45 protein-coding genes (2 of these 45 cut by a window edge) are annotated in these 57,671 nt (G+C 60.1%); 18 read left to right on the plus strand and 27 right to left on the minus strand.

Going from position 1 to position 57,671, the window contains the following annotated elements:
* Both ACQRAP_RS00235 and ACQRAP_RS00240 read right to left on the minus strand, forming a co-directional pair.
* A protein-coding gene (locus ACQRAP_RS00235) for a DEAD/DEAH box helicase (protein WP_427727989.1) crosses the window boundary here: on the minus strand, positions 1-1,377 show its 5' end (the start). 3,936 nt of this gene lie to the left of the window's left edge; 1,377 of the gene's 5,313 nt are visible here — the first part of the coding sequence; the start codon lies at positions 1,375-1,377; the stop codon falls past the left edge of the window.
* A gap of 12 nt (positions 1,378-1,389) precedes the next feature.
* Positions 1,390-4,461, minus strand: coding sequence for a hypothetical protein (locus ACQRAP_RS00240; protein WP_427727991.1), 3,072 nt, complete (start codon positions 4,459-4,461; stop codon positions 1,390-1,392).
* Positions 4,462-5,163: 702 nt separating this feature from the next.
* Here ACQRAP_RS00240 and serC point away from each other — a divergent pair.
* Together serC and ACQRAP_RS00250 are read left to right on the plus strand one after the other, a co-directional pair.
* Entirely contained in the window at positions 5,164-6,288 is a 1,125-nt protein-coding gene (serC, locus tag ACQRAP_RS00245) for a 3-phosphoserine/phosphohydroxythreonine transaminase (protein ID WP_427794599.1), read from the plus strand.
* 69 nt (positions 6,289-6,357) lie between these two features.
* Positions 6,358-7,521 carry a phosphoglycerate dehydrogenase gene (locus ACQRAP_RS00250; RefSeq protein WP_195544739.1) on the plus strand — a complete coding sequence of 388 codons (1,164 nt, stop codon included), beginning with the start codon at positions 6,358-6,360 and terminating at the stop codon, positions 7,519-7,521.
* A 348-nt stretch (positions 7,522-7,869) separates the two neighbouring features.
* Here ACQRAP_RS00250 and ACQRAP_RS00255 read toward each other — a convergent pair whose 3' ends face one another.
* Positions 7,870-8,676 (minus strand): hypothetical protein, encoded by an 807-nt coding sequence (locus tag ACQRAP_RS00255; protein ID WP_427794600.1) that lies wholly within the window; start codon positions 8,674-8,676, stop codon positions 7,870-7,872.
* A 397-nt stretch (positions 8,677-9,073) separates the two neighbouring features.
* Between ACQRAP_RS00255 and ACQRAP_RS00260 the strand changes: the two genes are divergently transcribed.
* Both ACQRAP_RS00260 and ACQRAP_RS00265 read left to right on the plus strand, forming a co-directional pair.
* Entirely contained in the window at positions 9,074-10,294 is a 1,221-nt protein-coding gene (locus ACQRAP_RS00260) for a M20 family metallopeptidase (RefSeq protein WP_427794601.1), read from the plus strand.
* 39 nt (positions 10,295-10,333) lie between these two features.
* Positions 10,334-11,014, plus strand: coding sequence for a DUF1015 family protein (locus tag ACQRAP_RS00265; protein ID WP_427794602.1), 681 nt, complete (start codon positions 10,334-10,336; stop codon positions 11,012-11,014).
* 127 nt (positions 11,015-11,141) lie between these two features.
* Here ACQRAP_RS00265 and ACQRAP_RS00270 read toward each other — a convergent pair whose 3' ends face one another.
* From ACQRAP_RS00270 to ACQRAP_RS00280, 3 genes are all read right to left on the minus strand, one after another.
* Positions 11,142-11,777, minus strand: coding sequence for a histidine phosphatase family protein (locus ACQRAP_RS00270; protein ID WP_427794603.1), 636 nt, complete (start codon positions 11,775-11,777; stop codon positions 11,142-11,144).
* A 17-nt stretch (positions 11,778-11,794) separates the two neighbouring features.
* On the minus strand, positions 11,795-12,337 hold the full coding sequence (locus ACQRAP_RS00275; RefSeq protein ID WP_427794604.1) for a histidine phosphatase family protein: 543 nt from the start codon (positions 12,335-12,337) through the stop codon (positions 11,795-11,797).
* A gap of 80 nt (positions 12,338-12,417) precedes the next feature.
* On the minus strand, positions 12,418-13,089 hold the full coding sequence (locus ACQRAP_RS00280) for a nitroreductase family protein (RefSeq protein WP_427794605.1): 672 nt from the start codon (positions 13,087-13,089) through the stop codon (positions 12,418-12,420).
* Positions 13,090-13,322: 233 nt separating this feature from the next.
* On the opposite strand from ACQRAP_RS00280, the gene ACQRAP_RS00285 reads away from it, so the two are divergent.
* Both ACQRAP_RS00285 and ACQRAP_RS00290 read left to right on the plus strand, forming a co-directional pair.
* On the plus strand, positions 13,323-13,925 hold the full coding sequence (locus tag ACQRAP_RS00285) for an HdeD family acid-resistance protein (protein WP_118099399.1): 603 nt from the start codon (positions 13,323-13,325) through the stop codon (positions 13,923-13,925).
* Entirely contained in the window at positions 13,926-14,408 is a 483-nt protein-coding gene (locus ACQRAP_RS00290; protein WP_427794606.1) for a YaiI/YqxD family protein, read from the plus strand.
* Positions 14,409-14,540: 132 nt separating this feature from the next.
* Here ACQRAP_RS00290 and ACQRAP_RS00295 read toward each other — a convergent pair whose 3' ends face one another.
* Positions 14,541-15,629, minus strand: coding sequence for a putative manganese transporter (locus ACQRAP_RS00295; RefSeq protein ID WP_427794607.1), 1,089 nt, complete (start codon positions 15,627-15,629; stop codon positions 14,541-14,543).
* Positions 15,630-15,800: 171 nt separating this feature from the next.
* Between ACQRAP_RS00295 and ACQRAP_RS00300 the strand changes: the two genes are divergently transcribed.
* The 5 genes from ACQRAP_RS00300 (at position 15,801) to ACQRAP_RS00320 (ending at position 21,512) form a co-directional block, all read left to right on the plus strand.
* Positions 15,801-16,769, plus strand: coding sequence for a 3'-5' exonuclease (locus ACQRAP_RS00300; protein ID WP_427794608.1), 969 nt, complete (start codon positions 15,801-15,803; stop codon positions 16,767-16,769).
* A 429-nt stretch (positions 16,770-17,198) separates the two neighbouring features.
* Entirely contained in the window at positions 17,199-18,398 is a 1,200-nt protein-coding gene (locus ACQRAP_RS00305; RefSeq protein WP_427794609.1) for a hypothetical protein, read from the plus strand.
* Between the two features lie 410 nt (positions 18,399-18,808).
* Positions 18,809-19,177, plus strand: a complete 369-nt coding sequence (locus ACQRAP_RS00310; protein WP_117794534.1) for an ArsR/SmtB family transcription factor — start codon at positions 18,809-18,811, stop codon at positions 19,175-19,177.
* Between the two features lie 63 nt (positions 19,178-19,240).
* Positions 19,241-19,459 carry a cation transporter gene (locus ACQRAP_RS00315; protein ID WP_117583778.1) on the plus strand — a complete coding sequence of 73 codons (219 nt, stop codon included), beginning with the start codon at positions 19,241-19,243 and terminating at the stop codon, positions 19,457-19,459.
* A gap of 100 nt (positions 19,460-19,559) precedes the next feature.
* Positions 19,560-21,512: a heavy metal translocating P-type ATPase gene (locus ACQRAP_RS00320; RefSeq protein WP_427794610.1), complete on the plus strand. Its 1,953-nt coding sequence runs from the start codon at positions 19,560-19,562 to the stop codon at positions 21,510-21,512.
* A 98-nt stretch (positions 21,513-21,610) separates the two neighbouring features.
* On the opposite strand, the gene ACQRAP_RS00325 is transcribed toward ACQRAP_RS00320, so the two are convergent.
* The 10 genes from ACQRAP_RS00325 to tgt form a co-directional block, all read right to left on the minus strand.
* Positions 21,611-22,381: a Cof-type HAD-IIB family hydrolase gene (locus tag ACQRAP_RS00325; RefSeq protein WP_427794611.1), complete on the minus strand. Its 771-nt coding sequence runs from the start codon at positions 22,379-22,381 to the stop codon at positions 21,611-21,613.
* Between the two features lie 6 nt (positions 22,382-22,387).
* Positions 22,388-24,247: an ABC-F family ATP-binding cassette domain-containing protein gene (locus tag ACQRAP_RS00330; protein ID WP_427794612.1), complete on the minus strand. Its 1,860-nt coding sequence runs from the start codon at positions 24,245-24,247 to the stop codon at positions 22,388-22,390.
* Positions 24,248-24,452: 205 nt separating this feature from the next.
* Entirely contained in the window at positions 24,453-25,325 is an 873-nt protein-coding gene (pstB, locus tag ACQRAP_RS00335) for a phosphate ABC transporter ATP-binding protein PstB (RefSeq protein ID WP_427747426.1), read from the minus strand.
* On the minus strand, positions 25,322-26,248 hold the full coding sequence (gene pstA / locus ACQRAP_RS00340) for a phosphate ABC transporter permease PstA (RefSeq protein ID WP_427794613.1): 927 nt from the start codon (positions 26,246-26,248) through the stop codon (positions 25,322-25,324). The genes pstB and pstA overlap by 4 nt, the downstream gene beginning before the upstream one ends.
* On the minus strand, positions 26,241-27,149 hold the full coding sequence (pstC, locus tag ACQRAP_RS00345) for a phosphate ABC transporter permease subunit PstC (RefSeq protein ID WP_427747424.1): 909 nt from the start codon (positions 27,147-27,149) through the stop codon (positions 26,241-26,243). The genes pstA and pstC overlap by 8 nt, the downstream gene beginning before the upstream one ends.
* A 24-nt stretch (positions 27,150-27,173) precedes the next feature.
* Positions 27,174-28,127 carry a phosphate ABC transporter substrate-binding protein gene (locus tag ACQRAP_RS00350; RefSeq protein WP_427794614.1) on the minus strand — a complete coding sequence of 318 codons (954 nt, stop codon included), beginning with the start codon at positions 28,125-28,127 and terminating at the stop codon, positions 27,174-27,176.
* 275 nt (positions 28,128-28,402) lie between these two features.
* Positions 28,403-29,839: a M20 family metallopeptidase gene (locus tag ACQRAP_RS00355; protein WP_427794615.1), complete on the minus strand. Its 1,437-nt coding sequence runs from the start codon at positions 29,837-29,839 to the stop codon at positions 28,403-28,405.
* A gap of 54 nt (positions 29,840-29,893) precedes the next feature.
* The gene (locus tag ACQRAP_RS00360; protein WP_427747422.1) at positions 29,894-30,556 is read right to left on the minus strand and encodes an HAD hydrolase-like protein; all 663 of its coding nucleotides are present in this window, start codon (positions 30,554-30,556) and stop codon (positions 29,894-29,896) included.
* 105 nt (positions 30,557-30,661) lie between these two features.
* Positions 30,662-31,420 (minus strand): TIGR00730 family Rossman fold protein, encoded by a 759-nt coding sequence (locus ACQRAP_RS00365; RefSeq protein WP_427719574.1) that lies wholly within the window; start codon positions 31,418-31,420, stop codon positions 30,662-30,664.
* A 233-nt stretch (positions 31,421-31,653) separates the two neighbouring features.
* Positions 31,654-32,793, minus strand: coding sequence for a tRNA guanosine(34) transglycosylase Tgt (gene tgt, locus ACQRAP_RS00370; RefSeq protein WP_195622157.1), 1,140 nt, complete (start codon positions 32,791-32,793; stop codon positions 31,654-31,656).
* A 233-nt stretch (positions 32,794-33,026) separates the two neighbouring features.
* Between tgt and ACQRAP_RS00375 the strand changes: the two genes are divergently transcribed.
* A complete protein-coding gene (locus ACQRAP_RS00375) occupies positions 33,027-34,799 on the plus strand; it encodes a hypothetical protein (RefSeq protein WP_427794616.1) in 1,773 nt (590 codons plus the stop codon).
* 462 nt (positions 34,800-35,261) lie between these two features.
* Here ACQRAP_RS00375 and queA read toward each other — a convergent pair whose 3' ends face one another.
* The 3 genes from queA to ACQRAP_RS00390 all read right to left on the minus strand — a co-directional run bounded on the left by queA (position 35,262) and on the right by ACQRAP_RS00390 (position 37,821).
* Positions 35,262-36,473 carry a tRNA preQ1(34) S-adenosylmethionine ribosyltransferase-isomerase QueA gene (gene queA, locus ACQRAP_RS00380; protein ID WP_427794659.1) on the minus strand — a complete coding sequence of 404 codons (1,212 nt, stop codon included), beginning with the start codon at positions 36,471-36,473 and terminating at the stop codon, positions 35,262-35,264.
* A 70-nt stretch (positions 36,474-36,543) separates the two neighbouring features.
* Positions 36,544-37,119, minus strand: a complete 576-nt coding sequence (locus ACQRAP_RS00385) for an epoxyqueuosine reductase QueH (protein WP_427794617.1) — start codon at positions 37,117-37,119, stop codon at positions 36,544-36,546.
* Positions 37,120-37,251: 132 nt separating this feature from the next.
* Entirely contained in the window at positions 37,252-37,821 is a 570-nt protein-coding gene (locus ACQRAP_RS00390; protein WP_427719827.1) for a DUF3267 domain-containing protein, read from the minus strand.
* Between the two features lie 132 nt (positions 37,822-37,953).
* Between ACQRAP_RS00390 and ACQRAP_RS00395 the strand changes: the two genes are divergently transcribed.
* Both ACQRAP_RS00395 and ACQRAP_RS00400 read left to right on the plus strand, forming a co-directional pair.
* Positions 37,954-40,104 carry a class I tRNA ligase family protein gene (locus tag ACQRAP_RS00395; protein ID WP_427794618.1) on the plus strand — a complete coding sequence of 717 codons (2,151 nt, stop codon included), beginning with the start codon at positions 37,954-37,956 and terminating at the stop codon, positions 40,102-40,104.
* 151 nt (positions 40,105-40,255) lie between these two features.
* Positions 40,256-41,359 carry an RsmB/NOP family class I SAM-dependent RNA methyltransferase gene (locus ACQRAP_RS00400; protein ID WP_427794619.1) on the plus strand — a complete coding sequence of 368 codons (1,104 nt, stop codon included), beginning with the start codon at positions 40,256-40,258 and terminating at the stop codon, positions 41,357-41,359.
* A gap of 21 nt (positions 41,360-41,380) precedes the next feature.
* Here the strand turns inward: ACQRAP_RS00400 and ACQRAP_RS00405 are convergent, their stop codons facing one another.
* Positions 41,381-41,551, minus strand: a complete 171-nt coding sequence (locus ACQRAP_RS00405) for a hypothetical protein (protein WP_427794620.1) — start codon at positions 41,549-41,551, stop codon at positions 41,381-41,383.
* A gap of 191 nt (positions 41,552-41,742) precedes the next feature.
* On the opposite strand from ACQRAP_RS00405, the gene ACQRAP_RS00410 reads away from it, so the two are divergent.
* Positions 41,743-42,834: a hypothetical protein gene (locus ACQRAP_RS00410; protein ID WP_427728970.1), complete on the plus strand. Its 1,092-nt coding sequence runs from the start codon at positions 41,743-41,745 to the stop codon at positions 42,832-42,834.
* Positions 42,835-42,940: 106 nt separating this feature from the next.
* Here ACQRAP_RS00410 and ACQRAP_RS00415 read toward each other — a convergent pair whose 3' ends face one another.
* A complete protein-coding gene (locus ACQRAP_RS00415; protein ID WP_427794621.1) occupies positions 42,941-43,831 on the minus strand; it encodes a DegV family protein in 891 nt (296 codons plus the stop codon).
* A 318-nt stretch (positions 43,832-44,149) separates the two neighbouring features.
* Here ACQRAP_RS00415 and ACQRAP_RS00420 point away from each other — a divergent pair, with 318 nt between their 5' ends.
* From ACQRAP_RS00420 to ACQRAP_RS00430, 3 genes are all read left to right on the plus strand, one after another.
* Complete coding sequence (locus tag ACQRAP_RS00420; protein ID WP_427728967.1) at positions 44,150-46,066, plus strand: fructose-1,6-bisphosphatase; 1,917 nt, start codon at positions 44,150-44,152, stop codon at positions 46,064-46,066.
* 78 nt (positions 46,067-46,144) lie between these two features.
* Entirely contained in the window at positions 46,145-46,540 is a 396-nt protein-coding gene (locus ACQRAP_RS00425; RefSeq protein WP_427728966.1) for a GtrA family protein, read from the plus strand.
* A gap of 219 nt (positions 46,541-46,759) precedes the next feature.
* Positions 46,760-47,167, plus strand: coding sequence for a GtrA family protein (locus ACQRAP_RS00430; RefSeq protein ID WP_370450581.1), 408 nt, complete (start codon positions 46,760-46,762; stop codon positions 47,165-47,167).
* 584 nt (positions 47,168-47,751) lie between these two features.
* On the opposite strand, the gene ACQRAP_RS00435 is transcribed toward ACQRAP_RS00430, so the two are convergent.
* From ACQRAP_RS00435 to ACQRAP_RS00455, 5 genes are all read right to left on the minus strand, one after another.
* The gene (locus ACQRAP_RS00435; RefSeq protein ID WP_427794622.1) at positions 47,752-48,642 is read right to left on the minus strand and encodes a DUF4430 domain-containing protein; all 891 of its coding nucleotides are present in this window, start codon (positions 48,640-48,642) and stop codon (positions 47,752-47,754) included.
* 9 nt (positions 48,643-48,651) lie between these two features.
* Complete coding sequence (locus tag ACQRAP_RS00440) at positions 48,652-53,574, minus strand: InlB B-repeat-containing protein (RefSeq protein ID WP_427794623.1); 4,923 nt, start codon at positions 53,572-53,574, stop codon at positions 48,652-48,654.
* 667 nt (positions 53,575-54,241) lie between these two features.
* On the minus strand, positions 54,242-56,005 hold the full coding sequence (locus ACQRAP_RS00445; RefSeq protein WP_427727514.1) for an ABC1 kinase family protein: 1,764 nt from the start codon (positions 56,003-56,005) through the stop codon (positions 54,242-54,244).
* A gap of 8 nt (positions 56,006-56,013) precedes the next feature.
* Positions 56,014-56,424 carry a hypothetical protein gene (locus tag ACQRAP_RS00450; RefSeq protein WP_229770640.1) on the minus strand — a complete coding sequence of 137 codons (411 nt, stop codon included), beginning with the start codon at positions 56,422-56,424 and terminating at the stop codon, positions 56,014-56,016.
* A 149-nt stretch (positions 56,425-56,573) separates the two neighbouring features.
* A protein-coding gene (locus tag ACQRAP_RS00455; RefSeq protein ID WP_427747736.1) for a C69 family dipeptidase crosses the window boundary here: on the minus strand, positions 56,574-57,671 show its 3' portion. 426 nt of this gene lie beyond the right edge of the window; 1,098 of the gene's 1,524 nt are visible here — the last part of the coding sequence; its start codon lies beyond the right edge, outside the window; its stop codon occupies positions 56,574-56,576.

Raw genomic sequence — 57,671 nt, forward strand, 5'->3', positions numbered from 1 at the left:
CTGCGCAGAGGAAAGCACCTCAACCATGGCAGTGAGGATTTCCACACCTCTCTTATCTCCCGTGAGCCCTTCGATCTCAAGCTCCTCAATGGTGTCAAGATCAGTGAGGTCGAAAAGACGCTCGCAGCGTCTCACCAGTTTTGCCGCAGACGATTCACCCAGAAGGATCTTTCCTAGTCCCATTAGGGGGGACTCGCCGTCTAGTCTCGCTACAACCTCTTCAGGAGCTCCACCAGATGCGAGTGTGCTGCGAATGTCTTCTACGTTTACGTTTTCAGGATCGGAAAGTTCCCTGCGAAGTTCCGCCCAAGTGTCTAGAGAAAGCGTGCCCCAAGGCTTTTCATCAAGAGCATCTTGGGGCTGATCTTTCTCGCTCGTGATGACATCGAGATCTGCGGGATCACCCGAGAAAGGCTCGCCAAAAAGATCCCGAGCAAATTTAGCCACCTTCGGCATATCTTCTTCCGAGCCGATTGTTGCGGAAGTTGCGTAACAATGAAGCTTGGGCAGCTCCCCCGTTTCCGATTCGATACGAGCCTTTACTCGACGCAGCAAATATGCGATTTCGGTGCCAAGCGCGCCCGAATAAACGTGCGCCTCATCGATGGCGATATGCCGCCAGTTTGCACCAAATGCCCCTTCGAACAGCGGCGCATCCTCCGGACGTAGAAGGAGATACTCAAGCATAGAGTAGTTTGTAAGCAAAATGTTGGGTGGATTCTCACGTATTTTCTCGCGAGAGATGATTTCATTTGGCAGTCTGGTTTGATCCGGGTTTTCGTCTTTCCACTTACGGAGAGCCACGGACTCTTTCTCCTCTGTGTCGCCGGTATAACGCCCGAAGGTAATATCGGTCCCCTTCAGCAACTGGCGCAATCGTTTAAGCTGATCGTTTGCAAGGGCGTTCATCGGGTAAAGAATCATGGCACGGACGCCAGCGGAGCGCCCACTCTTTTCAAATTCTGAGAGGATGTCATTCAGAATCGGAAGCAAGAAGCACTCAGTCTTACCCGAACCCGTGCCCGTAACGACGGCGTAATTACACCCGGCAACGCTCTTTTCAATAGCCTTAACTTGATGCACATATAAGGGGCGATAGGGGTCAAAATTACGTGCCTCTCCGCCGCCTAAACTCATCATGCCCTTGCAGAGAAACCCCTCGTCCACCAGGTCGGCCACAGTTTTATCCTTGCGGTACGGAGGCGCCGCCTCAAGAAACGGTCCCTTTGCAAGATATCCCGGCTCGCAGAGAATCGTCTCAAGCTGCTTCTGCAAATCCGCGTCATCAAAGTGAATAGTAGTGGCAATGTATTCACGATAAGAGTCCTCCACTTTGCGCGCAGTCTCAATGGGGTTGAATTCTTTTACATCCGTCATTATTTGCTCCCGCTATTTAAGAATGATACTGGTCGCGTATTCTCGCCGAGGGTCTCCAAAGAAGTCGCTCGGTGACATTTCAACTGCGACCTCTCTCTTGTTGCCCAGCTGCCTCACCACGCTTGATGGAAGGGCGACCTCCGCAGAGCCCTTTTCCGCAAAGGCCGTAGCAATCGGCTTTTCGCCTCTTTCCTTATACTTGGAAAGTCCAAAAAACCTGAAATGAATGTCGCATAAGGGCTTGCCTTCGAACCGAAGGACATACCCAAGAGAATCGGCCGGCAATAACTTCCAGCCGTTAATGCCGAGCCCTTCAGCGCAGTCAAGCATTTGAACATCAGTCCAGGCCGGCTTCAGTTCTCCCGTTGACACGTCATCGCCATACCACAGGGACAGCTTCAAGGGAAGGCGGATGGGCGCCTTATTATCAGCTTGTTGTAAGAGACTTGCATGCCTAAAAAGATTGAATCCGTATTCGCCAGGCTGCTTGAGTGCCTTGAAGAAAAGGGGTCTTGAACCGAGTAACGCCAGCACGGCCCTGTTATACCTCCAACCATAGGAGACAATCTTAAAGTTTGCCGCGCTAGGACCGAGCTCTAGCGCATCCGCCAAACAGATTGGACGCTCTTCGGATAGATTCGCTAGTCTATCTGGTATGTCAACATCTATTGCAGCAAGGGCCAGCTTGGCATCAGTTTCTTTGCCACTCCCTTTCGATCGGATGCGAACGCGCAAGAACTCATCCTTCAGGAGAGCCTTCGCTTCATACCGCTCCCACGCATTGAGAGAATCGGGACTGTCGCATTCGCCTGCCATATCAGCCTCTTCACGAATACGCACAACATCAATGGGAAGGCACGCCTGGAAACCATATTCAGCTACAGCACGCCCGTGATCAATGCTGATGGACAGAGGCCTAAATTCTTGTATGGGTACCACTGCGAATCGGTAGCGGAAAACAACCTTACCACCGGCAGATTTCTGCCTCGCCTCTAGGACGCATTCTTCAATATGCCAACTGAATAGACTCGTTTTTGAGAGATTGAGTTCTATTCTTGCAATACCTGAATTTTCAGTATCGTCCTCATATATGGCGCAACGAGGCATCGACACCAGCTCGCCATCGCAGCAGCACATGATGTCCAAGTCTTTTAGGGCGCTCGCGCCATCAAGCGCTTCAATGCTCACAGAGGGCAGGCCGTCGCTGGTATTGAGTTCGTTCGGAACGCACCCATACAAGTCAACGCCGTCGCTCGTTTCTCCGATAATGCGATGCTTATCAACCTTTGCGACATAACGTTCTTGCCAAACGGCAACTTCCTCGCCCGTAAGCTCGTCAACAACCGAACCTGCCGAACCGGGCTCAACGTCGTAGATATAAATCTGGTTATCGTTCCAATCGCCAGAAGCCTCATACTCCGAAACGGCTTTCATGCCTTGCCCGGGAACGATCTTGTATCCGTCTTTAACAATGTATGCGATACGACGCTTTTTCGTTAACCGCTCGTTCTTGCCACGCAAGCGATAGAAGCCCTTAGCGTCCTTTATAAATTCAAAACAACCGGGCTTGTTCCTGCTGAACGACTGGCTCAAAGAGCTAAGCTCGATGTAGTCACCCGCTCGCTCATCTTTCTGCATGAGCTTCAATTCCACGTCGTAACGAGCCCGAGGGTTAACGGCAATACTGACGGCATTCAAAATGCATTTTCCGACACTCATATCGAATTCAGAGCTTGCCTTTAGCTCGCCGTCAACATAATAGTCAATCTTGTCACCAGCAAAATGCAGCGGGAACTGTTGGCGCGGCCAGCGCATGGTCACAACACCCTCAGATAAATCCAGCTGCAAACTGGCAATCGGAAGATAGATCAATCGGTGGGTGCCACTTCTCCGCTCTTGCGTCTCAGCAGCAGCCCTTCCTCCGGTCGCCAAGGGCTGCACACGCTCTTGATTGTCACGAAGGGCCTGCATTGCAGCTTCAGGCAGACCGAAACTAGATAGCATCGTGTAGCGGCTTCCAACCCTATTCGTGTCAACAATTTGCGCCGCCACGCGCATGGACGCCTCAAATAATGGAGCAATGGTTGAATCGGGCGCTTTCTCAAGAATGTTAAGGACTGCCTTTTCGGGAGCATACCGACTCTCAGGGTTCTTTAGCTCCCTAAGAACGGAGCGCCCGTCCATCTCTCCGCCAAAACCTAAACTGCCTTTAGAAACTTCTTTCGCAAGCGGAAGTAATTTCTCCCACAGGTTTGACCAAGAATCTTCCGATAAGCCTCCGTGGAGGAGTGTGGTGTAGAAGTAGTAATTAACTTCCTCATCACGGCCGTACAAAGGCATTCCACGCTCTTCAACATGTTTCATAAAAATATGCTTTACAAGCCCCTGTACGTTACTGTCGAAAATGCCAAGACTCGCGAAGAAATTGCCCCATAAGTTATGATCGTTGAAAACCCTGCGCGCCTTGTCAGCAACATAAACCATAAATGCGTTCGGCAAACACCTATCAATCAGCATCAGAACAATGCGAGGTTTTGTCGGGTAACGTTTTATGAGTTCTTCAAAAGCAGCGCTGAGCTCATCAAGGTCTGCCGAGAATTCCTCAAACGTCTGATAAACCATGACGTTTTCAGACCTTGAGTCAAGGTCGTCAAAGGCACCCCGAGCTCTTTCTTCAAATTCCTCCAACTTTGCCGAAAACAACCCATGCGAGCGTGTGAGCGGAAAATGGCTCAAGTCGTATTCATATTGCTCTATCGAGGACGCTGTCTCGGTATTTGACTCGCGAGGAGATTGGCTTTTCGGCAGGACTTTCACGTTCGTCGTATTCTCGACCATCTTGGGCTGAAGCATGGAGGCCGCGAAGTCGTCGGGGGCCGCACGGTATTTCTTTCGCATCCTTATGATTGAATCGGCATATCTGCTATCAAAACGAGCGTCTATTTCTTTATCGGCAAGAGACAAAAGATCGGGCAAGTAGCAGAAGCCAGCTTTCTGAATTGAACGCTTCAGCCGTACATCATCAAAACTAAGCTCCGAGATGGACGTTTTCTCCAACCTCTCCAAGTAGTTCGATTCGCTCATCAGCATCCCCTATGCCGCGATTGCATTTGATGCCGTCATTTCTGGCCTTTTATTAACACCGGTCTGGCATGACGTGCTTTTAATCATACCGTGAGACACATACGCAACCCAACGAACAAAGCTGTCCAATGGGCCGTTTCTGCAGACGGTCGTTATCATCCGGTGAACAGCGCTTGGAAGTACCTGCTATGGCTCAAGTGTCTTTTATTGCACAACAAAACCGCCGCCAAAATGATTCGATTGTGAACATAGATGCACGGATCTGCCGACCGAGAGTCTAGGTTTTCCCTACGGTCTGTCGCCTTGCCCCAATCCCGCAAGGTGCCCACACGCTATTATCGATATAAATTGAATGGGCAAGCATTACAGGAGGGGCTCTGCGTGCCAATTGAAAAGCAAGTTCCATACTTGCAAAACACTTCTGGCTCGGTAATTGACAACCACCACGAAGCTCATAGGGCTGTCCAGCACTCCATCGCCCGCGGCTACGCTGACCTCGTAAACGGCCGCGTGCGTCCTTTGAAGCAGGCAAAAGCAGAGGCAGATCGGATGCGAGCCATCAGGTAAGGTCACCTCTCCCCCATGCAACCATCCTGTAAATCATAGCGGCGCGGTCGAGTTTTACCGTGATGCGGTCGCGCCTGGCGCTCCACTGTGCTAAAGTATCCCGAACGTTCAAACGACTACGAGGGGAACTAGAAGATGGCACGTGTGCACAACTTCTCAGCTGGCCCGGCCGCACTGCCCACAAGCGTGCTCGCCGAGATCGCCGACGAGATGATGGACTACCGCGGTTGCGGCATGTCCGTGCTCGAGATGAGCCATCGATCTAGCATGTACCAGCAGATCATCGACGACGCCGAGGCAACCCTGCGCCGCCTGCTGAGCATCCCCGACAACTACCGCGTCCTGTTTTTGCAGGGCGGCGCCACGCTGCAGTTTGCGGGCATCCCCATGAACCTCATGCGCCGCGGCCGCGCCGGCTACGTCGTGACCGGCAACTTCGCCAACAAGGCGTACAAGGAGGCCGCCAAGTACGGCGAGGCCGTGCTGCTCGCGAGCTCCGAGGACACCAATTTCGACCGCATTCCCACCATGGCCAATATCAACGCGCGCATTGCCGCCGAGGCCGCGGGCGACGGGATCGACTACGTCTACATCTGCCAGAACAACACCATCTTTGGCACCATGTACCACGAGCTGCCCGCTTGCGGCGATGTGCCGCTGGTCGCCGATGTCTCGAGCTGCTTCCTGTCGCAGCCGCTCGACGTTGAGCGCTACGGACTCATCTATGCCGGCGCGCAGAAAAACGCCGGTGCCGCGGGCGTGACCGTGGTCATCGTGCGCGACGACCTCATCGCAGATGGCCCCGCCTTTGCGCAGACGCCGCAGTACCTGGACCTTAAGACCCAGGCCGCCAAGGGCTCCATGCTCAACACGCCCAACACCTTTGGCATCTACGTATGCGGCAAGGTATTCCGCTGGGTTGAGCAGACCGGCGGACTCGCCGCCATGGCCGAGCGCAACTGGGCCAAGGCCAACCTGCTCTATGACCTGCTCGAGCACAGCGAGCTGTTCCATGGCACCACGCAGGCCGACAGCCGCTCCATCGCCAACGTAACCTTCCGCACCGGCGACGCCGATCTCGACGCGGCCTTTGTCGCCGGCGCGGCCGAGCACCAGATTCAAAACGTCAAGGGCCATCGCCTGGTGGGCGGCATGCGCGCCAGCGTCTACAACGCCGTAACCATGGAAGATGTGCAGGCACTGGCCTCGTACATGAAGGACTTCGAAGTGCAGCATAGTTTGAGTCCGCGATCTAACTAGCCCGCAACCCGCGGGCCGACCAGCCACTTCAAACCACTTGTTATAAACAAACCCGCTAAGGAGTTTTTCATGCGCAAGATCAAAACCATCGACGACATAACCAAAGACGGCAAGGTCGAGTTTGGCGAGGGCTACGAGTTTGTGGGCACCGCCGAGGAGGCCGACGCCATCCTGATGCGCTCCACCGACCTGCACGGCTACGAGCTGCCCGAGGGCATCCGCGCCATCGCCCGCTGCGGCGCCGGCGTCAACAACATCCCCGTCGAGGAGTACGCCAAGAAGGGCGTCGTCGTCTTTAACTCCCCCGGCGCCAACAGCAACGCCGTCAAGGAGCTCGTCCTGGGCATGCTGGTGCTCTCGAGCCGCGGCGTGGTGCAGTCGATGAACTGGGTGCGCGACAACGCCGACGACCCCGAGATTCAGGTCGATGCCGAGAAGGCCAAGAAGGCCTTTGTGGGCCGTGAGCTCAAGGGCAAGCGCATCGGCGTCATCGGTCTGGGCAACGTGGGTTCCAAGGTCGCCAACGCCTGCGTCGATCTGGGCATGGACGTCTACGGCTACGATCCGTTCATTTCCGTCGAGCACGCGTGGGTGCTGAGCCGCGAGGTGCAGCGCGTGGGCACGCTCGAGGACCTCTGCCGCGGCTGCGACTACCTCACCGTGCACGTGCCCAGCAAGGCCGACACCATCGGCATGATCAGCACCGAGCAGATCGACCTGCTGGCCCCGGGCGCCGTGCTCATCAACTACGCGCGCGAGACCATCATTGACGAGGACGCCGTCGACGCAGCCCTGCGCGCGGGCAAGCTGAGCTGGTTTAGCTGCGACTTTGCCACGCCCAAGACCGTCAAGATGCCCAATACGTTTATCACCACGCACTCGGGCGCCGGCACCGGCGAGGCCGAGGCCAACTGCGCCGATATGGCCATCAGCGAGCTCAAGGATTACCTGGAGAACGGCAACATCGCGCACAGCGTCAACTACCCCGCCTGCAGCATGGGCAAGGCGCGCGCCGCAAGCCGCATCGCCTGCCTGCATGCCAACGTGCCCAACATGATCGGCCAGATCACGGCGATCCTGGCCAAGGACAACGCCAACGTGCAGCGTATGACCAACGAGTCCGCCGGCGAGAACGCCTACACCATGTTCGACACCGACGAGCACCTGGACAGCAGCACCATCGAGGCGCTCAAGCAGATTCCTTCGATGTATCGCGTACGTGTGATCAAATAGCGTCGGCGCCAAGCCTGCCAGACAGGCAATGAAGCTCATTCGGCCCCCGTTTTCGCGAAACGGGGGCCGATTTCGTTGCTCCGGCTGGTTTTGAAAATGCTACCCAGAATAAGTTTTTTCGGATAATCGACAGTCATGCCTAAATCACTGAGCGCACCTGCTCTGATAAACAGCTTTATCAGGGACTTTAGTAGGTAAAAATCGATCTCTATATGCCAAATTTAAGTTGACTGTCCATTTTCCGAAACAACTTATTCTAGATAGCATTTTTAAAGCCTATTTCAAAGAGCAACTGAAGTCTTTTCGTAACCAAACCCTAGCTCACGCGACCGTTTTCCACCCGCACGGCTACATTCCCGCCCAATCGATAAAAATCTCCTCACGAAGCCGCCGTTCGAGCTCCTGCTGCCGCGGCGTCTTGTCTTTCAACGGCACATCGAGATAGGACATGATGAGTTCCATCACCACGCGGAAGGCATCGGAGTCGACCAGCTGACCATAGGTCATCAGAACGACAGGATATCCCATCGCTTGAAGGGCCGTCGTTCGATCGGAGTCCGAGATCTTGGATTCTATGGATCCGTGAATGGCTTTACCTTGACATTCAACCAGGCACTCTCTGCTGCCGTCCTTATTTGACAGCAAGATATCGGCGTAGCGCCTATCAAGCCCCGAAATCAGGCGGGCGCTGCGCGTCATGCGAATCTCGACGTTATTGGTAAGGCGCAGCCCTTCGCCGCCGCGCAACCTCGTAAGGCCAAACAGCATCGAAGCCTGGACCTCGAGCGGCGATGCCACAACCCCCGTAATGCATTTCGCGGCACGCGTGAACGATTTAGCACCGCGGAGCCCCTGGATCTTATCGACGTACTCGGTTAGTTCAGAGAGCTCAATCAAGGGCGGTCGTTTCCACAGGTCCGTTGGATTCCCCGAGGTATCCTTTACGTTTTCCCAGCCCGACCACGCGTCACCCCACCGGCTCCCATACGCCTGCTCAAGTGCCGACTTTACCTGAGGCGCAATCTTGCACACGGCAAAGGTGCCGCACATCTCATACATGCACATGATCAGGCGCTCATTTGAGACCGAGGAAGCCAGGGTCAGCAGGGTAAAGAGCGGGGACGCGACATCAAGGCCAAACTCTGTCTGCCGCACGGAATCAAACGGCCTCTCCCCGTTCCAAACATGCCTGACTATGCGGCCGCCCTTACGCCCGCAGAGGCCCTGCGCCAACACGTGTAACGGAGTGCCCAGGAAATACTTGACAAGCGGGTGCTCACAAAGATGCTCCCTGCGCGGATCGTCCGCAGAATCGGGCAGGTCCGGCATTATTGCCAAGACCTGCGGAGGTATCCGGTGATACCGAAAGGCAGATATGTCGCACAGCATGTCATCCATAAAGGCTACGTACCCATTGCGTCGTTTGTGAGCCTGCCCAGACGCCAAACGCGATGGCTCGGCCTGTGAACGGTTAATACTGCTACGCACACGTCGCGAATCCTCCAGGTGGCTTACAATCGGTTTTGGAAGCAAACTGATTGTGAGGTCACATATGGTTGATGAGAACTTTGCCTGGCGGCTTACGCAGGAGCTCGTGAAGATTGATAGCTCGGACCCGGGCGCCTACGAAGGAGAGATCGAACACTTCATTAAGAGGCTCATTGAACAGCAGCTGGCGCAGCTTGATAGTCCTGCACTCGATGCCGTGCAGGTTGCAGAGCTCGAAGTACTCCCCGGGCGCCGCAACCTTATGGTCACCGTGCCGGGTGTGAGCGACGAGGCGCGACTCGTCTACATCTGCCATATGGATACCGTCACCCTAGGAGATGGCTGGAACGCGGACACGCCGCCACTCGGGGCGACCGTGCGCAACGACAAACTCTATGGCCGCGGTGCCTGCGACATGAAGGGCGGCCTGGCTTGCGCCATTACCGCGCTTGTCCACGCACTCGAGCGCGTGGCGGCAGAGGGCGAGCTGCCCCACCGCGGCTTCTCGCTTATTTGCTCGGTCGACGAAGAGGACTTTATGCGCGGCTCCGAGGCCGCCATCGACGCCGGCTGGGTCGGCTCGCGCGAATGGGTGCTGGACACCGAGCCCACCGACGGACAGATTCAGGTGGCGCACAAGGGTCGCACATGGTTCGAGATCGAGATGACCGGCGTCACGGCGCATGCGAGCCAGCCCTGGAAGGGAGCGGATGCCATCGCCGCCATGGCCGAGGCCGTCTGTGCGCTGCGCCATGCGTTTGCAGCGCTGCCCGCACATGATGAGCTGGGGGCTTCGACCATCACGTTTGGACAGATCGAGGGCGGCTATCGCCCCTATGTCGTGCCCGACCGCGCCAAGGTCTGGGTCGATATGCGCCTGACGCCGCCGACCGATACGGCCGCCGCGACGCGCATGGTAGAGCAGGCCATCGCCAGCGCCGAAGCCACAGTCCCCGGTTGCCATGGAAGCTATACCGTGACAGGCGACCGCCCCGCCATCGAGCGCGATCCGGTCTCTCCCCTTCTAGCCGCGCTCAAGCGTGCCGCCGATGACGTGACAGGCGCGGACACGACCGTCGGCTTCTTTACCGGCTACACCGACACTGCCGTCATTGCCGGCAAGACGGGTAACCGCAACTGCATGAGCTATGGCCCAGGCTCGCTCGCGCTCGCCCATAAGCCCAACGAATATGTGCCCCATGCCGATATCGTTCGCTGCCAGCGGGTGCTGATCGCGCTCGCCAACAACACGCTCTGGGGCGCGAATAGCCAAGTTGGGGCATAATAAGCCGCAAACAAACCGACTCGCACGTTAGGACTGTCCATGAAAGCTCTTCCGTTTCCCTGCATCCGCCCGGCTCAGGACCGTGTGCTCGAGGCGCTGCCGCAGATGGGCGACATCCTGAGCGGCAACGACGCCCTGCGCGGTGCGATTGCCGATGGGCTCATGCTCAAGGATCCGGGTGCGGCGTATTACGTGTACGAATGCTCCGGAGAGCCGGGACGCGTGACGGGCGTTGTGGCAATTTGCCCGGTCGGCGTACTGACGGGCGACGACGCAGCTTCCGCAGATGCGGCCGCAGCCGCCCGTACAATCACCGAGCTCAAGGTGCAGCCGCGCCCCGTGTCGCTCGCCTACGAAGCCTCGCCCGTCATGGATATCATCCTTGGCGCCGCCAAAGAGGGCGCGGCGCTCTATGCCGTCACCGACCCCACCGGCATTACGCATCGCGTGTGGGAGGTCAAGCGCGAGGACGCTGTTGCCGCCATCCGAGCCATGCTCGATCAGGCACCGGAGCCGGCGCTGGCCGATGACCCCGCCTACGCCGCCGCTCTGACCGGGGCGTCGCAGTTGCTGGCCGATGAGGCCCGCGCAGCCGGCACCTACACGGGCAAAGAGCCGTTCAACTTTACCGTGGCCGTGCTGTTCCCCGCCGCGCAGGTCGCCGGCGGCGCGCCGCAGGTTCCGACGGGTCTGCTCACTCACCAGATCTCACGGTTCTAACGGGGCCTAAACGCCCGGCACAAAGACTCGGCATCTCAACAAGCAAGGGGCGGGGATACATGCGCATGCATCCCCGCCCCTTTCGCATCAAACAATTACGCCGGCGACCCGCATCGCCGCGCCCGCGCTACCCGCGCTGCGGGCCCGCTGCCGCCACGAGCGGCTCTAGCCCCAGCTCACGCGCGTAATCTTCCTGCGTAAAGACTTCGACCAGTTCAAACGTATCGGTTGCATCGTCAAACGCAAAATGCAGAACCGAGCAGTTGCCCGGCACGCGCTCGCGCTCGTCGGCCGCCGCTCCCCTAGAGTGATCCAAAAACTCCTTGATGGCCGAGGCATGGCTCACCGCGAGCACGCACGAATGGTCCGGGCGTCGCATAAGATCGGTCAACGTCGTCACCATGCGCTCGCGTACCTGCATCTGGCCCTCACCGCCAAACTGACGATAAAAGTCACGCCACGGACGCTCGGGCATCAGCATCACGCGCTCGGCCTCAAAGTCGCCAAAGAACCACTCGCGCAGGCCATCCAGACGCTCGTAGGCAAGGCCCGGCCACAGGCTGGCGATAGTCTGCTCGGTGCGGTGCAGCGTCGAGGTGTAGGCGTGATCGGGCTCAACGCCACGCGCACGCAAGAACATGCCGGCACGCGCCGCCTGCTCGCAGCCCAACTGCGTGAGCGGCGAATCGCTCCATCCCTGAATAATGCGTTTAAGGTTGAATATTGTCTGTCCATGACGGACCAGATACAGATCTTTGTTCATAGGGGTCCTTTCGTTCGTTACCAATCAAGGAGCGAAAACGCCCCGTCGCAATAGCCAAAATGAAGCACGGCACCGTTGTCGGGCTGCTCCCCCCCGCCGGTCACGCATCTAAGAAACTCCTGGCAGGCAGAGCCATGAGAGACCGCAAGCACACGATCGTGCTGCGGTCGGGCCATAATACGGGACAGCGCCGCGACCATGCGCGCCCGAAGCTCGCCTTCCGACTCGCCACCAAAGGCCACCGGATAATCGCCCCAGGGCTTCGGCGGCATATCGCGATTTGATGTGCCCTCCAGCGTGCCCAGGCGCCACTCGCGCAAATCATCGACCGGCTCTATGGGAAGATCCTCGCCAACGATCAGCTCGGCCGTGTGGCGCGCCCGACCCAACGGAGACGAATACGCGTGGTCAAAGGAGATGCCGCGCGCCTCAAACGCCGCGCGCGTCGCCAGTGCCTGCTCGCGCCCGCGCTCCGTGAGCGGCGAGTCTTGCCAGCCCTGCAAAATGTTCTGCACGTTAAGCTCGGTCTGCCCATGCCGAACCAAATACAGATTGGACACACGCCCTCCCCTCGCACCACCACAAAGGGGACAGGCACCTTTATGGTGGTTTGCCGCCGGATCGCGCCGCAACGACGCAACTACACCAGCACGTCGGCAAGCGGACGCTTGGGCACGTGATGCACCTGCGCCTCGTCGCGCCAGTAATTAATTGAACCGTCGGGGTTGGAATCGATCGCGTCGATAACCTGGGTCTCGGCCGGCACACCAAAAGCCATGATCAGCTTGAGCTCGTACTTGTCGTTATCGAGCCCCATCGCATCGATCGAGCGGGGCGTAAAGGCCTTGAACATGCAAGCCGCCACCTCGGGCGTTGCGCTGCGCGCGGCGAGCATCATCGTCTGAGCCGCGATGCCCGTGTCGACCTCGGTGATAGGCGCGGCGGGTTTGCCGGGAACGGTGCGCTCGGCAAGAATTGCAATGTAGCCGGTCGGACGCTCGCCCTCGACAGGACCCGGCCAGTCCTTGAGCGCCCCGGCCCATGCAAGCTCGTCAAACACGCGAGCGCAGTCCTCGGCACCGCTCACCACATGAAAACGCAAGCGCTGAGCATTGGCGCCACAGGGGACCAGGTGCGCCAGCTCTGCCAGCTCGAGCAAAAACTCGCGCGGCACGCGCATGGACTCGTCAAAACGGCGGCATGTGCGGGCGCGACGGACCAGCGCATCAAACGCATCCAAGCCAAGCTTTTCGCAACCCTGCTTTGCCATCGACTCGGCGCTCAACGGCACCACGGGAACTGCTTCGTTCATAGGGACCCCCAAAAAGCCAATTGTTCTTAGGAAAATCTAACCTAAAACGCAGGCAATAACGAACAGAGCTGCAATGTTCTACACCTGTTGAATAGAAAATCGCAACGTGGGGAACAACGAAAACAAATCGGGGCCTTTGAGTTGCGTTTCGCCCTCCCCGGCCCATACGCCAGCGCCTTTAGGCGATACTGGTTGTAACGATCGCGGCTTACGCCGCACAGAAAGGAGGCCTCATGGGCATCTTTAAGAATGACGACCAGCAATCGAGTCTGTTTGGATTTGACGAGAAAAGCATGGCAGGCAAGGCGATTAAAGCCGTGCGCTGGATCTACGCCGCCACGGGTGTCATCGCACTCATCGCCGGCATCGCGCTGCTGTTTGCACCCGCTAAGACCCTCGTCTTTTTGACGACCGTACTGGGCTTCTACTTTGTGATCACGGCTGGCGTCAGGCTGTTCACCGCCATTTTTGAGCCGCTGCTGCCCGCCGGCTGGCGCGTCACGAGCATCCTCGCCAACCTGCTCATCATCTTGGGCGGCGTGGTGATCCTGCGCAACCAGGCGCTTTCGACCGCGACGCTCAGCACGCTTGTGGTGGTCGTGGCCGGCTTTGGCTGGATTGTCGAGGGCATCATGTCGATTCTGGAGTCCGAGCTTTCTTCCAACCGCGCCCTCGCCATCCTGAGCGGCGCGCTCTCCATCATCGCCGGCGTGTTCGTGTTCATCTACCCGCTGTGGTCGGCAAAGATGCTCGTCATCTTTACCGGCGCTGCACTCCTGGTGTTTGGCGTGACGCTGGTTATTCGTGCTATCCGCTTTGGCAAGCTGGTGCACTAGATGCCGCGAACGCTGTTTATTGATGCCGACGCCTGCCCGGTCACGCGTGAGTCGATCGACTGCGCGCGACGGGCGGGTGTTGCCGTGGTTGTCGCCGGCAACAGCACGCAAAACCTGGAGCGGCACATTCGCCGTGACGACCCGCGCGATGCCGAGCACGCGCGACGTGGCTTTTGGGTCACAACGCTCGACGTGAGCGTAGGCGCCGATAGCGCCGACTTTGCCATTGTCGAACGCCTGCAGGCGGGCGACGTGGTCGTGACACAGGACATTGGCCTGGCGAGCATGGTGCTCGGTCGCGATGCCGCCGCCATCGGCGTGCGCGGGCGCGTGTACGACAAAGCCACCATCGATATGCAGCTGTTTATTCGTCACGAAGAAAAGAAAGTACGCCGCGCCGGCGGTCGCACCCGTGGACCGGCAGCCTTCACCAGCGAAGACCGCGCCCGCTTTAAGCGCAACCTCACCGACCTGCTGCGCTAACCAAGGTAGATTTTTGGGACATGCCTAAAAATCTACCTTTTTGTTTTGGCGATTGGCGCGCATCCAACGCCGGTCATGGCGGTAGATGTTTGAGGCCTGCCCCAGTTTTTACGGGATACCTCAAACATCTACTTAGAGGCCAAAGGCGGAAAGGATAAGGCCCCAGCCGGCGCCGATGACGTACATCATGACCAGGAACACAGCGTTTTCGCGAGCGCTGCGGTTGGTGCGGAACAGCACCAGGTAACCCACGCCGGCAGAAATGAGCGTACCGGCGAGCATCGGTGCCAGCTGCAGCGCGCCTTCCAGATACAGCTGCGTAATGGCCACGCTCGCCGAGCAGTTGGGAATGAGGCCGACAAGCGCCGAACCCAGGACGGCGAGCGTCTCGTTGCCGCGCAGGAACTGCTCGATCGCGGACTCGCCGAAGGTCTCGAGCACGGCGACCAGAATCAGCGTCACCAGGAAAATGAATACCGAAACCTGTACGGTGTGCGAAATCGCGCTGCGGATAATCGACAGGACGGGCGCGCCGTTGTGTGAGTGGGAGTGACCGTGGCTGTGGTGGTGTTCGTGCTCGCCCTCGTGTCCGTGGTCGTGGCCATGTCCGTGGTCACGCTCGTCCTCGTCTTCATCACAACCGCAATGGTCACGCTCGCACAGCTCATGGATGTGGTCGGCGCTCACGCCCGCCTCGGCCACCTCGTCGATGATGTCACCGCCGCTGTGATCGTCATGCGCGCAGTTAACGTGCGCCGGATTGGCAGCGGTTCCCAACACGGTACGGCGGATCGCCGCATGAGCACGGGCGTTGCGACGCAGGCCGCGAATGGCGGCATCCACGATAAAGCCCGTGACCAGCGCGATCAGCGCCTTCGAAGCCAAAAGCATCGCCATAGTCTGCACGGGAACCTGCTCGGCAAGCAGCAGTGGCAGCATCTCGTCGGAGGTCGAGAGAAACACCGCCACCAGGGTGCCCAACGTCACGACGCGACCGGCGTACAGCGTTGCCGCCATCGCCGAAAAGCCACACTGCGGCACCATGCCCAGTAACGAGCCAACCACGGGGCCAGCGGCGCCGGCACGCTTGATGGCGCCGTTGACGCGATCGCCCGCCACATGCTCCAGCGTCTCGAGGGCCAGATATGTCACCAACAAGAACGGCACCAGCGAGAGCGTGTCCTTGCCGGCGTCGAGCAAAATATCAATCAGCAAATCCATGACGGATGGAACCTTTCGTGTCTTTCGGCAGCATTGTAAAAGTCCTAGCGGTCAACTAGGGTATTGTAGTTGTCCTAGGCGTGATGCCAATAGTTGCATGTGGTAAACTATCATCTCGCCACATCTCAATGACCCCGAGCCGCACGACGCGGCCCGTCCAAGGAGCAGTATATGAACGTTTCGCAAGCACTCGAATACGAGCGCCAGCCGTTTATCCCCATGTTCATCTATGGCGATCACGCCGCCATGGAGTCCGAGCGTCAAAAAGGCGAAGAGGCCCTCAAGGTGCTCGAGACCGAGTACTTTACCGCCGAGGGCGACCCTGGCTTCGACTTTGCCACCGTGCGCGACCTGGCCGACCGCAACCGCGACCTATGCGACCAGATTGGCGAGGCGCGCCTGCGCAACGTGACGCCCGCGACGCTTTCGCGCGGCCTGTCCGACGCCGATACCTGCGCCGGCATCGGCAAGATGCAAAAGCGCACCGCCGCGTCCGTCATGCGCGAGATCCGCGGCGACCGCGATGCGCTCGGTGTGGCGTACGCCCGCAAGCCCATCCAGGGCACGGTGCTCGGCATCGACATCGAGACCACCGGCCGTGCACCCGAGCGCGGCTACATCATCAACGTGGGCTGGGAGATCATGGAGCTCACCAGCGACGCCGTCCCGCACGACGCCGAGGCACACTACTGCGGCCTGCCCGATATCTACCGCGGCGAAGATGTGCCGCTGTCGAATATCCATCACATCACCTGGGACGACATCGACGGCAAAATGCCCTTCCGCGAGAACAAGGAGCTGCAAAAGCAGCTGCTCAAGCTCATGAAGAAATACCCGTACATGGCGCACAACGCCGCCTTTGAGGACAGCTGGTTCAAAATCCATCTGGACGGCTATGCCGAGGCGCGCCGAGCCGGCAAGATTATCGTCATCGACTCGCGCCAGATCTGCCGCAGCCTGGACGCCGACGTGCGCTCGCTCCCCCGCGAGTCCGCACCCGCCGCACTCGAGAACTGGGCACGCCGTCGCGGCACCCTCGCGCCCGACGCCAACGAGCAGCACCTGGGCCTCGACGACACCGACCTCATGCTCCGGACGGTGCAGGCCGAGTTCAACCTCAAGAACCTGTTTGCCAAGTAGATTGCCAAGCAGAGGCGCCATTCGCGAGCAACACTTGCCGGACCATAGCGCCCCGCGCAAAAGCGACACGCCGAGGCGCTCCTCTCAAGCGACGCAATACGGGCCGATGTCCAAGCGGATATCGGCCCGTTTTTCGCGCCGTACAACGCGGCCCTCCAGCCCCCGATGTCTAGCCGCCGCACAACCAAGAACTTCATCTGCGCATGTTCAAGCCAAATTGCACATTTTTGTTGACGCCGCCTTTGCATCAAAACAATGCTGATCAGCATCAGTTGTGGAGGTCTGCGTAGCCAGCGAGCTGCGACAATGCTCCAAATAGCATCTTTCTCCATCATTGGCGTCAAGCGCTTGGACAGCTTTTGTTATGCCGCGACATTTTGCCTTGGCATTCATTGCGAACCCCGCCGCCTGGTCTGCCATGCTATCTGTATGAGTATCGTGCTTTCACATAACACGGCAAAAGCGGTCTACCAAGCCGCATACTCGGTATCCGCAATTGGCACCGAGCCCTGCAGCCCTGCCAAGATCTACGGGGCGCGCCCCAGCAAGGATCTGCTCGACTCTGCCGCCGACTGGCTCGCCAGGCACAACGTCGCTCTGGATAACGATGCCCCGCTCGATACAACGGTGTTCGAGCGCGCAAACGTGCGCAGCATGACGGGCTGCAAGTGCCACGTATCATCCAAGCGATTCGCGGGCTCGCGCTTTATCAAGCTTGCCGACGACATCTATATTGTCGGCGTCGAACTCTGTGCGCTTCAGGCCGCAACCTATCTTCCCTTTCGAGAACTTGTGGAGTACTACTTCGAACTGTGTGGAGCCTATTCCCTTGGGCACGATGCCTCGACATCCTATACCGAGCGCTTCGCGCTCACCTCGACTTCGAGCCTTAAACATTTCTTTAACTCCCTCATCGACTGCAAGGGCCTCGAACTTGCCCGAAAAGCCATCCAATGCGTGCGGGACGGATGCCGATCGCCGATGGAAACGGCATTTGTCATGATGCTCACGCTACCCAGGCGCGAGGGCGGTCTTGGCATTAGCGAGATCGAGACCGACTACGAAGTAAAGGTCACAGCTGCCGCAAAGAATCTCACGCGGCGCGAAAAGTTCTATATGGATGCATATCTCAAGCGGTCCCGAACCGACATCGAATACAACGGATTTCAGCACGATGCCGAAGAAGACCGCGCCATTGACGAAGAGCGCAAGAACGCGCTGGCGTCCATGGGCTACGGAATCATTACCGTCAGTCGCTATTCCTTTATGCACGCCAGCGCCTTCGCCAGGGTTATGGAGGCAATCCAGCGAAAGGAGGGCATTCGCCCATCGCGCCTGCCCAAAGATTTCGCAATCAAGCAAGAAGAGCTGCGACAATTTGTGCTCAGGAGATTTATCGAGGAAAAGAAGCGTATTGAGGAGCTCCTCCGTCAAGACGCAGCGCAGGGTAATGCACTTGAGCTCGAGCGCGCAGTGCTCGAGGGCATCTCGCTGGACGACCCGACGATCAACAATGTCCCGGCCATCGACGACATGCAAGTCATCGAGCTGGATTGCCCGGAATTCGCCCAAACAAGCACCTCCACACCCGAAGGCAGGGTGTACGGGGCCAGAACAGAGGCGGACTGACAGGGTGGGTACCCCGGCGACGTGCAAAAACGGGAGTTTTCAGCAGAGCCGAGTATCCGAGGCCGGCCGAATTGCCCCATTTTGCACCGAAGCCGCTGTTTTCGATGTAATTTAGGCAACAGCTGGGGAATATCTATTGCCATTTGCACTCCAGTAAAGCCCTGTGGCGGCAAACGACGCTGTATCATGCAATAAATAACCCCTCGTCGATGCTGAAAACTCCCATTTTTGCACGTCGCCGGGATACCCACGTTGGCATCGGCGGCCTTAACCGCGTCCACAATGCCCTTAGCCGCCTCTGGGGCCAATCGACAGCAAAAAATTTCGCAAATTATATTGACATATGAACATGCGCTCATATACTCGGAAGTAAGTTATATGAGCACATGTTCATATGAAAGGATATTGCAATGAGCGAACACGCCGATGAAATAAGGACCGATATCGACACCACCATCGTGCCCGACATCCCCACCACTTGCTCGCCCGAGGACCTTCCCGACGAGGAGCTGCTGTACGACCTTGCCGACTTGTTCAAGGTTTTCAGCGACACCACGCGTATCAAGATCCTCTACGCTCTCATGGGCCGCGAACTCTGCGTGGCAGACATCGCCGAGGCGACTGCGACCTCGCAGTCCGCGGTGTCGCACCAGCTGCGCACGCTCAAACAGTCGCACCTGGTTAAATTCCGGCGCGACGGGCGCAACATCCTCTACTCGCTCGCCGACGATCATGTCTACACCATGCTCAACCAAGGCATGAGCCACATCTGCGAATAGCGACCAACCACGGTACCAGCGCGGTCTGCACCCAAGCCGCAAATACAGGGAAAGGAACCCATCATGAAAAAGCAGTTCAAGCTCGACGAGATCGACTGCGCCAACTGCGCGCGTGAGCTTCAGGACGAGTTGGCTAAGCTCGAGGGCGTCAAGTCCGTTTCGGTCAACTTTATGACTCAGAAGCTGACGCTCGAAGCCGACGACGCTGAGTTCGACGAGGTCCTTGATCGCGTCGTGGAGTTCACCGCCGACGCTGAGCCGGACTGCGAGATCATTCTCTAGCCTGCGCATACGCTGATACGCAAGGCCGCGCTTGCCGCGGCCTTTGCTCGCGAAATTACATGAGCGAGTGTTCATACATTCAAATGGGAGGATACGAGTCATGGCCACCGCCGACCCCAAGAAGAAAAAGAAGAAGCGCAAGAAAAAAGAGTCACTCGAGCATAAACGCAACCGCATCCTGGTAGCACTGGGTATTTTTGTCGTGGTGTACGCCCTCGATGAGCTCGGTGCCCTCACTATCGCATTTGGAGAGCCCGGCAACATCTACGCCAGCTTTGTGCTGTTCCTCGTGCCGTTTTTGATTGCCGGCTACGACGTGCTCCAAAAGGCATTCAGCAACATCCGCCGCGGCAAGGCGTTCGACGAGAGCTTCCTCATGGCTGTCGCGACCATCGGCGCGTTTGCCATGGTGCTCTTCCCCGATACCGATCCGCACATGGCCGAAGGCGCCGCCGTTATGTTGTTCTACCAGGTCGGCGAGCTGTTCCAGGCCTATGCCGTGGGCAAGAGTCGCAAATCGATCAGCGCCATGATGGACATCGCGCCCGATTACGCCAACGTTGAGCAGGCTGACGGCACGCTCGAGCAGGTCGTTCCCGATGACATCGCCGTCGGCACCGTCATTGTCATCAAGCCCGGCGAGCGCGTGCCCATCGACGGCGTTATCGTCGATGGCGAGACCCAGCTCGACACCGCCGCCCTCACCGGCGAGTCGGTCCCCCGTACCGCCAAGACCGGCGACGATATCATCAGCGGCTGCATCAACATGACGGGTCTTATCCGCGTACGCACCACCAAACCCTTTGGCGAGTCCACCGTCGCGCGCGTCCTGGAGCTCGTGGAGAATGCCAGCGAAAAGAAGGCACGCACCGAAAACTTCATCACACGGTTCGCCCGCGTCTACACGCCCGCCGTCACCGGCGCGGCAGCGGTGCTCGCGCTCGGCGGCGGCCTAGTGACCGGTGCTTGGTCCGATTGGATCCTGCGCGGCCTGACCTTCCTCGTCGTCAGCTGCCCGTGCGCACTCGTGATTAGCGTGCCGCTGAGCTTCTTTGGCGGCATCGGTGGCGCGTCCAAGCTGGGAGTTCTCATCAAAGGCTCCAACTACCTCGAGGCGCTCGCCGATGTGGATACCGTCGTCTTCGACAAAACCGGCACGCTCACCAACGGCACGTTCTCGGTCGTCGCGGTGCACCCCGAGGGCGGCTATACCGAGCAATCGCTGCTTGAAGTCGCAGCCCTCGCCGAGTCGTTCTCCGACCACCCCATCGCGCAGTCGGTGCGCGCCGCCTTCCAGGGCCAACTCGACCCCAAGCGTGTATGCGACTCCACCAACGACGCGGGCCATGGCGTGACGGCGAACATCGACGGCAAGCACGTCGTCGTCGGCAACGCCAAGATGCTCGCCGCTGCCGGCATCGAAGCGCCCGATTGCGAAGTCGTCGGCACTATCCTCCATGTGCTGGTCGATGACGTCTATGCCGGTCACATCGTAATTGCCGACACCGTCAAAGCCGATGCCGAGCAAACGATTCGCGAGCTGCACGCTGCCGGCGTCAAGCGCACCGTCATGCTCACGGGAGACCGCGAGGAAGTGGCCGCCGCCGTGGCCAATCAGCTGGGAGTCGATGAGTTTCACGCGCAGCTTCTGCCAGGTGACAAGGTCGAGCGCGTCGAGGCATTGCTGGCGACCGAATCGGGCAAGGGCAAGCTCGCCTTTGTGGGCGACGGTATCAACGATGCGCCCGTGCTCACCCGTGCCGATGTGGGCATTGCCATGGGCGCCATGGGCTCCGACGCCGCAATCGAGGCAGCGGACGTTGTGCTGATGGACGACAAGCCGTCCAACATTTCCCGCGCGATCCGCGTGGCTCGCAAGACCATGACGATTGTTTGGCAGAACATCATCTTTGCACTGGGCATTAAGTTGCTGATTCTGGTGCTCGCGGCGCTCGGCATCGCCAACATGTGGCTCGCCGTGTTCGGCGACGTGGGCGTGGCGATCATCGCCATCCTGAACGCCATGCGCGCGATGGGTGTCAAGAACCTGTAGCATGCGTGGCTGTCCGGCCGGGCGATGCGGCACACAACGCGCAAGGGGCGTCCCCAACTGCCGGCAGAAAAGGAACGTCCCCAAGTGCCGAGCCGCAGCTATAGCAGCCCAAAGTGCTTTGCGGCGTTGTAAATTCCGTCGTCGTCCACGGCGGTCGTCACGTAGCTCGCCGCAGCCTTTACCGTGTCTTGCGCGTTGCCCATGGCCACGCTCGTACCCACGGCGGCAAACATCGACAGGTCGTTCTCGCCATCGCCAAAGGCGATCGCCTCGCTCGCGTCGATGCCCAGGCGCTCCAGCGTCGCCGCCACACCCAGGTCCTTGCCGCCATTGGCCGGAATAATGTCGCAGAACAGGTCGCACCAGCGCGTGGTGAGCGAATGCGACACGGCGTCGGTCACGATATGCTCGTCGGCCGGATCCACAAAGGCGCAAAACTGGTAAACCGGCGCATCGAAGGCGTGCTCAAACGGCTCCTCGTGGTAGACGATTCCCGCGTTGTTACCGGCCGTCACCACGCGCTCGGACAGGCGGTTCACAAACGAGTTCTCGCCCTGCATGCACAGTGAGTCATAGCGCCCCTGCGCCACCTGGTCCACAATCACCGCAACGTCCTCCGGATCAATCGGGCAGCTGCGGTAGACGCCCTCGGCATCAAAGCAGTGCTGGCCCGAAAGCGTAATGTACGCATCCCAACCAAGATCGAACAGCCAATCGGGCATCTGGTAGGTCGGACGGCCCGTGGCGATTACGCACGCAATCCCCTGCTCGTGAAAGCTGTCGAGCACTTGCTGCGCCGACGCCGGAATCCGGTGCGTCTTAAAGCTCAGTAGCGTACCGTCGATATCGAAAAACGCGGCTTTGATCATCCTCGTCTACTCCTCGCCCTCGAGCTTCTCGCTCGCCTCGAGCCACGCCATCTCCAGCTCGTCCATAGCGGCGTGAGCCTCGTCGATCTTTGCCTGCTGCTCGCCCAGCGCCGTGTAGTTGGTGGGGTCGACCTGAGCCATCGCGGCCTCGGCCTCCTCCACGCGAGCGCGCTGCGTCTCCATCTTGCGCTCGAGCGAGCTCACCTCGCGGCGGAGCTTCTGGCGCTCGGCGTTGGAAAGGCCATTGGGCTGACCGCTCGCCTTGGGTTTTTCGGCCGCAGCTGCCGCGGCACCGGTGTCAAACGTGCCGGTCTTGGCGCTCGGCGCACCCACGGGCTCGCCCTCGGCGGTGGCGTTGCACAGGCGCAGGTACTGGTCGACGCCGCCGGGCATGTGCGTCAGGTGGCCGTCGAGCAGCGCCCACTGCTGGTCGGTCACGCGCTCCATCAAAAAGCGGTCATGCGTTACCAGAATCAGCGTGCCGGGCCAGCCGTCGAGCAGGTCCTCGACAATCGCCAGCATGTCGGTATCCAGGTCGTTGCCGGGCTCGTCCAGGATGAGCACATTGGGCTCGTCCAGGATCGTCAGCAGCAGCGACAGGCGACGGCGCTGTCCGCCCGAAAGATCGCCGATACGACTCCAGAGCTGCTGCGTCGTAAAGCCCAGACGCTCGCAGAGCTTCTCGGGCGAGGTCTCCTTGCCATCGATAACGTAGTACTTCTTGTAGTTGCTGAGCACCTCGCGGATCGTGTCGCCCATGTAGGGCTCGAGCTCCTCGAGCTGCTGCGACAGCACGCCAAAGCGCACCGTCTGGCCAATCTTCACGCGGCCGCGCAGGGGCGCGATCTTGCCCTGAATCACATCGAGCAGTGTGGACTTGCCGGCGCCGTTCTCGCCCAAAAGACCATAGCGGTCGCCCGCGCCAATGAGCCAGGTCACGTCGGAGAGCACTTGCTTGGGCGCGCCGTCGGTATCGGCATAGCCGGCGTCCACGTCGACCACGTCGATAACCTGCTTGCCCAGGCGACTCACCGCCAGGCGCTTGAGCTCCAGCTCGTCGCGCACGGGCGGTACGTCGGCGATGAGCTCGCGAGCGGCCTCCACACGAAACTTGGGCTTGGTGGAGCGCGCCTGTGCGCCGCGGCTCAGCCACGCGAGCTCCTTGCGTGCCATGTTGCGACGGCGCTCCTCGGTAACGGCGGCCATGCGGTCGCGCTCTACGCGCTGTAGGATATATGCGGAGTAGCCGCCCTCAAAGGGGTCGACCTGGCCGTCGTGGACCTCCCACATGCTGGTGCAGACCTCGTCCAAGAACCAACGGTCGTGCGTGACCACGAGCATGGCGCCCTGGCCGCGCTGCCAGCGGGCCTTTAAGTGGCGCGCGAGCCAGTTGATGGTGCGCATGTCCAGGTGGTTGGTGGGCTCGTCGAGCATGAGCACATCGTAGTCGCCGATCAGCAGGCGCGCGAGGTCCACGCGGCGGCGCTGACCGCCCGAAAGCTCGCCCACCGTGCCCTCCCAGGGCACATCGCTAATAAGGCCGGCCAGGATCTGGCGCGTACGCGGGCTCGACGCCCATTCGTACTCGGGCGTGTCGCCGACGACGGCATGATGCACGGTGTCGGTATCGACCAGGTTGTCCTTTTGGCCGAGCAATCCGATCGTGGTGTCGCGGCGATGCGTCACGCGGCCGTCGTCGGGCTCCAGCGTACCGGCGAGCACACTCAGCAGTGTCGACTTGCCGTCGCCGTTTTTACCGACGATGCCAATGCGGTCGCCCTCGTCCACGCCGAGCGTCACGCTATCGAAAATATGCTTGGTGGGAAACTCTAGGCTGACGGAATCGCATCCCAAAAGAATCGCCATATGCCCTGCTCCTTCGTAGAAATTCAACGTTGTCCATGATAGCAGCGAGCCCCACCCCAAACCACCACGAAGGTGCCTGCCCCCTTTGTGGTGGTCGTTTCGGTCGCAGAGCAAAAAGGCGGGCCATCTCCCGTAAGAGATGACCCGCCTCTCCAATCAGTCCCGCGGCAAGCATGGCCGCCGCGGGCCTCAAGCATGTCCCGGACTAGGAGAACATGCCGGTGAGGTAATCATTCAGCCGCTTATCCTTGGGCCGTTGGAAAATCTCGTCGGTCTCGTCGTACTCGACCATATCGCCCATGTAGAAAAACGCCGTGCGGTTGGACACGCGCGACGCCTGCTCCATGTTGTGCGTCACGATGACGATGGCGCGGTCGGCAACAATCGATGACATCAGGTCCTCGATTGCCAGTGTCGAGATGGGGTCGAGCGCCGAGCAGGGCTCGTCAAACAGAATCACATCGGGATTGAGCGCCAGCGTGCGCGCAATGCACAGGCGTTGCTGCTGGCCGCCCGAAAGCGCGTAGGCGCTCTTGTCGAGCTTGTCCTTGACCTCGTCCCACAGCGCCGCGCCGCGCAGGCTTTCCTCGACCATGCGATCGAGCTCGTCGCGGTCAGTAATGCCGTGGCGTTTGGGCGCAAACGTGATGTTGTCGCGAATAGACTTGCGAAAGGGGTTGGGCTGCTGGAACACCATGCCAATGGATCGACGCAGCTCGTAGGTGTTCTCGGTCTTGGTGTTCACGTTGCGCCCGCGATAGTTGATCTCGCCCTCCACGCGGCAGCCGCGAATCTCGCGATTCATAAGGTTGAGGCTGCGCAAAAAGGTCGACTTACCGCAGCCCGAAGGCCCGATGAGCGCCGTGATCTCGCCCTTGTGAAAGTCGAGCGACGTATCGTGCAGCGCATGGTGGTCGCCATAGTAAACGTTGACGTCCTTGGTGGAAAGCACGACCTCGTCGCTCACGGCTTTGCCGCTTACGCGCACGCGCTTCTCGCTCTCCCCCACGCTCAACAAAAAGTCCTGGGTCTCGGACGCGGCCGCCTCGGTTGCGGGCGTTGCATTTATCTCGCTCATTCGGCCGTCATCCTCCTTGCCAGTTGCTTGCCCACGATACGGGCGACTACGTTAAACAGCAGCACGCAGATCATCAGCAGTGCCGCGGTGCCCCAAACAATCTGCTGTGCCTCGGGGCTGCCCTCGCCATAGATCTTATAGATGTGCACGGCGAGCGACTCGCCGGGGCGGAACACGTTCCAGGCGCACGTGGGACTCGACAGGTTAAAGCTCAAGAAGTTCAGGCGAACCGGCGAGCTCATGCCCGAGGTAAAGAGCAGTGCTGCGGCCTCGCCAAACACACGGCCGGCCGAAAGCACGATACCGGTCACGATAGCGGGCATGGCCTCGGGGATCAGGATGTGCAGCGTGGCCTCCCAGCGGGTGAGGCCCATAGCCAGGCACGCATCGCGCTGGGCCTGCGGCACGTCCTCGAGCGCCTGCTGGATCACGCGCACCAGGATGGGGATGTTGAACATGGTGAGCGCGACGGCGCCGGAGATGATGGAGTACTTCCAGCCCAGCTGCACCGAGAACACCAGAAAGCCGAACATGCCGACGACGATGGAAGGCAGCGAGGACAGCGTCTCGATGGCGGTGGAGGCGATGTCGCGGATGGGGCCGTCCGGCGCGTACTCAACCAGGAAAACCGCGCCGCCCAAGCTGATGGGCACCGAGATACTTAAGGTGATCAGCAGCAGATAGAACGAGTCGAACAGCTGGTAGAGCACGCCGCCCTGGGTTCCGTTGGCGCGCGCGGGCTGCGTGAGAAATCCCGGCTGGAACAGCGTCGAGATGCCCTCGAACAGAATATAGGCCACCATGGAGACGACGATGAGCATGACGATGGCGACGATTGCCGTCAGCACGCCCGTGGCGATGCGGTCCTGCTTTTGGACGCGCCCGAGTCTCGCCTCGTCGATATGAATGCGCGTGCTAGCCACGAGCCTTCGCCCCCTTGCGGCCGATAAGGTGGATGATCAGGATAAAGATGAGGCTCATGCCCATCAGCAGCAGACCGAGCGCCCACAGGACGTCGTCTTGGGCCGAGCCCTCGGTATAGACCGCCATGGACGTGGTGAGCGTGGTGGTGATGGTGGAGGCCGGCGACAGCAGCGACGTCGGCATGGCCTCGATGCCGCCGATAACCATGCGCACGGCGAGCGTCTCGCCAAAGGCGCGGGTCATGCCAAGGATGACCGCGGTCATGAGCGACGGCATGGCGGATTTGAGCACCACGTGCCAGATGGTCTGCCAGCGGGTGTAGCCCAGCGCGAGCGAACCCTGACGGTAGCTATCGGGCACGGCACGCAGGCCATCGACCGAAAGGGTAGTCATCGTCGGCAAGATCATGACGGCCAGCACAATGGCGCCGGGCAAGATGCCCAGGCCCGTGCTCACGTGGAAAACGCTCTTCATAAGACCGACGACCACGTGAAAGCCGACCAGGCCAAAGACGACCGAGGGAATGCCGGTCAAAAGCTCAATAAGCGGCTGAAACACCTTGGAGCCAAACTTAGGGCTAATCTCGACCGCAAAGATAGCAGAGCCGATGGCGATGGGCAGCGCGATAAGCGTGGAGAGCACCATGACCGCAAACGAGGTGACGATCAGGGGCAGGGCGCCGGTATAGGGCAGGCCGTTTTTGGCCGTGTTGGCCAGGTCCCACTTGGTGCCGGTAAAGAACTCGACGACCGAAACGCCGTCCTTGAGAAAAGCCGAGAGGCCCTTTTGGGCGACCATAAAGATGAGCGCGGCAACGACAAGCGTCACGAGCGCTACGCACGCGCCCGTGACGCCCAGGCCCACGTTCTCAAGGTCGCGCTTTGGCAGCTGTTTTGCCATTGCAAACCTTTCCGGGGCGATTACTTATTTAGCGGAGACCTTGCCGCTGGCGTCCTTGACGACCTTCATGGCAGAGACGGGGATAAAGCCCTGCTCCTCGACAAGCTTGCCCTGGACGTCGTCGGAAAGCATGAACTCCAGGAAGGCCTTGGTGGCATCGTCGGCGTCCTTTGCGCAGTACATGTGCTCGGTCGCCCAGATCTTAAAGGAGTCGTCGGTGACGTTTGCGCTCTTGGGCTCCACGCCCTCAACCTTGATGGCGTTGAACTTGGAGTCGTCGAAGTGCGAGAAGTCGAGGTAGGAGATGGCGTTGTCGGTGCTGGCCATCTGAGTCTGGACGTCGCCGGACTTGTCGAGCTCGGCGTCGCCCTTAAAGTCGACGGCCTCGTCACCAAAGACGGCGGCCTCGAAGGTGGCGCGGGTGCCGGAGCCGGCCTTGCGGTTGAGAACGACGATCTTGGCGTCGTCGCCGCCGACCTCCTTCCAGTTGGTGATCTGGCCGGAGAAGATACCCTTGAGCTGCTCGAGGGACAAGTCGTCGACCTTCACGTTCTTGGAGACGACGGGACCCATGCCCACGACGGCGACCTCGTGGTCGACGAGGTTCTTGACCTGGTCGGCCTCGAGCTTGGTCTCGGCGAAGACGTCGGAGTTACCGATGGTGACGGTACCGGCGGCAACGGCGGTCAGGCCCTTGCCCGAACCGTTGCCCGAGCCAGAGACGGAGACGTCCGGGTTGGCGTCCATGAACTTCTCGGCAGCGGCCTCGACGAGAGCCTGGAACGAGGAGGCGCCGTCGTAGGTCACCTCGCCGGAGACGGACTCGGCAGCGGCGCTGCCCTTGTCGGCGGCGTTGGAAGCGCCTGCGCCGCCGCAACCAACGAGGCCGAGGCCCACGAAGCTGGCAAGACCACCAGCGAGGCCGAGGAACTGACGACGAGAATAAGCCTGATCGAGCATGATCTTCCTTTCATACATGCGACTCGCGGGCACCCTGCCCGCTTTGCTGTTTGGAAAGATACAGCCTCGATCGGGCGGTGCCCGCGCCAACTGCGGTTTCTTACGGGCATTTGATAGACCCTTACCGCAAGCGCGACTCGGCTTTACAGACGAATAACAAACCCGCCCCCAAGCATGGCCCGCCTTTTACACCAATAAAAACAAAGTTGCGGTGCAATAGTTCCTGCTTGGCCATCAAATGGCCCATTCTAGGAACTATTCCATCGCAACTTAGATTAGGAAACCGCGTAACCTTAAAGCTCCAGCTCATTCAAGCGCAAAATCGCCACGATGTAGATCTTGAGCGCCTGCTTGAGCTGTTCCTCGTTGGCGCACTCGTTGGGGCCGTGCATCTGGCCGCCCCATGCGGGCAGCTCCAGGCCGGTTTCCTCGGGGCCAAACGACACGGCGCGGGCAAAGTTGCGTGCGTACGTGCCGCCGCCCATGGCAAAGGGCTCGGCATGCTTGCCCGTAAACTCGTTATAGGTATCAATAAGCGCCTTCACGGCCGGATCGTCGGCGGACACCGAGAACGGCACCTTTGCACGACCCACGCGGCACGTCACGCCAAAGCGGCCCACGAGCGGCTCGAGCTGCTCGCAGATGGTATCGGCGCTCGTGCTGTCGGGGAAACGTACGTCGATGACCTGCTCAATATGGCCATCCATCACACGGATAACACCGGGGTTGCACGTGAGCGGGCCAAACGCCGGGCTCGTCGCGTCGATACCCAGGCCGTGGCCATAGGCATCCGCATGTACAAAGGTCAGAAACTTGACAAACTCGTGCTCGGCGGGCGTCAGCAGTCGCTCGTCGCGTGCACCAAACGCGTCCTCGGCCTCGCGCAGATACGCCACGATGAGGCCGACGGCATTGATCGTTCCCTCGGGCATCGAAGCGTGACCGCCAATACCGTGGGCGAAAATCCGCGCATGCCCGTTATCGAGCGCCGTGATCTCCAGGCGGTCGGCGTTCTCAACGGGCGCCGGCAGCTCATCGGCGGCAATCGCGAGCTCGCAGATAGACTGCGACGGAATGGCGTTGCTCGCCTCGGCACCGCTCCATGATACGATGCGCCCGCCGTCAATCTTGGAGCTCACAAACGTCGCCCCAAACTGGCCCTTCTCGGCATTGCAGACCGGGAACTCGGCATCGGGCGTAAACAAAAAGTCGGGGTCTGCGTGGTTCTCCAGATAATGGTGAACGTCGGACATGCCCACTTCCTCATCGCAGCCCAGCAGCGCGCGGAAGGTATAGCGCGGCACAATGCCGTGCTTGATCAGGTAGGCACCGGCGTAGAGCGACAACACGGCCGGGCCCTTGTCGTCGATCACGCCACGACCGAGCAGCCAGCCCTCGCGGCGCTCCATCGCAAACGGGTCGGTGTTCCAACCGGGACCGGCGGGCACCACATCCACATGGCAGATGGTCGCAAGCTGCTTATCGCCGCGGCCGGGAATGTCGGCGATGCCCACATAGCCCTCGTCGTCGCTCGTCTGGTAGCCGAGCTTTTGCGCAATGCCGAGCGCACAATCGAGCGCATCACGGACCGGGCGGCCAAACGGCGCACCGGGCTCCGCATGGGCAGCAACGGCCACGGACGGATAGCTCACCAGCTGCTCGATATCGGCAACGACATCTTCCCAGATCTCGTCGACATACTCGGTAACGCTCTGTTCCACCTGATTCATGGACGACCTCCTTACCAATGAGCGACGGCCACACCCGCCCCTCGCATAACGTCATTAGATGGCGAAAAGTTTAGCAAGCTCGGCCACCGAGTGCACCACTGCATCGGCACCCGCCGCCTCGTGCTCGCCCGGCACCGCCGCGCCCGAATAGATGCCAATGCACGGCACGCCCCTTGCGTGCGCGCCCTCCACATCGTTAAAGCGGTCGCCGATCATCACGGCATCGTCCGCCGTCGCGCCGAGCGCCGCCAGGGCATCGCGAACCGAATCGGCCTTGGTCTCGCGCCCCTGCGGCGGATTCATACCGACCACCGCCTCAAACTGCGAAAGCCCCAGCTCGCCCACCATGTCGATGCACTTTGCCTCCATGCGCGACGTCGCCACGGCCAAGTGATGCCCCTGGGCGGCCAGGCCATCGAGCAGTTCGGGGATTCCATCGAACACGGGGTACTCTTCCGGTCCCAGCTCATCAAAAAAGGCACGGTACTCGTCGGCCACCACAAGCGACTCCTCGCGCGAGAAGCCGTAAAAGTCGTGGAAGCTCTTCCACAACGGAGGCCCGATCATGCGGCGCAGGTCACCCATCTGCGCCTCAGAAAACCCGCGCGCAGCCAGCGCTTTACGCGTCGAGGTCATCACCGCCCGGCCCGTATCGGCCACCGTGCCGTCAAAATCAAACAGCACGACCGGCCGCTTGCATATCTCCAGTGCCTCCATCGACATCCCTCTTCCCCAGTTGAAGATTTCCACACCGACACTTCAAACTGTTGACTATTCAACAATTGAACCTAGCAATTTTAGCCCCGTCCCATTTTACCTACCCTACATCAGCCCGCTCAGGGCGATGTCGACGGCCTCGTTGAGGTCATCGGTGATGTGGACGAGGTCTGGATCGAGTGGGCTGATCATGCCGGCATCCATCACCGGGCCGTTGAGCCAGTCGAACAGGCCCTGCCAGTATTCGCTGCCCACCAAAACAAGCGGCATGCGCTTGACCTTGTGCGTCTGCACCAGCGTGAGCACCTCAAACATCTCGTCGAGCGTACCAAAACCACCGGGAAACACGATGGCGCCCGAGCTGTATTTGACAAACATGGTCTTGCGCACAAAGAAGTAACGGAAGTCCATGCCGAGGTTCACGTATTTGTTGAGCCCATGCTCGTGCGGAAGCTCAATACCCAAGCCGACCGACTTGCCGTTGGCACTCGCCGCTCCCCTGTTGGCCGCCTCCATAATGCCAGGACCACCGCCGGTGATAACCGCCACGCCGCGCTGCGCGATCTTGCGGCCGACCGTGCGCGCCGCCTTGTAGAGCGGATCGGTCTTGGGCGTACGGGCACTGCCGAAGATGGTCACCGCGGGCCCGAGCTCGGCAAGCGCGCCGAAGCCATCGACAAACTCGGCCTGAATGCGCAGCACACGCCACGGGTCGGCGTGCAACCAGTCAGTCGAGTCCTCGGGCGCCAGCAGGTTGGCGTAGGTGTTGTCCTTAGGAATCATAGGGCCGCGCATAACCACGGGGCCGCGTCGGTACGTCTCGTCGTAGGCCGGCTCGCCCTCGACGTTCTCATTCTTAATCATGGGATACTCCTATCGAAAATAGAAACGGGCGGGGTCGACGCCATGCGTCAAACACCCGCCCGAACATCAACCATTCGGTATGGTACCCACGATGCATCAAGCGCTTGCAAGGCATCGGTCAGAGGTCGTGCAAGCGATGCCGACGCATGCGATGCCCGGCGCCGGCTACGCACGGTCGATTGGCACGTAGCCTCGACACCGCGCGAGCGCCCCCGTAAGCACACCCGCAGCTCTTAGTAATCCACTGCCGCGGGGCTGTTCATCCAGTCGCTCACGAACGCACCGTAACGTCCCTCGATAATGGCCTGGCGGGCACGCTGCATAAGGTTGAGCAGGTAGTAGATGTTGTGCATCGAAAGCAAAATGCCGCCGAGCATCTCCTTCTGCGTGACCATGTGGCGAATGAGCGCACGGCTGTAACCGCCCGTGCACACCGGGCAGGTACAGGTGGGATCGATGGGGCCGTCGTCGTGCGCAAAGCGGGCATTGCGGAAGTTAAGGCGACCCTCGCTCGAGAACGCCGTCCCCATGCGGCCGGTGCGCGTCGGCAGCACGCAGTCGAACATGTCGATGCCCACGCCTACACCACGCACGAGCGTCGTCGGGTTGCCGACGCCCATCAGGTAGCGCGGCTTATGTTTGGGCATGTACTCGCTCGCGAGCGGTGCCAGCGTCTCAAACATGGTCTCGTGGTCCTCGCCCACCGAGTAGCCGCCAATGCCGTAACCGGGGAAGTCACCGCACTCCTCCAGATGGCGCAGCGAACGCAGGCGCAGGTCCAGATGCATGCCACCCTGAACGATGCCAAAGAGCGCCTGGTCGTCGCGGGTATGAGCTTTATAGCAGCGCTCGGCCCACATGCTCGACAGCTCAACGGCGCGCTCAACGTAGGCGCGCGTGGCGGGATAGCCCGGGCACTGGTCGAGCTGCATGCAGATGTCGGAGCCGAGCTTCATGGCGATTTCCATGTTGTCCTCGGGCGTCCAGAACACGTGGCGGCCGTCGTAGTCGTTGACGATAAAGCGCACGCCCTCGTCGGTGAGCTTGACGGCGTCGTTGTGGCTGAACACCTGGAAACCGCCGGAATCAGTGAGGATGGGGCCATGCCAGTTCATAAACTTGTGCAGACCACCCAACTCGGCGATGGTGTCCTCGCCGGGACGCATGGACAGGTGATAGGTATTGGCGAGCACGATCTGGGCGCCGAGCTGCTTGACAGTCTCGGTAGGAATGCCCTTGACGTTTGCCTTGGTGCCCACGGGCATAAAGATCGGCGTCTCGATGTCGCCGTGCGGAGTGTGCAGCACGCCGGCACGCGCATGCGTCGTCGGATCCTCGGCGATCAGGTCGAATTTAAATAGGCTCTGGTCCATAAACTGGAACTCCTTGGTTGCGGTTCATACGCAAACCATTATAAAGACCGTGGCAGGTGAACGGCATAACGTCTTTCGGAGAAGGGAATGTCAAGCGCAAACTGAATAGAGCGGCCAAATTTTTGCTATCCAAGCGAGCCATCGAACACGTTTTGAAACTTTGCTGCGGCGCGCGGGATGCCGGCGCGAGACTTTATCATAGGGTGACAATCAACGATGAGGAGCACATGCCTATGACAGACGAGCTGGACCCCCAGACTCAGCAGCATATTGATGATTCCGCAGACGTCGCCGACGACTGCAGCACTCCTACCTGCGTCGCCGCTTCCGTCGATGCATCCGCCGAAGATGCGCACGCCGGTGCGGATAAGGCAACAGACACAGGCGATACTGTCGAGCATGACGAAGGCGAGCAACCGGAGTCGAACGACGCCGAGCCCGACGCGGACCCCGCGTCACAGGCGGCAGGACCCATCGAGGTATCTTCGGAAGAAGAGCTCGATGCCGTCATGGACTCCATGATGGATGCCGTCAAAGCGATGAAAGACGCCGTGGCCGACGCCGATGTGGACGCCGAAGAAGAGAAGGCCGCCGAGGCCGCATCGACCTTCGTGCCTGGCGAGACCCCCGTTGCCGACCAAGGCAGCACCGTACCTTCGTTCTTACAGCTCGAGCACCCTACAATTGGCGCAGATGCAGTCGACCCGCACACTGCCGGCTTTTCCGTGATCGAGGGTGGCACCGGCAATATCGCCACGTCGCAGGCGCCCGATGCGGGTACGGCCGACGCCGGTCACCCGACCGCTCCACACGCCCCTGCACCCAGCCGCGATCTGGGAACCGCCGTCTCAAATACAGCAAACGCCGTAGGCACTTTTATCGCCCAGGGTGCCTCTGCCATGCGCGAGATGAACGCCGCAAAGAAGGCGCTCGCGGACGCTCGTGCCCACCTGGCCGAACTTGATCAGCGCATCGCCGATCAAGGAGAGGAGCTCGAGACGCGCCAGGATATCGCAGGCCGCTACGACCAAATCGTCGCCGAGCAGCGCCACGCTATCGACACGGCACAAAAGGCCGCCGCGGCGGCAGAAATCGGCCGCGATACCCATGCCGCCAAGACAACAGAGCTCAAAGCGCAGCTCGAACAAATAAAAGAAGAGGACGACGCCACCGAGCGGCGTCTCAAAGCCGCGCTCGATGCCATCGAAGCGCGCGAAGCCAGCTCGCGCGAGACCGGTAACCGCCTCGTACGACGTCTCGAGGATTCCAAGCGCATCCGCGACAAGGTACAGGCCGAGCGCGACGCCGGCGTTGCCGCAGCGCAGCAAACCGTCGACGCCACGCGTGCTCAACTCGAAACGTTGCGTCGCGAGTATGCCGAACTGCAGCGCAATCCCTCGGCAAATCCCGCCAACTATACGGTGCGCACCAGCGAGCTTTCGATGCAGATCTCCGACACGGCTGATGCCCTGCGTAAAGCCGAGGAAGATGTCCCGCGCATCACCGCCGATCTTGAGCACTCGCTCGCAGCCGCCGAGCACGCCGTCGAGCAGGCGCAAGCCCCCATCGCCGACGCCAAGCGCGCCCATCAGGCCGTGACGGCCGAGGCCGATGCCGCGCGCGACGAGCTGCAGACCGCAAAGGCGGCCGCTGCAACGCGCCAGCGCGAATTACGCGAGAAGATCGTCACCGAGGACAAAGCGCGTCAAGAGCAAGAGCAGGCTATCGCCAATGCCCAGGCGGACATCGCGCATGCGCAGTCGATCATCGAGCAGGCGACCGAGGTGCACAACCATCCCGAGATCACCGAATCGCTTGCGGGCTCCCTGGCTCGCGATAAGGACGAGCGTGCCGAAACCGAGCGCGAAGTGGCTCAGCTCGAAGCCGCCGAGAACGACGTGCGCGAGCGCACCCGTGACTCACGCGTTAAATTCACCGGCGCAATCGTCTGCATTGTCGCCGTAATCCTCGTGATCGTCCTGATCTGGCTGTTCGCGAGCAAGTAAACCAGCTGCCAAAAAACGTCTCAACTCAGCTGCGGTGAAATAGTTCCTGTTTAGCCCAAAAAGGCCGATTCAAGAACTATCTCACCGCAACTTTTTGATTGGTGCAAAGGGGCCAGGCTACTTTGCACCAACTTGGTGCATATAAAGCAGTCCCCATTGCACCAACAACGTTTGCCCAGATAAAACCTGCCAAAATAAACCTGTCCCTTTTTGGCAGGTTGAACCACGGCAACGCCAATGTTTTGGCGAAGTCAGCGAAAACCCGCCAGAACGGCAATCTCTTGACAACCAAAGAAATGCCGATGTTTTGGCAGCGACAGCGAGCGGGTCGCATTTGAGGCAAGGTGACGTGAAACGAAAGGGCGCTGACCTTCTGGTCGCGCCCTTGAAGTTGAACGTCAGATTGTCCAAATGCGGCCCGCGCAGCGTCGGCCGGTCCGCCGTTCGGCAGAACGTCGGAACCTACAAAATGAGCATGGCGTCGCCAAAGCTGAAGAAGCGGTAGCGCTGCTCGATAGCGGCGGCATAGGCATCCATGATCTGATCGCGGGTGGCAAGTGCGCTCACGAGCATCATGAGTGTGGAGCGCGGAACATGGAAGTTGGTGATCAGCGCGTCGACCACGTGATAGGTCGAGCCGGGCATGAGGTAGAGCTGCGTTGTCGCGTTCTCGCGCGCCACGATGTCACCACGGCCGAGCGTGTCGGCCCCGTCCTTACGGCCCTCAAAATAGCGCGCCGTCACAGCCGGATCGGACACCGGCGCGTCCGCGTCAAACGCACTCTCGAGCGAGCGGACTGCGGTGGTACCGACAGCAATCACGCGATGCCCCTCGGCCTTAGCCTTATGCACGGCGTCGACAACCTCCTGCGACACGTGATAGCGCTCGGTGTGCATCACGTGCTGCGTGGGGTCGTCCTCCTCCACCAGACGGAAGGTATCGATGCCCACCTCGAGCTCGACAGCGGCAAACTTCGCACCCTTGGCCTCGATAGCGGCCATGAGCTCGGGAGTAAAGTGCAGGCCCGCCGTGGGAGCGGCAGCTGAGTGCTCCTCCTTCATGGCGTAGACGGTCTGGTACTTCTCGGGATCGCCCTCGTAATCGGTAATGTAGGGCGGCAGCGGCACGTGGCCGGCAGCATGGATGGCCTCGTCGAGCGTGCGCGGGTCGCCGGCGGCATTGCAACCGGCTGGCTCAAAACGCACCAGGCGGCCGCCGCGGCTATCGGTGACAAAGTCGACGACCTCGGCCGTCAGCACCACGGGCGCGCCCTCGGGCGCATGGGCGCCACCGGCGCGATACTCAATCTGAGCGCCGGGCTTTAAGCGCTTGCCCGGCTTGACCAAGCACTCCCAAACGTGACCCAGCAGATCCACGTCCTCGCGGCGCTTGAGCAGCAGCGTTTCGACCACGCCGCCCGAGCCGGCCTTGCGACCGATAAGGCGGGCCGGCATCACGCGCGTCTGGTTGATGACGAGCACGTCGCCCGGCTCGATATAGTCGATGATGTCGCGGAAGATGCGGTGCTCGACGGTGCCGCCATGCTCCAGTGGCATTCCCGCCTGGGAGCCCTTGCGATCCACCACCAGCAGGCGGCAGGAGTCGCGCGGCTCAGCAGGAGCCTGGGCAATCAGTTCCTCAGGAAGGTTGTAGTCAAAATCATCGGTACGCATAGACACGTCGGATACTCCTTATATAGCTAAAATCCGCTCTACATCCTAGCAGGCTGCCAGCCCAAAAGGACTACTTTTTGGACGCTTTGCGCTCGTCGCGGATGCGGGCGCGGTCCATGGCCGCCTCGACGGCCGAGAATCGGCAACCACAGTAGTTCTGCCGATACATGCCCAGCTCGCGCGAACGACGCGTGGCCTCGGGATAATACGGGCGAAAATCGCGAATCACCGGGGTGAGACCATGTGCCGCCGCCAAGCGCTCCAACACATCGTTGCAGGTTTCGAACAACTGATACGGCGAGACGGCGAGCGTCGTGCCCACAAACTCAAACCCGCACTCCTGGGCCACACGGCATGCCTCGGCCAGGCGCAGGGCATAGCACGCACGACAGCGACGGGGTCGATCGGCGCCCAGCGGGGCCACGCCGGCCTCCCAGCGCTCGCGGTCCTCCCCCGCCTCGATGAGCTCGATGTCGCCATCGGCACACCACCGGCGCAGCTCGTCCAAGCGGCGCTGCCATTCATCGCGCGGCTGAATATTGGGGTTGGTCCAGCAAATCGTGGGCTCAAACCCCTCCTCACGCAGCAGACGAACCGGCTCCAGCGAGCACGGCGCACAGCACGCATGCAGCAGCAGCGGCTTCATGGACATCTCCTCCCAATCTTTGCCCAGGGTAGTCTTTTTGGGACGGGGCTATTTTGACTACTTTTAACGTCAAGCAGTTCCAAATACCTGCATCAACAGGAAAGTAGTCAAAATAGCCCCGTCCCAAAAAGACTACTGACCAAAAAAGCGAACGCCAAAGGACGTATCTTCGCAGGCGACAATGCGGCGGTCGCGCAAAATGGTCCGCACGTAATACCAGTCGCCCACACAGCCCGACAAATGCAAGCCGGCTGCCAGGTAGCACAGCAGCGGATAGCCCGAAAACGCAAACCCCAGGGTAAACGCTGTCGTCACGACAACCGTCGGCGCCAGACAAACTGCCATGTACCGCCGGCGCGAATACACAACGCCCTCGGCGCAGGCATAGATCATGCACGTCTCGAGGTTCGCCCCAAAGGTAACCTGCGCGCCCGCAGGAGCCAGCAGCTTAAAGAACACGCCGTGCACCAACTCGTGCACGGCAAATGACGCCGCCGAAACCGCAGCCAAACCGACTATCCAGCCCAAGACGGCCGTCCAGCCACCCGCGTCAGCCGCATCCAAGTCCGCGGGCCCACCCAGCAGCATAAACACCGGCACCAGGCACACGGCAAATGCGCCAAGCACGGCCATCCCCCACACAAAGCAAGCGTGCAGGAAATCCTCGTCTTCAAACGCATGTATGTTGGAAATCTCATTCATAGCATCTTAGGATAGCGCCCCTGCCACGTACCCGTCCGCATGTGCGATAATGTCGAACGATATGCACGAATTGACCACCGCGTCGCCAGGCCTTGCGCCCGGCCACGCTCTCACCATATGCGAAGGAGTCCCATGGCATCCAAATACTCCATGAACGACCGTCCCAGCTGGCCTCGCCGCGCCATCGTTACCGCCGGCGAGCCCTACGGCAACAAGGGCCTTCACTTTGGCCACGTTGGCGGCGTCTTTGTCCCGGCCGACTTCTTCGCCCGCTTCCTGCGCGACCGCCTGGGCCGCGAGAACGTCATCTTCACCTCGGGCACCGACTGCTACGGCTCGCCCATCATGGAGAGCTACCGCAAGCTCAAGGAGAACGAGGGCTACGATAAGTCCATTAGCGAGTATGTCGAGTCCAATCACTCCCGTCAGGCCGCGACCCTCAACAACTACAACATCAGCTGCGACATCTACGGCGGCTCGGGCCTTGAGCCGGCGGCCCAGATTCACAACAAGGTAACCGCCGAGATTATCGAGCGCCTGCACGAGCAGGGCACCATCTCCAAGCGCTCTACCCTTCAGTTCTACGACGCCAAGGCCGGCACGTTCCTCAACGGTCGCCAGGTCATCGGCCGCTGCCCCATCCAAGGCTGCAAGTCCGAGAAGGCTTATGCCGACGAGTGCGACCTGGGCCACCAGTTTGAGCCCGAGGAGCTCATCGCGCCCAAGAGCCAGCTCACCGACGAGGTGCCCGAGCTGCGCCCGGTCGACAACCTCTACTTCGACCTGCCGGCCTACCTCGACTTTATGAAGACCTACACCGCCAAGCTCGCCCAGAACCCGCAGGTTCGCTCCGTGGTCTCCAAGACCATGGAAGAGTGGCTGCTGCCGGCACAGCTCTACATCCAGAACAAGTTCCGCGAGGCCTTCGACGCCGTCGAGGACCAGCTCCCCGAGCACACCGTGCTGGAGCCCGAGGGCAACAAGAGCAGTTTTACCGTCACCTTCCCCAGCTGGAAGGAGCGCGACGACGCCCACGCGGTGCTCGCCAACGGCGGCGTGCGCTTCCGTAGCGGCAAGGCGCTCGTGCCCTTCCGCATCACCGGCAACATCGACTGGGGCGTTCCGGTGCCCCAGGTCGACGGCGTCTCCGACGTCACCTGCTGGTGCTGGCCCGAGAGCCTGTGGGCGCCCATCAGCTACACCCGCACCGTGCTCGCCCGCGATGCCCGCGCCGCCGGCGTGACCGAGGGCGTCGCCGCCCAGGATGCCGCCCTCATGGGCGAGCCCGCCGCCGATTCCACGCAGGTCCCCGCGCCCACCTACCAGCACAGCTCGCTCGACTGGCGCGACTGGTGGTGCTCTGACGACGCACAGATCTACCAGTTTATCGGTCAGGACAACATCTACTTCTACTGCATCGCGCAGACCGCCATGTGGGAGGCCCTGGGTTGGAACCTCACGCAGAGCACCGTCAGCGCCTGCTATCACCTGCTCTACATGGGCAAAAAGGCAAGCTCGTCCTCGCAGACGCCTCCCCCGCCGGCAGACGACCTGCTCAACCACTACACCTGCGAGCAGATGCGTGCGCATTGGCTGTCGCTCGGCCTGTCCGAGAAGCCAGTGAGCTTTAGCCCCAAGGCATACGACACACGCGTGACCGGCAAGGACAAGGACGGCAACGAGGTGCGCGCCTGCGACGACAAGCGCGTTATCGACCCGGCCCTTAAGGAGAGCGCGCTTTTGACCGGCGTGTTCAACCGCCTGGCCCGTAGCTGCTTCTACGGCGTCGCCGTCAAGGAGGGCGACGAGAGCCCCTACCGCAACGGCTGCATCCCCGCCGGTGCCGCCTCCGCCACCGTGGTCGAAGCCGCCGAGCAGGCAGCTCTCGCCTTTGAGCAGGCCATGTACAAGTTCGAGACGCACCGCGCGCTCGCCGTGTGCGACGACTACCTGCGTGCCGCCAACAAGCGCTGGAGCGATGCCTCCAAGGCTGCCAACAAGCTCGAGGGTAGCGAGGCAAACACCGCAATGACGCAGGCACTGGTCGACGCCTTTACCGAGCTGCGCGTGGCGACCGTGCTCATGCACGGTATTGTGCCGGCCGGCTGCGAGCTCATCTGCGAGTACTTCGACGTCGATCCGGTCGCCTTCTTTAGCTGGGATAACATCTTTGCCTCCACGGATGAGTTTGTGGAGAGTCTGGGCGAGAAGCCCGGCGAGCACCGCGTAAAGCCGCTGCCCCCGCGCTTCGACTTCTTCAGCAAGCACGAGAGCCAGTACTAGACAAACGCCAAGGCAGACTAGTCAATTTGGGACGGGGCTATTTTAGCTACCCCGTCCCAAATTTAACTGCAACGCCTGCCGAAACGGACGGGCAGCTAAAATAGCCCCGTCCCAAATTGACTACTTTTAATGGAATGGGAAGGAAAGACGGATGTCCAAGCCGCGTCGTCGTAAGCAGAAAAAGCAGGTTAAGCCCGAGCTCAAGCTTAGGCAGTTTGCCGCTACCGAGCTTTCCGACCAGCTTGCCGCCCAACACTCCGCCGCCGACCTGCCGCGCTTTATGGTCGACACGGTCGCCGGCGCCTATGCGCCTGCCGATGCCGAGCTCATGATCGAAGGCTTTGGCGCCGCAGCCACGCGCCCGGTCACGCTGCGCGCCAACACGCTCAAGGCAACCGCCGAGGACATCGCCGCCGCGCTCGACGCAGCCGGCATCGCCCACCAAACCGTTGCCTGGTACCCGGACGCTTTCATCCTGCCCGAGGCCCAGGTATCCGATCTGTGGGATCTCGACATCTACCGCAACGGCATGATCTACCTGCAGAGCCTGTCGTCCATGATGCCTCCTTTAGTGCTGGGCGCTCAGGCCGGCGAGGATATCCTGGACATGTGCGCGGCCCCCGGCGGCAAGACGACGCAGATCGCCGCCCTCACCCAGGGACAGGCGCACCTCACCGCCTGCGAGATGAGCATTCCCCGCGCCGAAAAGCTCGAGGCCAACTTGGGCCGCCAGGGCGCCAAAAACGTGCCCGTCATGCGCATCGACGCACGCGAGCTTGACGAGTTCTTCCGCTTTGACCGCATCCTGCTCGACGCCCCCTGCACCGGCACGGGCACTGTCATCAGCGGCAACGAGAAAAGCCTGCGCGGCCTGACCGAGCAGCTGCTCTGCAAGTGCGCCCGCTCGCAGCGCGCGCTTCTGGACCGCGCCATGGGCGCCCTCAAGCCAGGCGGCACGCTCGTCTATTCGACTTGTTCGATCTTGCCGCAGGAAAACGAGGACGCCCTGCAAGAGGCCCTCGACAAGCACATGGACTGCGAGCTCATCCCCCTCGACGGCACGCCGAGCGAAAGCGAAACGCGCCGTGCTCAGGAAGCTGGCGAAGAGCCACGCGTCGAGAGCAACGCCCTCACCGAGGCCATCGCCACCGGCCACGTCTCGACCGTCGCCAACGGCATGCCCGGCACGCTGACCATCCCGCCCAGCCGCGACTTTGAGGGCTTCTACATCGCTTTGATCCGAAAACGCAGTTAGCGCACGGACCAACTCAACAAGCTATCTCCGTGCGCGCCTGTCCTGCTGGTCCTTATGCCGCGCAAGCGCTTCACGCTCCTTGCGCTCGGCTCTTTTGCCCTTAATGGCCGTAACCACAAAGTAGATGACCGCGGCGGCTACGATTGCGCCCACGCATAGGCCAATCGAGCCCAATAATGTCGAGATTTCCATACCGCGTCACCTCTCTTTTGTATACGGGACATCCAAGATAGCACCTCAAAACCTGCCACCACAGCTCCTTCACGTTCGCCGGCCCTTCGGTCTAACGGATAGCGCGGCGGGGAAAAATCAACTCGTCAAACGTTTTAGCAACGTAGCGCCGGTCGCACGCTGCCGACCGCACATTATAGAAACGGACCGCAATGGATTCTCTCAACGATTTGAACGAGCGTGTTGACGCTTTTGTCGCCACCAGCTCCTTCGACACGCCCGCCGCGACGAACGACCAAGCCCCCATCGATGTTCCCGCCGAGGTTCACGAGGACATCGTCGCCTCGGTCGATTTCTCAGAGGTTGAGCTTGCGGACGAATTTACCGAGCCCCAGGTGGCCGTAACCCCCAGCGGCCTTTTGCCCATGGAGCCGCTGCCCATCGACGGGCGCCTGCGCAAGGCGGCCCTCCGCATGCCCGATGAGATCGAGGAGGCCAGCGGCTTTACGCTCTTTGGACGCCGCATCAAATCGCTCATCTACACCACCGACGTGGCGGTCATCCGCAACTCCAATGCCGACGCCGTGTTTGCCGTCTACCCCTTCACGCCGCAGCCCGCCATTACGCAGGCGCTGCTGACTGTTGCCGAGTGCCCGGTCTTTGTGGGCGTTGGCGGCGGTACCACCACCGGTAAGCGCTCCGTGCAGATGGCGGCCGTCTCCGAGATGCAAGGCGCGGCAGGCTGCGTGGTCAACTCCCCCGCTACCGCCGAGATGGTCGAGCACATCACCAACATCGCCGACATCCCCGTCATCGCCACGGTCGTTCGCTGCGATGACGATGCCCACGCCAAGGTGCGCGCCGGGGCCAAGATCCTCAACATCGCCGCCGGCAAAAACACACCCCAGGTCCTACGCGAACTGCGAGAGCACTATCCCAGCCTGCCACTCATCGCACCGGGTGGCAAGACGCCCGAGAGCATCCGTGAAACCATCGCCGCCGGCGCCAACGCTATCATCTGGACGCCGCCTTCGGCCCAGCAGCTGCAAACCGACATGATGGAGCGCTACCGCAAGATGAAGGAAGACGCCACGCCTGTCATCTCGCGCGACGATGTGCCCATTATCGACCAGGTCGCCGCCGCCGAGGTCAGCCAGGTCGAGAACATGAATCCCGACGTGCCGATTCCCGACGAGGTCATCGAACGCGTCGCCTCGATCCACGATCATATCGAGGAGCGTCGTGCCAACCGCGGACTCAAGCCGTCACTGCACGGCTTTTTCTTCCGCGGAAAGAAACGCTAGCAAAACATCTTGGCCCGCCCCGCAAACAACGGGACGGGCCTTTTTCTGCTATCAAATGTCAGGAGGACAGGCGTAGCCGTTAAAACCGTCAGCCAGCCCACAAACGTTAGTCCACGCGCTTGTCGCCCATAAAGAAGAGCGCCACCGTACCAGGTCCGGTATGCGAGCCAATCAGAGCACCGATGTCATTAATCTCAATCTTGCCTTTAAGCTGCGGAACCTGTTCCTCGATCAGCGCCGCAACTGCCTCGGCATCCTCGCGACACGCCGAGTGCGACATGATGCACTTACCCGAATAATCCGCACCGCCCTGCACGTGTGCCATCATGGTCTTAGCCATCTCGGAAATCGCGCGCTTCTTGGTGCGAATCTTCTCACGCGGCGCCAGCTCACCTTCGCAATCGACCGTCATAAGCGGGCAAATCTTGAGTGCCGTGCCGATGATCGCGCTCGCGGCCGAAATGCGACCGCCGCGCAGGTAGCTCGACAGATCGGTCGAGAAGAACCAGTGGTGAAGGTTGAGTTTATGCTCCTCAATCCAAGCGGCCGTCTCGTCGAGCGAAGCGCCGCTATCGCGAACGTCGGCGGCACATTCCGCCAGCAGGCCAAGGCCCGAAGACGCCGCCAGCGAATCGATGACGCGTACCTTGCCGCCCTGGGGATAGCGATCCGCGAGCATCTGCGCCGCAACGCAGGCCGATCCATACGTGCCCGAAATGCCCGACGACAACGTCAGGTGCAGCACGTCTTTACCCTCGGCAACAAACGGCTCCCAAAACTCCTCGTACTCACCCACGCTCACCTGAGACGTCTTGGGCATGGCGCCCGCGGCAATCTGAGCAAAAAACTCGTCCGGCGTAATCGACTGATACAGATCGTCCGTATAGACAACATCGTCGACCTCGTAATGAAAGCACACGACAGGAATATTGCGCGACGCAAAGAACTCACGGGTTCGATCGGCGGCGGATTCACAGGTCAGGACAAAATCACTCATATGAGGCTCCTTACTCATTGCTGCGCAAATTATCGCACAGCATGCGTGAATACGGTACAAATGTCCGTTATTCACCAAATTGAACCAAAGATAGTGAACATCTTTACCGTCATCATCTCTAGCGATCCCGGAGGTATGCGCCTGCAAATACGGCCCTACGTCTCCACTCAACCGCCATATCTACCTCGACTAAATCGATTTAGCAAACCGTTCGGCCAACAATTCAATCTCCTAACCCCAATTGAAACAAAAGCGGCGCATACTGATAAACGTTTGACGCTGTTTATCAGTTTTACCAACCACATCGGAAGGTGTTTCATGGTCGCATTCGATCGCAATCCGCAAGACTTCAAGTATCTGCGCCTGCTGTCGAGACAGTTCCCCACCGAGCAATCCGCATTCACCGAGATCATCAACCTCTCGGCCATCCTCAACCTGCCCAAGGGCACCGAGCATTTTATGAGCGATGTGCATGGCGAGTACGAAGCCTTTATGCACATCCTCAACAACTGCTCGGGCGTCGTGCGCGAGCATGTCGACGAAATCTTTGGCGACACGCTCTCCTTTAACGAAAAGGGCGAGCTGTGCACGCTCATCTACTACCCGCGCGAGAAGATCGATCTGGTCCGCAGCCGGCACGAGGACTCGCCCACCTGGTACAAGACCATGCTCAACCAGCTCATTGTGGTTGCCCGCTCGCTTTCGAGCCGCTACACCCGCTCCAAGGTACGTAAGGCCATCCCGCGCGATTACGCCTACATCATCGACGAGCTGCTGCACACGCATCCGGACGAGAACAACTACCGCGTGCGTTATCACGAGCGCATTATCGAATCTATCTTGGAGACCGCCAGCGCCGATGACTTTATCGAGTCGCTCGCCTCACTCATCAAGCGCCTCGCCGTCGACCACCTGCACTTGGTGGGCGACATCTTCGACCGCGGCGGCGGCGCGGCCAAGATTATGGACCGCCTGCTCACCTATCATTCGCTCGATATTCAGTGGGGCAATCACGATCTGTTGTGGATGGGCGCCGCTGCCGGCGAGCCCGCCTGCATCGCCACGGTGCTACGCAACAACCTGCGCTACGACAACTACGAGATTCTCGAGAACGACTACGGCATCTCGCTGCGCGAGCTTGTCGCCTTTGCCAACGCCACCTATACCGCCGGCGAGCCCATCAGCCCGCTCATCAAAGCCATCAACGTTCTGCTCTTTAAGCTCGAGGGCCAGATTATCCAGCGCCACCCCGAGTTCGACATGGCCGACCGTCTTCTGCTCGACAAGGTCGATCACGACACCGGCACGGTCACCCTCGCCGACGGCAGCGTGTGGCCGCTCACGACCAACGACTTCCCCACCGTCGATCCAACGGACCCCTACACGCTCACGCCCGAGGAGCAGCACATCATCGACAAGCTCGTGTCCGAATTTGTCACCGCCGATCATCTGCATCGCCACATCGATTTCCTCTATACCCACGGCTCCATGTATAAGGTCGCCAACGGCAATCTGCTGTTCCACGGCTGCGTACCGCTCAACGAAGACGGCACCTTTAGCAGCATGAACTGCCTGGGTACCTGGCACGCCGGCCGCGATTATTTTGATTTTTGCGACTATATCGCCCGCCGCGCCTGGCGCGTCGGCGACCGCGATGCCCTCGACTGGATGTGGTACCTGTGGATCGGCTTTAACTCACCCGCCAGCGGACGCGTGGTGCGCACCTTCGAGCGCGCCTACATTGCCGACAAGAGCACGTGGGTCGAGCCGATGGACCCGTACTACACGCTCACCACGTCCTCGTCCGTTTGCGACGACATCATGCGCGAGTTTGGCGTCGCCCCCATGGCTTGCTCGCCGACGGGCCATATCATCAACGGCCATACGCCCGTCAAGACCACCAAGGGCGAGCAGCCCATCCGCGCCAACGGAAAGTTGCTGGTCATCGACGGCGGTTTCTGTCGCGCCTACCACCCCAAAACGGGCATCGCCGGTTACACGCTCATCTCGAGCTCGCGCGGATGCCGCCTTAAGTCGCACCAGGCCTTTACCAGCGTTGCCGAGGCGCTCACCCGCAACATCGATATCGAGAGCGAGACCAACCGCTTTGACGAGGCCGACCGGCGCCGCATGGTGAGCGACACCGATACCGGCGTCAAGATTCGCAGTCAGATCCAAGACCTGCGCCAGCTCCTCGATGCATATAGAAACGGTGCTATCGAGGAGCGAGCCTAGCCCCGCCTGCGGGGATTGGTTAAACTTGCTGGGTTTGTCATCCCCGCGGCGCCCCGGCGCCACCCTAAGGCAGGTACCATGCAAAAGCTCCTTGCGCAGATCATAAAGTTTGGCGTCGTCGGCGTCGTTGCCACCGTCATCGACTTTGGAATCATGAATCTGCTCCACTACGGCCTGGGCCTCAACATCTTGATCGCCAACACCAGCGGTTTTATCGTCTCGCTCATCTTTAACTACGTCGCGAGCATGAAGTACGTGTTTGCACACAAGGAGGGCATGAGCCGCCGCCGCGAGTTCATCATCTTTGTCGTGCTATCCGTTATTGGCCTGGCGCTCAACGACGGCATCGTGCTTGCCCTCAACGCCGGCCTGGGCCTCGAGGCCAATATCGCCAAGATTTGCGCTACCGCGCTCGTCATGGTCTACAACTTTGTAACGCGAAAGATCTTCCTAGAGGGCGAGCAGACCAAATAGCTCGGCCTCCTCGTTGCACTACGGGGACCTGCGGATGACGCGCGTCGAGCGCAGCGTTGCCTGGGCCTTGCTCGTTTACGGGTAGATTTGCAACGTTTGCAGATTACCTCTTGAATATTTGGCGAGTTCGTATAGTTCTTGCCAAAGACCTTACGTTTGCCATGCAAAAGCTCTAAAGTATCTCGTTGCTCGATTCATCAACGCATTGGATGTGATTACGTGCGTAACGCGCTGGCACAACCTCATACCAAGCAGTTCCTCAAGTTCGCTGTCGTGGGCCTTATCTCCTTTGGCGTCGACTGGGGCATGCTTATTGCGCTCGTCGAGCTGTTCCACCTCGACTTTTTGATGAGCACGACGGTCTCGTTTACCACGTCCGTCGTGGTTAACTACTGGCTCAGCATGAAGTACGTGTTCGACCATCGCGAGGGCATGAGCCGTAAGCGCGAGTTCACGATCTTTACCATCCTGTCGGTGATCGGTCTGGGCCTCAACGACCTGTACATGTTTGTGGGCGTCACGTTTTTGAGCATCGGCTACCAGGCCATGAAGGCCATCGCCACGTTCCTGGTCACCTGGTACAACTACTTTAGCCGTCGCTTTTTCCTCGAAGGCGCACGGTCGTAGACGGCCCAACATAATCTCGCTTCGCAGCCGGTTGGAATTCTCGTTCCAACCGGTTTTTGTTTGCAGAGTCTGCCGAGGAAGGCGGGCTACGGTGCATGAATGGGACGCAGTTTCCCCATGAACGCCGTTCCGGAAAGTGTATCCCAGATTGCAGCCTCAGAATGGGATGCAGCTTCCGCAACGCCGTCCTAGCGGAAACTGTGTCCCGGAATCAGTCAACAGAACGGGACGCAGTTTCCAGATGAGCCCCCATGCGGAAAGTCCATCCCGGAATGAGCCCCCAGAGCGGGACACGCTTTCCGAAACCCGCCCCATCGGGAAACCGTATCCCGGTCTGAGCGCGGATTCCGGGACGCAGTTTCCCGCGGACGCCGAAACGGAAAGCGCATCCCGTTATCGATGTCTAGAACGAGATGCGCTTTCCCAATGGATGCTGATGCGGAAATTGCGTCCCGGAATTCACCTTCAGGGTGGGATGCAATTTCCGGTTGAACCTCGATTGGGAAACGACGCCCCATTCGCATAAAAACGGGCGGCTCGGATGTTTGTCCGAACCGCCCGTTTGGCGTGTTATGTCAAGGCATTTAGCCCGTTACGTAATACCAAACCACGCTGTCGCCATTGGAGAGAACGTAGTTGCTGCAAGCCGTGTTGGGCGTTACGCCGTTGACGGAATACATCCAGCCGCTTGTACCACCGTGCTCCTTCTCGGCCAGGCCGCCGATAGCGGCGACATACGTGCCGTACGATGAGCCGTGCGCATTTACAGAGAGGCCCAGTGCACACAGGGCATCGTAGGGGGTAGCGCCCTCGTTGAAGGTGAACGTACCGCCAGAAGACACCGGGTTACCCACGGAACTCGACGTCACTGAGACCGTCACAGTAATGTAGCCAGGCCGCTGCGAGCCGCCCTGATTGCCAGCAGAGGCGCTGTCGCCGTTGGATACAGACCCACCGCCAGACACCGAGCCGCCGCCCGAAGAGGAGCCGTTTGAAGAACTCGATCCACCAGCGGATTCGGATCCCTGTCCGGCAGACGCGTTGTTGGACTTCTTGCCGCCCTTGCCTTCGGACTTCTTCTCTTTCGAATCCTTGTCTGACTTCTCGTCCGAAGACTCGGAAGCGTCCTTGGAATCCGATTCATTCGAGTTCTTGGACTCGGAGTCCACAGCGTCAGAAGACGAGGAGCCCGCTGTCTCCGTCTTGCGAGAGGCGATAGAGCCAGAGTCGACAACGCTCCTCCCCGCCACGGCCCGAGCGATCCAATCGATGGACCAGGCGCCGCTGGCGGAAGGGTGAACAAAGCCCAGAGAGACGACAATCAGTGCGATGCAGACGGCCGTCAGAGAGCCAAGCAGCGCCTTGCGCCGAGAGGCGGACGCCGCCGAGGCGGCGCCCTTTTGCTTAGCATCGTCGAGCTGAATGAACGACGAGTCGGGTTGCTTGGAGTCGGCATCCTGAGGTTTATTGGACACAGCTCTCACCTACCGGCGCTTGGTAAACACGAACACGCCAATGACCGCAAGCCCGATCACGCCGGCCGCTACGCCGACAATGGCGAGCGGGTTGAAGCCAGACTGCTGTGCCAGAGCCTCAGCGGACTTCTTAGCGGTAGTCGCGGCAGCCGAGCCCGTATCGGACTTGGAGCTGGACTTGCTGGACTTCTCGTCAGACTTCTTGCTGTCCTTCTTGTCGGACTTGTCGGAATCCTTCTTGGAATCCTTGCCGTCCTTGGTCTCGGTCGTGGTCGTTGTGGATACCGGCTTCTGGCCCGGAGCAACAGCACCGCCAGTCTGCTGGCCATTTGTGCCGTTACCGGAGCCAGAACCAGCACCGGCATTACCCGAGCCGCCATTGCCGCCGTTGGAGCCAGAGCCGCCGTTACCGCCAGGGGTAACGGCATTCTTGGTCCACTTAGCGTAGAGCGTCATATCGGCCGTCACCGCAGCGCTAAAGTCATACGCCTTGGTGCAAGCCTCGTCGGTGTACCAACCGGCGAAGGTGTAGCCCTTGCACTGCGGCTTAGTCGAGGGCTCCGTCACCGCTTTGCCTTCCTTCACGCGTTGAGAATCGGGCATCGCCGCATCCTTACCGTTGGCGTCGAACGTCACAGTATAGCGTTTGACCCTTTGGCCATTGCCCTTGACAGCAAACAGCTTGCCCGAGTCATTGACATAGTAGAGTGAGCCATCGGATCCGACCGAAATAGAAGCCATGCAGTACTGCTGGTCGCCCGCCGCGGGCGTATAAAGCAGCTCGGCCTCGTCGTCGCCAATACGGTAGCGATAGATGCCGCCCGGGTTGTTGTTAGACGTAAAGTAGACATACGTCTCGCCATTCTGGACAGAAACGACCGGCTGCGACTTTACATCACCGCCGCCCGAAGCCCCCTGACGAATATAGCTACCGTCCGCCTTGCAAATGGAATAGTCCACGGCAAGCGTCTCGGCATCAATCACTGCAAGCTGACCGTAGTAGTACGTGTACTTGTTCTGATAGCCGCCCATAAAGGACTCGGTCGATGCGCCTCCGACCACAATTTTGCCGTTGACCAACACCGGCGTCGAGGTCGAGCTGCTGCCAAACGAGACCTTGCCGAGCTCAGAAAGCGCTCCGTCCGTTCCAACCAAAAGCTTATGCAAAACGCCGTCGACGCTCACGACATAAGCGATCGATCCATCGACCAGCACCGTCGTGCGCACGCGCTCGGCAATTTTGAGCGACGCAACGGTCTTTCCAGTTTCGGGGTCGACCGTGCTCACCGTACCGGAATCATCTGCGATGACGCCATAATTGCCCGAGAACGCCAAGCCGGCCCAGTAGTAGCCCTTGCTGTTCTCGTTCTTATGCTGCCACATAACCTTGCCATCGGAGATGCGCACGCAGAGCAGGTAGCCGTCGCTCGAGTCGGACCAGCTGGCCGATGCCGTCCCAAAGTAAGCAACGCCGTCACGAACCGTAATGGACGCAAGAGACTGCTGGGCACCATCGGGACCAGCAGGCAACTCATCGGTTACCCAAACCGTCGCCAGGGCATCAACCGTCAGCGCCTGAAGACGACCGCTCGAAAGCGGCACGAGTATCACGCCGCCGGCGTATACCATACGCGAGGTCGAATCGATCTTTGCCGCCAAAGGCGATTCGGCAACGGTCTCACCCGTATCGACATTCTTCTTAAGCAGCTTGGAGCCAACGGCCACGTAGAGGTAGTCACCGACCAGCAGCGGGTCGGAAATACCCTTGCTCCATTCGCTCGAGCCCTTGAGCTCGCTCACCCATTTTGCCTCGGCGTCCTTCGTGGGCACAGGAGCATCGGTTACCTTGTTGGCGCTCGTATAACCAGGCCAATCGCTGTCCCAGTTGGGACGTGCGGCGCTCGGGTTCAAAACTACGCCGTCAAGCGGTTTTTCACTATCGGACGCGTAGACATACTGGATGTTGTCGCCGGGCTTGAGCACAGCCTGGTCGGCACCAACCTTGGAATATTCACCATTGACGTAGAGCTGCCAATAGCGACCCGTCGCCTCATTCGAACCCAGCTTTCGACCGTCGGTCGACGTAATGCTCTCCAGGAGGAAGTAGCCGTCCTTCTCCGGCGTCTTCAGCTCGTACCCAAGGCCCGAAGCCTTCAGCGCCATCGCCGTCAGGTCGGCAGCCGTCGCACCGTTCTGGAGCTTCACGTCGTTGAAGGAGTACCAGACCGAAGTCTTCTCGTTAGCATCAGGACCAATCAGACTCACCGAGGCCTTGACTTTAGCCTGCCCAATCTCGTCAAGGCTTGCGCCAAAGGCGGAGTAATACAGCACGACGCTATCGCCGGGGGCGAGGTGAACCTGGCCGGCGCCGACCTCAGATGCCTTCCCGTTAACAAACAGCTGCCAGTACTTGCGCGTCGACGCATCCCAGCCCAGCTTGCGACCATCCGCCGAAGTGATATCACTCAGATAGTAACTCGCCGTGCCCACACCGGTCGCGGTATGGGTCATGCCCTTTAGAGCGTCTTCAATCACATCGCCGGCAGTCGATCCGTAAACGACACTCTTGGCGGAATCGGCCCAAACCTCGTCGTTGCCGTCGGCGTCGATACCAACGAGCTTAAAGGCAACAGAAATCTTGGGGTCGGAATGATCGACCGTACCAACAACGCGATACGTCGCCTTAACGCTCTGGTTAATGAGGCTCTGCAGCTTAGCGTTCTCGGGATGCGCCTTCGCCAGAGATTCGTACTTGGCGTACGTCAGGTTGCTCTCGACCGTAACAAGGGTATCGGCCTTGGGGCGCGTCACCTTTAGATTTTCGTTCGAGATGACCGAGGTGTCGCTCGTGCGATACGTGCGCCAGTCGTTCCCCGGCATCGCGTCGTATCCAGGAAGGTCTGCTGCCACAACGCCGGACAGCTTGCTGTCCTTACCCTTGCGGTACTCGATGCCGCCGTCTGCCGTAGGCACCGCTTCGGCAAAGGTCGACAGATTCTCGGTAACCGCGTCAACCGAAGCGTTATCGCCGAGCAGAGACCTTGCGTAGGCATCCTTGACCTGCTGCATAAATGCCACAGCCTGGTCAATCTCGGAATCGTCGATGGGCTTAACCTTGATGACGATGTCGCGCGTTACGGTTATGCCGTCCTTGGCAAGCGTAGCCGTAATAACTACTTCATTCGAGACGCCTTTGATATCACGGGTAACAACCACGCGGTAGCCGTTGACCTTCGCAACAGCCTCATTGCTCGATGTATAGGAGAGCTTGGCGCCGGACGGAGCGTCGATGTCAGAACGACGGGTATTGGGCAGCTGGAGATCGCCCTCGACGGCATTGGCATCGACTTCTTTTTTGGTCTCAAAATCCTTGAGCACAATGCGGTCGAGCGCAGCTGACAGCTCGGCCTTTTCGGCATCAATCTGCTCCTGAGATTTTGCCTTGACGGTATAGTAGACCAGATATGCCGTCCCATTTGACGGGGCATTATTGTAGCCAGGAACCGCCAGCGAGAGTGTAGCCGTGAGCTGAGCAGTCTGATCGGTCATACCATGGGTATACGTAACCGTCGGATCGCCGTAGCTGGAATTCACCTTGGCAATAGAGTCATTAAGACTCATCCAGTCAATAGAAGCAACCTTTTTACCGTTGATGCTGATTGAGCTGGGAAGCGTTCCTTGCGTAACGCTGGGTTCGATCTCATCGGGCAGACCCTCAGCATGAGCCCATGCCGCCTTAAGATAGGCGATGACCTTGCCACCATCCCATGCGAGCGTCGATGCGCGACCGGGCGTATACGAAACGCTCGCGGAGCCAAGCGTCAGCGTATACGTCGGCTTAAACTGGCGAAGCAGCGAGTAATCAAGCGCGGAAGTCTTATCTGCAGGAGACAGGAAGAAATAGGAGATCTTTCCATCATCCGCGATGCCACCATCCTGCTTGGGATCGCGGCCGCCATAGGTTACGCCCGCAAGCGAAACCTTGATATCCGAGTAGCCCAAGTTGGCAAGCTTCGCCGAAAGCATGGAGCAGATGTTGGTATCGGTTCCCTGGGATGGATTGGGATACCAGCCTGAATAGCCATCGGCTTTGAGCTTCGCAACCGCCTCGTCCAGCTTCTTAGCCTCATCAGACTTGGGGGCTTCGGGTTCGGCAGGAGCCTCTACGGGATACTTGAGGCTTGCCGTGAACACGTAGTCGCCGGCGCCATACGTAACACGGCATGCGACATACTTGCCGGCAAGATTGGAGGTCAGCTTGAGTTCACGAGCAGTTGCGCCTTCGATAGCAGTGTAGCCTGACGCCGCCGGATCGGACGACTGGCTGTTGCCGACATACCACTGATAGCCCAGCTGCGCGTACTCGGACGGGGAAATCTCCTCGTCATCGCCGAACTCGTCCTCGTAATAAGCTGCGACCTTAACGGTATCGCCAACCTTGGCGATACCGCTGCCATAGGCAAGCCCGTTGCCGTCAGCATCAACAATTTCAGCCGAGTCAACGGTTACGTATGCCGAACGCGCGGAAACGGCGACGGAGTCCGACGAATCACCCTGCTCGGAAGCGACAGATGCCGGGGCGGCCAAACCCTCTGTATCGGTAGCATCACCGGCCGTCGCGTTATCGCTGCCAGCGGCATTTTCGGCAGCATCATCGTCGGCGCCATCGGCAGCAGCGCTCGCCGCCGCGCTGTTCGCGCCGGCGTCGGCAGCGGCGTCCTCGTCGGCCGCCGCGCCCTCGCCGGCCGTCGCAGCCTGAGCCACAGACTCGGCAATGCCCTCGGCGCCCTCGGCCCAAAGTTGCGCCGGCGTGGTGCCAAAAGCCATGGCAAAAGCCAGGAACGCCACCAGACCGCGCTTGGCTACGCCGCGGGCAATCGCTCCATGACGACGCCACGAGGCGCGCTGGCGCTCGTCCTCAAACATATCCATTTGTCTCCTATTGTCTGAACTTGGAGCATTGCCCAGCGGCTGCCCCACGTCATCGCGCACATTGCGCTCGAGTACCCCCATCGGGGTCCCCCCTTCCCTCCAGAGCCCAACGCGTACCGGCGGCATGCGCCGCGGCCGCGTGCAAGATGGGAGGCGATCCGACTTAACCTTACCGGCCCGGGCACGCCGTCCGATCTGCGACGCGACCATCCCGGACCAAGAGGAATTACGGTTACTGGTACAGCCGGGGACTTGCACCCCGATTCTCCCAAACGCGCAGGAAAACCGCGCATTCGTGCGTCTCCGCACCACCATCTAGGCCATCGATTATTACTGTCGATATGGTAGCACGCAAAAGGGCCCCGCACACAGGCAAAGCCCAAGGTAAAAGCTATGGTTTGCAATAGGAAGGACTGTCATCGGACCTTGCAAGAACAGCCCGTTTCAAAACTATGCCGGTTTACGGGGCTAATTCAGCACTTCGCAACCATATCTGCCATTTTCGAAAACCAACGACTCATCTACCTGCGGTTTTAAAAGCGCGAATTTCGGTATGCTCGAGGTTCGGCGCTCCAGCCCCGTAAACCGGCATAGTTTTGTTCGGACCAGCCCACGCCGGCGCGACGCAAGGCAAAATGATCCGTTTTCCTCCGTCCCCCAGGGGCCATTAACGCTTGCCGCCGTGACTGTTGCGCCAGATCTCGCGGCCCAGCATCAGCGCCAGCACCAGCGCACTCACGTAGCCCATAAAGCCAATGACCGGAATACCGAACACAACCGGCTCGATGCGCGCGTAGTACACCACCGACGAGCCGATAAACAGGCCGGCGATCACAATTGCCATCGACATGCGGTCGATAATTCCACCCAGCTGTCGCAGCGCCTTATCGCTGCTCATGATCTGCGTGTTCACCTTAAGCTGGCCGCGCGTGAGCATGCGCGACGCCAAGCCCAGATACTCGGCCGCCTCGAGCGAGCCTTTTGCCGCGCGATAGCTGCTCGCGGCAAGATCGTGCCCCATTTCGCGGACGCGCGCATAGGTGCTCTTCTCGTTTTTGATGTGCGTCTGGATGATCTGGATCATGTTGACGTCGGGCATATACTCGGTCAGCAGACCCTCGAGCGTCACCATGCCGCGCGCGAACATCGTCACCACGCTCGGCAGCTCAACGTCGTTTTTGCGCGCCAGGTTTAGCAGCGAGGTCAAAAACTCGCCGATATCCAGGTCCTTAAGATCGAGCCCTGCAAAGTCGGCGACGATAAAGTCCAAGTCGGACAAAAAGGCCGAATGGTCGAGCTCGGCCGAATCGCCGCGCGTCACGGCAAAGCGCATAAGCGAATCCTTGAGCTTGGGAACGTCGCCTTCGGCCACGGCGAAAATCATGTCCTTGACGATACCGCGGTCGTGACTCGACATGCGCCCGACCATGCCCAGGTCGATAAAGTAGACGATGCCGTCCTTGAGGATGATGTTTCCCGCATGCGGGTCGGCATGGAAAAAGCCGTCGTCGAGCACCTGCGTCGAGTAGTCCTCGACAATCGCGGCGCCAATCTTTTCCAAGTCATAACCCTCGGCCACCAGGCGCTCGGGATCGGCAATGGAGATGCCGTCAATGTAGTCCATGACCACGACGTGTTCGGTACAAAGGTCCAAGTAGGATTTGGGACACGAGACGCCATGCACGCTTTTGTGGAAGTCATAGAAATCGTTGAGGTTTTTGGCCTCGGCCAAAAAGTTGGTCTCCTCGCGAAACGAGGTCCACAACTCTTCGACCACACCATGCAGGTCCACAAACTGGTCGGTGTTGACGAACTTGGAAACGATGCGTACCACCGAGCGAATGATGTCGATGTCCTGAGCCATCACCTGCTGCGCGCCGGGGCGCTGCACCTTAACGGCCACGTCCTCGCCGGTCACCAGACGGGCGCGGTGCACCTGCGCGAGCGACGCGCTACCGAGCGGGTTGGGGTCAATCGCGTCGAATATCTGCCCCAGGCGTTGGCCGTATTCCTCTTCCAAACAGCGGAGCACTACCTCATACGGCACCGGCTCTACGTCGGAGCGCAGACGGCGCAGCTCGTCGCAAAACCGCTGCGGCAAAATCTCGGAGCGGTTGGCCAGAATCTGCCCCATCTTAACGAACATGGGGCCGAGCTCTTCGAGCAGACGACGCAGGCGCACCGGTGTAAGGTTGTCCCACACGCGGTACTTTTTGATCAGGCGAACGATCTGCCCAATGCGCTCACGACGACCTGCCGACGTGAGCTGGTATTCCTCGTCCGGCGCCATCGCGTCGGGCTCCTCAGGGACCATATCGACAGCGCGCGGCTTCTTGCGAGCGCCCGAGACGGCGGCCTCGACCTCATCGACAACCGCCGTCTCGTCACCCAAGGGATCTTGATTGTTGTAATCGGTGGTGGAATCTGCCATCTGCGCTGCTACTCGGCCTCTTCGGCGTCCTCTGCATCGTCGGGCTCAACAGACTCGACGGGCACCGAGGTCACGTTGTCCTCGACCGAATCGACGATGTCGCGCACATGGGCCAAAAAGGCCGTGCGCTCGGGGGCGGTCATGACGCGCACGCGGGCGAGGATGAGCTCGTCGAGCACGCGCTGGGCCGCAGTCTCGCCCTGCATGCCCAAGCGCTCGGTAAGGTCGGAGATGGTGCCGCCGGCCTGCTCGAACATGTCGGACACGCTGCGGGCGATATCGGGGGTGCCGGCATCCTTGCGCACCTGCTCGCCCTTGGCATTGAGGTCGTCGAGGACCTTCTTGCCGCCCTCGACGGCAACGGCGGCAGCGCCGAAGCCCACGTTGATGGCACCGTTAACAAGCTGATCGAATTTCATAACCATGGTTGGCTCCAATCGTGAACAACTTCATTGGCCTACTTGTACCCAAGATTGGGCAAACGACACAAAATCGTTTGGCACCGGGATAGAAATCGAGCGAGGCAAAGCCTTTGACGGCGTTTGCCTCGCTCGTTGCAAGGTTATCTTTACCTTACGTTATCGTTCATCGCGAAGGAATTCTTCATGGCGCAGCTCGTGGTGTAGAGCACCTTACCCAACAGGGCATCGGTCTCCACGCGCACAAGCTCGGCAAAGGCCTCGTTGGCGCGGGCGAGCTCGGCGGGCACCTCGGCCTCGGGCAGTACGGCTACAACGGCGTCGACGTCGTGGATCTGCTTGTGGCCCATGCCGCCGACCTTCTCCTGATAATCCTCGACCGCGCGACCGCACTCATGGAAGCGGACATCGGCCAAGGCGCCAATCAGGCGATTCGCCCAATAGAAATTCTCGGACGTCACGCGAGCCTGCGTGTCGGCATAGTACTCGGGCATGGTCTCGACATTGGCGTACAGCGGCACAAGCGCGTTAAACGAGTTAGAGCCAAACGCCATCCACTGCACGGCGCGATACGCCGGCTGGGCATAGGGGCGCAGCTGCAGCACGGCGAGCTGGCTGTTGCGGTTGATGCCGATGGGACGATAGGCGCCGCGCGTGGCGGGCGTACCCTTGCTGCCGTAGCAGTCGTACTCCGTGCCCTGGTAGTGGCTCGAAAGCACGTACTTGATGTCCTCGAGGGTCACCTTGCGCTCGGGCACGCGACTCCAGGGAATGTCGTCGCTCTCGGGCGTGTAGTCGGCGTCGGGACCGTCCCACACATCGCTGGGGTTGAGGCAGCGTTGCATGTACCAGGCGCGCGGTGTGTTGTAGACGTGGTCGCTGTCGCTATGCGAGCCAAAGGCCTCGCGCGGGTTAAAGACCGCGGCGGGACCGTCGCCCTTAACGCCCAGCGTCAGGTCCAGATGCCACTCGGCCATCCAGGAGCGCAGGTCGGCCGAGCACATGTGGTCGACCTGCGCGCCCTCGGCGTCGTCCAAGTCAAAGCTGTCGATACCCAGCTGGTTGGGCATGGTCACATAGGCGTCGTCGGGTACGCGCTTGGCGATCCAGTGGTGGCCGCCGATGGTCTCGAGCCACCAGATCTCGTCAACGTCACTAAAAGCGATGCCGTTGTTCTCGTAGGTGCCGTAGCGCTCGAGCAGGTCGCCCAGAATGCGCACGCCGTCGCGGGCGGATTTGGCGTATGG

Source organism: Collinsella sp. SGI.180 (genome assembly GCF_050313455.1).
Taxonomy (GTDB): domain Bacteria; phylum Actinomycetota; class Coriobacteriia; order Coriobacteriales; family Coriobacteriaceae; genus Collinsella.

Bases quoted from the DNA above. Each gene is read 5' to 3' on its own strand.
- ACQRAP_RS00240 (WP_427727991.1), bottom strand. From the start codon at position 4,461: ATGAGCGAATCGAACTACTTGGAGAGGTTGGAGAAAACGTCCATCTCG.
- serC (WP_427794599.1), top strand. From the start codon at position 5,164: ATGGCACGTGTGCACAACTTCTCAGCTGGCCCGGCCGCACTGCCCACA.
- ACQRAP_RS00250 (WP_195544739.1), top strand. From the start codon at position 6,358: ATGCGCAAGATCAAAACCATCGACGACATAACCAAAGACGGCAAGGTC.
- ACQRAP_RS00260 (WP_427794601.1), top strand. From the start codon at position 9,074: ATGGTTGATGAGAACTTTGCCTGGCGGCTTACGCAGGAGCTCGTGAAG.
- ACQRAP_RS00265 (WP_427794602.1), top strand. From the start codon at position 10,334: ATGAAAGCTCTTCCGTTTCCCTGCATCCGCCCGGCTCAGGACCGTGTG.
- ACQRAP_RS00270 (WP_427794603.1), bottom strand. From the start codon at position 11,777: ATGAACAAAGATCTGTATCTGGTCCGTCATGGACAGACAATATTCAAC.
- ACQRAP_RS00280 (WP_427794605.1), bottom strand. From the start codon at position 13,089: ATGAACGAAGCAGTTCCCGTGGTGCCGTTGAGCGCCGAGTCGATGGCA.
- ACQRAP_RS00285 (WP_118099399.1), top strand. From the start codon at position 13,323: ATGGGCATCTTTAAGAATGACGACCAGCAATCGAGTCTGTTTGGATTT.
- ACQRAP_RS00290 (WP_427794606.1), top strand. From the start codon at position 13,926: ATGCCGCGAACGCTGTTTATTGATGCCGACGCCTGCCCGGTCACGCGT.
- ACQRAP_RS00295 (WP_427794607.1), bottom strand. From the start codon at position 15,629: ATGGATTTGCTGATTGATATTTTGCTCGACGCCGGCAAGGACACGCTC.
- ACQRAP_RS00300 (WP_427794608.1), top strand. From the start codon at position 15,801: ATGAACGTTTCGCAAGCACTCGAATACGAGCGCCAGCCGTTTATCCCC.
- ACQRAP_RS00305 (WP_427794609.1), top strand. From the start codon at position 17,199: ATGAGTATCGTGCTTTCACATAACACGGCAAAAGCGGTCTACCAAGCC.
- ACQRAP_RS00310 (WP_117794534.1), top strand. From the start codon at position 18,809: ATGAGCGAACACGCCGATGAAATAAGGACCGATATCGACACCACCATC.
- ACQRAP_RS00315 (WP_117583778.1), top strand. From the start codon at position 19,241: ATGAAAAAGCAGTTCAAGCTCGACGAGATCGACTGCGCCAACTGCGCG.
- ACQRAP_RS00320 (WP_427794610.1), top strand. From the start codon at position 19,560: ATGGCCACCGCCGACCCCAAGAAGAAAAAGAAGAAGCGCAAGAAAAAA.
- ACQRAP_RS00325 (WP_427794611.1), bottom strand. From the start codon at position 22,381: ATGATCAAAGCCGCGTTTTTCGATATCGACGGTACGCTACTGAGCTTT.
- ACQRAP_RS00330 (WP_427794612.1), bottom strand. From the start codon at position 24,247: ATGGCGATTCTTTTGGGATGCGATTCCGTCAGCCTAGAGTTTCCCACC.
- pstB (WP_427747426.1), bottom strand. From the start codon at position 25,325: ATGAGCGAGATAAATGCAACGCCCGCAACCGAGGCGGCCGCGTCCGAG.
- pstC (WP_427747424.1), bottom strand. From the start codon at position 27,149: ATGGCAAAACAGCTGCCAAAGCGCGACCTTGAGAACGTGGGCCTGGGC.
- ACQRAP_RS00350 (WP_427794614.1), bottom strand. From the start codon at position 28,127: ATGTATGAAAGGAAGATCATGCTCGATCAGGCTTATTCTCGTCGTCAG.
- ACQRAP_RS00355 (WP_427794615.1), bottom strand. From the start codon at position 29,839: ATGAATCAGGTGGAACAGAGCGTTACCGAGTATGTCGACGAGATCTGG.
- ACQRAP_RS00360 (WP_427747422.1), bottom strand. From the start codon at position 30,556: ATGGAGGCACTGGAGATATGCAAGCGGCCGGTCGTGCTGTTTGATTTT.
- ACQRAP_RS00365 (WP_427719574.1), bottom strand. From the start codon at position 31,420: ATGATTAAGAATGAGAACGTCGAGGGCGAGCCGGCCTACGACGAGACG.
- tgt (WP_195622157.1), bottom strand. From the start codon at position 32,793: ATGGACCAGAGCCTATTTAAATTCGACCTGATCGCCGAGGATCCGACG.
- ACQRAP_RS00375 (WP_427794616.1), top strand. From the start codon at position 33,027: ATGACAGACGAGCTGGACCCCCAGACTCAGCAGCATATTGATGATTCC.
- queA (WP_427794659.1), bottom strand. From the start codon at position 36,473: ATGCGTACCGATGATTTTGACTACAACCTTCCTGAGGAACTGATTGCC.
- ACQRAP_RS00385 (WP_427794617.1), bottom strand. From the start codon at position 37,119: ATGAAGCCGCTGCTGCTGCATGCGTGCTGTGCGCCGTGCTCGCTGGAG.
- ACQRAP_RS00390 (WP_427719827.1), bottom strand. From the start codon at position 37,821: ATGAATGAGATTTCCAACATACATGCGTTTGAAGACGAGGATTTCCTG.
- ACQRAP_RS00395 (WP_427794618.1), top strand. From the start codon at position 37,954: ATGGCATCCAAATACTCCATGAACGACCGTCCCAGCTGGCCTCGCCGC.
- ACQRAP_RS00400 (WP_427794619.1), top strand. From the start codon at position 40,256: ATGTCCAAGCCGCGTCGTCGTAAGCAGAAAAAGCAGGTTAAGCCCGAG.
- ACQRAP_RS00405 (WP_427794620.1), bottom strand. From the start codon at position 41,551: ATGGAAATCTCGACATTATTGGGCTCGATTGGCCTATGCGTGGGCGCA.
- ACQRAP_RS00410 (WP_427728970.1), top strand. From the start codon at position 41,743: ATGGATTCTCTCAACGATTTGAACGAGCGTGTTGACGCTTTTGTCGCC.
- ACQRAP_RS00415 (WP_427794621.1), bottom strand. From the start codon at position 43,831: ATGAGTGATTTTGTCCTGACCTGTGAATCCGCCGCCGATCGAACCCGT.
- ACQRAP_RS00420 (WP_427728967.1), top strand. From the start codon at position 44,150: ATGGTCGCATTCGATCGCAATCCGCAAGACTTCAAGTATCTGCGCCTG.
- ACQRAP_RS00425 (WP_427728966.1), top strand. From the start codon at position 46,145: ATGCAAAAGCTCCTTGCGCAGATCATAAAGTTTGGCGTCGTCGGCGTC.
- ACQRAP_RS00440 (WP_427794623.1), bottom strand. From the start codon at position 53,574: ATGGATATGTTTGAGGACGAGCGCCAGCGCGCCTCGTGGCGTCGTCAT.
- ACQRAP_RS00445 (WP_427727514.1), bottom strand. From the start codon at position 56,005: ATGGCAGATTCCACCACCGATTACAACAATCAAGATCCCTTGGGTGAC.
- ACQRAP_RS00450 (WP_229770640.1), bottom strand. From the start codon at position 56,424: ATGAAATTCGATCAGCTTGTTAACGGTGCCATCAACGTGGGCTTCGGC.